This is a genomic window from Fusobacterium mortiferum ATCC 9817 (assembly GCF_000158195.2).
Lineage (GTDB): Bacteria > Fusobacteriota > Fusobacteriia > Fusobacteriales > Fusobacteriaceae > Fusobacterium_A > Fusobacterium_A mortiferum.
Genome location: NZ_GL987994.1, coordinates 178014 through 235684 on the forward strand (window position 1 = coordinate 178014; position 57671 = coordinate 235684).

Annotated in this window: 62 protein-coding genes and 2 riboswitches (2 of these 64 cut by a window edge); of the genes, 44 read left to right on the top strand and 18 right to left on the bottom strand. The window is 29.3% G+C overall.

The window, feature by feature from the left end; translation table 11 throughout:
• From FMAG_RS10520 to FMAG_RS10555, 8 genes are all read left to right on the top strand, one after another.
• Positions 1-600 carry the 3' portion of a GntP family permease gene (locus tag FMAG_RS10520; protein WP_005886536.1) on the top strand. It extends 657 nt beyond the left edge of the window, so the window shows 600 of its 1257 coding nt (coding positions 658-1257); its start codon lies beyond the left edge, outside the window; the stop codon is at positions 598-600.
• Positions 601-614: 14 nt separating this feature from the next.
• Complete coding sequence (locus FMAG_RS10525; RefSeq protein WP_005886539.1) at positions 615-1751, top strand: glycerate kinase family protein; 1137 nt, start codon at positions 615-617, stop codon at positions 1749-1751.
• A 54-nt stretch (positions 1752-1805) separates the two neighbouring features.
• Positions 1806-1979: riboswitch (Lysine riboswitch) on the top strand.
• Positions 1980-2171: 192 nt separating this feature from the next.
• Complete coding sequence (gene lysA / locus FMAG_RS10530; protein ID WP_005886541.1) at positions 2172-3476, top strand: diaminopimelate decarboxylase; 1305 nt, start codon at positions 2172-2174, stop codon at positions 3474-3476.
• A gap of 159 nt (positions 3477-3635) precedes the next feature.
• The gene (dapF, locus tag FMAG_RS10535; protein ID WP_005886543.1) at positions 3636-4472 is read left to right on the top strand and encodes a diaminopimelate epimerase; all 837 of its coding nucleotides are present in this window, start codon (positions 3636-3638) and stop codon (positions 4470-4472) included.
• A gap of 11 nt (positions 4473-4483) precedes the next feature.
• Positions 4484-5713 carry a dicarboxylate/amino acid:cation symporter gene (locus FMAG_RS10540; RefSeq protein WP_005886545.1) on the top strand — a complete coding sequence of 410 codons (1230 nt, stop codon included), beginning with the start codon at positions 4484-4486 and terminating at the stop codon, positions 5711-5713.
• An 89-nt stretch (positions 5714-5802) separates the two neighbouring features.
• The gene (locus FMAG_RS10545) at positions 5803-6993 is read left to right on the top strand and encodes an ATP-grasp domain-containing protein (protein ID WP_005886547.1); all 1191 of its coding nucleotides are present in this window, start codon (positions 5803-5805) and stop codon (positions 6991-6993) included.
• 14 nt (positions 6994-7007) lie between these two features.
• Entirely contained in the window at positions 7008-7760 is a 753-nt protein-coding gene (locus FMAG_RS10550; RefSeq protein ID WP_005886548.1) for an esterase family protein, read from the top strand.
• A gap of 9 nt (positions 7761-7769) precedes the next feature.
• Positions 7770-8537, top strand: a complete 768-nt coding sequence (locus tag FMAG_RS10555; RefSeq protein WP_005886549.1) for an alpha/beta hydrolase — start codon at positions 7770-7772, stop codon at positions 8535-8537.
• Positions 8538-8624: 87 nt separating this feature from the next.
• Here the strand turns inward: FMAG_RS10555 and FMAG_RS10560 are convergent, their stop codons facing one another.
• The 3 genes from FMAG_RS10560 to FMAG_RS10570 all read right to left on the bottom strand — a co-directional run bounded on the left by FMAG_RS10560 (position 8625) and on the right by FMAG_RS10570 (position 12356).
• Positions 8625-9305: a DUF554 domain-containing protein gene (locus tag FMAG_RS10560; protein ID WP_005886550.1), complete on the bottom strand. Its 681-nt coding sequence runs from the start codon at positions 9303-9305 to the stop codon at positions 8625-8627.
• Between the two features lie 13 nt (positions 9306-9318).
• Entirely contained in the window at positions 9319-10752 is a 1434-nt protein-coding gene (gene pepD, locus FMAG_RS10565; RefSeq protein ID WP_005886551.1) for a beta-Ala-His dipeptidase, read from the bottom strand.
• A 68-nt stretch (positions 10753-10820) separates the two neighbouring features.
• The gene (locus tag FMAG_RS10570) at positions 10821-12356 is read right to left on the bottom strand and encodes an ABC transporter substrate-binding protein (RefSeq protein WP_005886552.1); all 1536 of its coding nucleotides are present in this window, start codon (positions 12354-12356) and stop codon (positions 10821-10823) included.
• 400 nt (positions 12357-12756) lie between these two features.
• On the opposite strand from FMAG_RS10570, the gene FMAG_RS10575 reads away from it, so the two are divergent.
• The 5 genes from FMAG_RS10575 to nox all read left to right on the top strand — a co-directional run bounded on the left by FMAG_RS10575 (position 12757) and on the right by nox (position 17036).
• Positions 12757-13536 carry an MBL fold metallo-hydrolase gene (locus tag FMAG_RS10575; protein WP_005886553.1) on the top strand — a complete coding sequence of 260 codons (780 nt, stop codon included), beginning with the start codon at positions 12757-12759 and terminating at the stop codon, positions 13534-13536.
• 10 nt (positions 13537-13546) lie between these two features.
• Positions 13547-14137 carry a uracil-DNA glycosylase gene (locus tag FMAG_RS10580; protein WP_005886554.1) on the top strand — a complete coding sequence of 197 codons (591 nt, stop codon included), beginning with the start codon at positions 13547-13549 and terminating at the stop codon, positions 14135-14137.
• Positions 14130-14681 carry a 5-formyltetrahydrofolate cyclo-ligase gene (locus tag FMAG_RS10585; protein ID WP_005886555.1) on the top strand — a complete coding sequence of 184 codons (552 nt, stop codon included), beginning with the start codon at positions 14130-14132 and terminating at the stop codon, positions 14679-14681. The genes FMAG_RS10580 and FMAG_RS10585 overlap by 8 nt, the downstream gene beginning before the upstream one ends.
• A 55-nt stretch (positions 14682-14736) precedes the next feature.
• The gene (locus FMAG_RS10590) at positions 14737-15486 is read left to right on the top strand and encodes a YebC/PmpR family DNA-binding transcriptional regulator (protein ID WP_005886556.1); all 750 of its coding nucleotides are present in this window, start codon (positions 14737-14739) and stop codon (positions 15484-15486) included.
• 218 nt (positions 15487-15704) lie between these two features.
• On the top strand, positions 15705-17036 hold the full coding sequence (gene nox, locus FMAG_RS10595) for a H2O-forming NADH oxidase (RefSeq protein ID WP_005886557.1): 1332 nt from the start codon (positions 15705-15707) through the stop codon (positions 17034-17036).
• A 234-nt stretch (positions 17037-17270) separates the two neighbouring features.
• On the opposite strand, the gene FMAG_RS10600 is transcribed toward nox, so the two are convergent.
• Entirely contained in the window at positions 17271-17993 is a 723-nt protein-coding gene (locus FMAG_RS10600; RefSeq protein WP_005886559.1) for a YaaA family protein, read from the bottom strand.
• A gap of 119 nt (positions 17994-18112) precedes the next feature.
• On the opposite strand from FMAG_RS10600, the gene FMAG_RS10605 reads away from it, so the two are divergent.
• Complete coding sequence (locus FMAG_RS10605; RefSeq protein WP_005886561.1) at positions 18113-18751, top strand: GNAT family N-acetyltransferase; 639 nt, start codon at positions 18113-18115, stop codon at positions 18749-18751.
• Between the two features lie 65 nt (positions 18752-18816).
• Here the strand turns inward: FMAG_RS10605 and FMAG_RS10610 are convergent, their stop codons facing one another.
• From FMAG_RS10610 to FMAG_RS10625, 4 genes are read right to left on the bottom strand one after another with little or no spacing between them, the layout of a single operon-like run.
• Positions 18817-19575, bottom strand: a complete 759-nt coding sequence (locus tag FMAG_RS10610; protein WP_005886562.1) for an EFR1 family ferrodoxin — start codon at positions 19573-19575, stop codon at positions 18817-18819.
• Between the two features lie 10 nt (positions 19576-19585).
• Positions 19586-20347: an EI24 domain-containing protein gene (locus FMAG_RS10615; RefSeq protein ID WP_005886563.1), complete on the bottom strand. Its 762-nt coding sequence runs from the start codon at positions 20345-20347 to the stop codon at positions 19586-19588.
• Positions 20334-20969 (bottom strand): histidine phosphatase family protein, encoded by a 636-nt coding sequence (locus tag FMAG_RS10620; protein WP_005886564.1) that lies wholly within the window; start codon positions 20967-20969, stop codon positions 20334-20336. Before FMAG_RS10620 ends, FMAG_RS10615 begins: the two co-directional genes overlap by 14 nt.
• Positions 20970-20982: 13 nt before the next feature.
• The gene (locus FMAG_RS10625) at positions 20983-21753 is read right to left on the bottom strand and encodes a M48 family metallopeptidase (protein WP_005886565.1); all 771 of its coding nucleotides are present in this window, start codon (positions 21751-21753) and stop codon (positions 20983-20985) included.
• A gap of 104 nt (positions 21754-21857) precedes the next feature.
• Here FMAG_RS10625 and kdsB point away from each other — a divergent pair, with 104 nt between their 5' ends.
• The 4 genes from kdsB (at position 21858) to FMAG_RS10645 (ending at position 27305) form a co-directional block, all read left to right on the top strand.
• Entirely contained in the window at positions 21858-22598 is a 741-nt protein-coding gene (gene kdsB / locus FMAG_RS10630) for a 3-deoxy-manno-octulosonate cytidylyltransferase (RefSeq protein ID WP_005886566.1), read from the top strand.
• 16 nt (positions 22599-22614) lie between these two features.
• Positions 22615-24195, top strand: coding sequence for a SpoIID/LytB domain-containing protein (locus FMAG_RS10635; RefSeq protein ID WP_005886567.1), 1581 nt, complete (start codon positions 22615-22617; stop codon positions 24193-24195).
• A gap of 10 nt (positions 24196-24205) precedes the next feature.
• Positions 24206-25519 carry a Na+/H+ antiporter NhaC family protein gene (locus FMAG_RS10640; RefSeq protein ID WP_005886568.1) on the top strand — a complete coding sequence of 438 codons (1314 nt, stop codon included), beginning with the start codon at positions 24206-24208 and terminating at the stop codon, positions 25517-25519.
• Between the two features lie 77 nt (positions 25520-25596).
• Positions 25597-25768, top strand: a riboswitch (Lysine riboswitch).
• An 88-nt stretch (positions 25769-25856) separates the two neighbouring features.
• Complete coding sequence (locus FMAG_RS10645) at positions 25857-27305, top strand: Na+/H+ antiporter NhaC family protein (protein WP_005886569.1); 1449 nt, start codon at positions 25857-25859, stop codon at positions 27303-27305.
• A 244-nt stretch (positions 27306-27549) separates the two neighbouring features.
• On the opposite strand, the gene dtd is transcribed toward FMAG_RS10645, so the two are convergent.
• Positions 27550-28008 carry a D-aminoacyl-tRNA deacylase gene (dtd, locus tag FMAG_RS10650; RefSeq protein ID WP_005886570.1) on the bottom strand — a complete coding sequence of 153 codons (459 nt, stop codon included), beginning with the start codon at positions 28006-28008 and terminating at the stop codon, positions 27550-27552.
• A gap of 136 nt (positions 28009-28144) precedes the next feature.
• Between dtd and FMAG_RS10655 the strand changes: the two genes are divergently transcribed.
• Positions 28145-29659: a nicotinate phosphoribosyltransferase gene (locus tag FMAG_RS10655; protein WP_005886571.1), complete on the top strand. Its 1515-nt coding sequence runs from the start codon at positions 28145-28147 to the stop codon at positions 29657-29659.
• Between the two features lie 289 nt (positions 29660-29948).
• On the opposite strand, the gene mgsA is transcribed toward FMAG_RS10655, so the two are convergent.
• Complete coding sequence (gene mgsA / locus FMAG_RS10660; protein ID WP_005886572.1) at positions 29949-30320, bottom strand: methylglyoxal synthase; 372 nt, start codon at positions 30318-30320, stop codon at positions 29949-29951.
• Between the two features lie 96 nt (positions 30321-30416).
• Here mgsA and FMAG_RS10665 point away from each other — a divergent pair, with 96 nt between their 5' ends.
• The 13 genes from FMAG_RS10665 (at position 30417) to FMAG_RS10730 (ending at position 42728) form a co-directional block, all read left to right on the top strand.
• A complete protein-coding gene (locus FMAG_RS10665; protein WP_005886573.1) occupies positions 30417-31319 on the top strand; it encodes a phosphatidylserine decarboxylase in 903 nt (300 codons plus the stop codon).
• A 3-nt stretch (positions 31320-31322) separates the two neighbouring features.
• Positions 31323-31715: a NusG domain II-containing protein gene (locus FMAG_RS10670; protein WP_005886575.1), complete on the top strand. Its 393-nt coding sequence runs from the start codon at positions 31323-31325 to the stop codon at positions 31713-31715.
• Between the two features lie 10 nt (positions 31716-31725).
• A complete protein-coding gene (locus FMAG_RS10675) occupies positions 31726-32814 on the top strand; it encodes an AI-2E family transporter (RefSeq protein ID WP_005886577.1) in 1089 nt (362 codons plus the stop codon).
• The gene (locus tag FMAG_RS10680; protein ID WP_005886578.1) at positions 32814-33968 is read left to right on the top strand and encodes a THUMP domain-containing class I SAM-dependent RNA methyltransferase; all 1155 of its coding nucleotides are present in this window, start codon (positions 32814-32816) and stop codon (positions 33966-33968) included. The genes FMAG_RS10675 and FMAG_RS10680 overlap by 1 nt, the downstream gene beginning before the upstream one ends.
• Positions 33949-34611: a hypothetical protein gene (locus FMAG_RS10685; protein ID WP_005886579.1), complete on the top strand. Its 663-nt coding sequence runs from the start codon at positions 33949-33951 to the stop codon at positions 34609-34611. Before FMAG_RS10680 ends, FMAG_RS10685 begins: the two co-directional genes overlap by 20 nt.
• A gap of 27 nt (positions 34612-34638) precedes the next feature.
• The gene (locus FMAG_RS10690) at positions 34639-35280 is read left to right on the top strand and encodes a peptidylprolyl isomerase (protein WP_005886580.1); all 642 of its coding nucleotides are present in this window, start codon (positions 34639-34641) and stop codon (positions 35278-35280) included.
• 275 nt (positions 35281-35555) lie between these two features.
• Positions 35556-36587 carry a LacI family DNA-binding transcriptional regulator gene (locus FMAG_RS10695; RefSeq protein WP_005886582.1) on the top strand — a complete coding sequence of 344 codons (1032 nt, stop codon included), beginning with the start codon at positions 35556-35558 and terminating at the stop codon, positions 36585-36587.
• Positions 36574-37890, top strand: coding sequence for an ABC transporter substrate-binding protein (locus FMAG_RS10700; protein ID WP_005886583.1), 1317 nt, complete (start codon positions 36574-36576; stop codon positions 37888-37890). The genes FMAG_RS10695 and FMAG_RS10700 overlap by 14 nt, the downstream gene beginning before the upstream one ends.
• Before the next feature lie 22 nt (positions 37891-37912).
• Positions 37913-38800 carry a carbohydrate ABC transporter permease gene (locus FMAG_RS10705; RefSeq protein ID WP_005886584.1) on the top strand — a complete coding sequence of 296 codons (888 nt, stop codon included), beginning with the start codon at positions 37913-37915 and terminating at the stop codon, positions 38798-38800.
• 10 nt (positions 38801-38810) lie between these two features.
• Positions 38811-39629: a carbohydrate ABC transporter permease gene (locus FMAG_RS10710; RefSeq protein WP_005886585.1), complete on the top strand. Its 819-nt coding sequence runs from the start codon at positions 38811-38813 to the stop codon at positions 39627-39629.
• Between the two features lie 10 nt (positions 39630-39639).
• The gene (locus tag FMAG_RS10715; protein WP_005886586.1) at positions 39640-40317 is read left to right on the top strand and encodes an MBL fold metallo-hydrolase; all 678 of its coding nucleotides are present in this window, start codon (positions 39640-39642) and stop codon (positions 40315-40317) included.
• A gap of 9 nt (positions 40318-40326) precedes the next feature.
• Positions 40327-41415 carry an ABC transporter ATP-binding protein gene (locus FMAG_RS10720; RefSeq protein ID WP_005886587.1) on the top strand — a complete coding sequence of 363 codons (1089 nt, stop codon included), beginning with the start codon at positions 40327-40329 and terminating at the stop codon, positions 41413-41415.
• Positions 41416-42017: 602 nt separating this feature from the next.
• Positions 42018-42728 carry an MgtC/SapB family protein gene (locus tag FMAG_RS10730; RefSeq protein ID WP_005886589.1) on the top strand — a complete coding sequence of 237 codons (711 nt, stop codon included), beginning with the start codon at positions 42018-42020 and terminating at the stop codon, positions 42726-42728.
• Positions 42729-42825: 97 nt separating this feature from the next.
• On the opposite strand, the gene FMAG_RS10735 is transcribed toward FMAG_RS10730, so the two are convergent.
• A complete protein-coding gene (locus tag FMAG_RS10735; protein ID WP_005886591.1) occupies positions 42826-43155 on the bottom strand; it encodes a DUF4325 domain-containing protein in 330 nt (109 codons plus the stop codon).
• Positions 43156-43205: 50 nt separating this feature from the next.
• A complete protein-coding gene (locus FMAG_RS10740; RefSeq protein WP_005886593.1) occupies positions 43206-43676 on the bottom strand; it encodes a toxin-antitoxin system YwqK family antitoxin in 471 nt (156 codons plus the stop codon).
• 259 nt (positions 43677-43935) lie between these two features.
• On the opposite strand from FMAG_RS10740, the gene FMAG_RS10745 reads away from it, so the two are divergent.
• Both FMAG_RS10745 and FMAG_RS10750 read left to right on the top strand, forming a co-directional pair.
• Positions 43936-44268 (top strand): winged helix-turn-helix transcriptional regulator, encoded by a 333-nt coding sequence (locus FMAG_RS10745; RefSeq protein ID WP_005886595.1) that lies wholly within the window; start codon positions 43936-43938, stop codon positions 44266-44268.
• Between the two features lie 37 nt (positions 44269-44305).
• Positions 44306-44860: a YbhB/YbcL family Raf kinase inhibitor-like protein gene (locus FMAG_RS10750; RefSeq protein WP_005886597.1), complete on the top strand. Its 555-nt coding sequence runs from the start codon at positions 44306-44308 to the stop codon at positions 44858-44860.
• 1 nt (position 44861) lies between these two features.
• Here the strand turns inward: FMAG_RS10750 and FMAG_RS10755 are convergent, their stop codons facing one another.
• Together FMAG_RS10755 and FMAG_RS10760 are read right to left on the bottom strand one after the other, a co-directional pair.
• A complete protein-coding gene (locus tag FMAG_RS10755; RefSeq protein ID WP_005886599.1) occupies positions 44862-45293 on the bottom strand; it encodes a DUF523 domain-containing protein in 432 nt (143 codons plus the stop codon).
• 2 nt (positions 45294-45295) lie between these two features.
• Positions 45296-45700, bottom strand: coding sequence for an acyl-CoA thioesterase (locus FMAG_RS10760; RefSeq protein ID WP_005886601.1), 405 nt, complete (start codon positions 45698-45700; stop codon positions 45296-45298).
• A 97-nt stretch (positions 45701-45797) separates the two neighbouring features.
• Between FMAG_RS10760 and FMAG_RS10765 the strand changes: the two genes are divergently transcribed.
• Positions 45798-46964: a GNAT family N-acetyltransferase gene (locus FMAG_RS10765; protein WP_005886603.1), complete on the top strand. Its 1167-nt coding sequence runs from the start codon at positions 45798-45800 to the stop codon at positions 46962-46964.
• 362 nt (positions 46965-47326) lie between these two features.
• On the opposite strand, the gene FMAG_RS10770 is transcribed toward FMAG_RS10765, so the two are convergent.
• From FMAG_RS10770 to FMAG_RS10785, 4 genes are read right to left on the bottom strand one after another with little or no spacing between them, the layout of a single operon-like run.
• Positions 47327-47902, bottom strand: a complete 576-nt coding sequence (locus FMAG_RS10770; protein WP_005886605.1) for a nitroreductase family protein — start codon at positions 47900-47902, stop codon at positions 47327-47329.
• A gap of 2 nt (positions 47903-47904) precedes the next feature.
• Positions 47905-48483, bottom strand: coding sequence for a crossover junction endodeoxyribonuclease RuvC (gene ruvC / locus FMAG_RS10775; RefSeq protein WP_005886606.1), 579 nt, complete (start codon positions 48481-48483; stop codon positions 47905-47907).
• Between the two features lie 16 nt (positions 48484-48499).
• Complete coding sequence (locus FMAG_RS10780) at positions 48500-48964, bottom strand: YbaK/EbsC family protein (RefSeq protein WP_005886608.1); 465 nt, start codon at positions 48962-48964, stop codon at positions 48500-48502.
• Between the two features lie 32 nt (positions 48965-48996).
• On the bottom strand, positions 48997-49455 hold the full coding sequence (locus FMAG_RS10785) for a tRNA (cytidine(34)-2'-O)-methyltransferase (protein WP_005886610.1): 459 nt from the start codon (positions 49453-49455) through the stop codon (positions 48997-48999).
• A 137-nt stretch (positions 49456-49592) separates the two neighbouring features.
• Here FMAG_RS10785 and FMAG_RS10790 point away from each other — a divergent pair, with 137 nt between their 5' ends.
• The 9 genes from FMAG_RS10790 to FMAG_RS10830 all read left to right on the top strand — a co-directional run.
• Positions 49593-50219, top strand: a complete 627-nt coding sequence (locus FMAG_RS10790) for an MBL fold metallo-hydrolase (RefSeq protein ID WP_005886612.1) — start codon at positions 49593-49595, stop codon at positions 50217-50219.
• An 11-nt stretch (positions 50220-50230) separates the two neighbouring features.
• Positions 50231-51145 carry an NAD(P)/FAD-dependent oxidoreductase gene (locus FMAG_RS10795; protein WP_005886614.1) on the top strand — a complete coding sequence of 305 codons (915 nt, stop codon included), beginning with the start codon at positions 50231-50233 and terminating at the stop codon, positions 51143-51145.
• An 88-nt stretch (positions 51146-51233) separates the two neighbouring features.
• On the top strand, positions 51234-52541 hold the full coding sequence (locus FMAG_RS10800; RefSeq protein ID WP_005886616.1) for a PhoH family protein: 1308 nt from the start codon (positions 51234-51236) through the stop codon (positions 52539-52541).
• A 350-nt stretch (positions 52542-52891) separates the two neighbouring features.
• Positions 52892-53326 (top strand): hypothetical protein, encoded by a 435-nt coding sequence (locus tag FMAG_RS13695; RefSeq protein WP_187106603.1) that lies wholly within the window; start codon positions 52892-52894, stop codon positions 53324-53326.
• The gene (locus tag FMAG_RS10810; RefSeq protein ID WP_005886620.1) at positions 53310-53888 is read left to right on the top strand and encodes a Maf family protein; all 579 of its coding nucleotides are present in this window, start codon (positions 53310-53312) and stop codon (positions 53886-53888) included. Before FMAG_RS13695 ends, FMAG_RS10810 begins: the two co-directional genes overlap by 17 nt.
• Positions 53889-53901: 13 nt before the next feature.
• The gene (gene mreB, locus FMAG_RS10815) at positions 53902-54948 is read left to right on the top strand and encodes a rod shape-determining protein (protein WP_005886622.1); all 1047 of its coding nucleotides are present in this window, start codon (positions 53902-53904) and stop codon (positions 54946-54948) included.
• A 19-nt stretch (positions 54949-54967) separates the two neighbouring features.
• Positions 54968-56584, top strand: coding sequence for a hypothetical protein (locus tag FMAG_RS10820; RefSeq protein WP_005886624.1), 1617 nt, complete (start codon positions 54968-54970; stop codon positions 56582-56584).
• A complete protein-coding gene (gene scpB / locus FMAG_RS10825; protein ID WP_005886626.1) occupies positions 56574-57101 on the top strand; it encodes an SMC-Scp complex subunit ScpB in 528 nt (175 codons plus the stop codon). Before FMAG_RS10820 ends, scpB begins: the two co-directional genes overlap by 11 nt.
• On the top strand, positions 57088-57671 hold the 5' portion of the coding sequence (locus tag FMAG_RS10830; protein ID WP_005886628.1) for a pseudouridine synthase. The gene runs 127 nt beyond the window's last position; the window shows 584 of its 711 coding nt (coding positions 1-584); it begins with the start codon at positions 57088-57090; the stop codon falls past the right edge of the window. Before scpB ends, FMAG_RS10830 begins: the two co-directional genes overlap by 14 nt.

Genomic DNA, 57671 nt, shown 5'->3' on the forward strand with positions numbered 1-57671 from the left:
TTTATAGGTGCAATAATAGGACCAATAGTAGCAATATTTATTTTAGCTTTAAGACCTATAGCAGGAATTTCCATTGATCCATTAATAGCTTTACCTGTAGGAGGGGCAATAGGATGCTTAGCTATGGGAAAAATAAAGCATTTCAATGAGTATTGTGTATTTGGTTTAGGGAAAATGATAGGGGTAGCGATATTATTAATAGGAACAGGAACTCTTTCAGGAATAATAGCAAACTCTGCATTAAAAGAAGTATTAACTAATTTTTTATCAACAACTGGGGCTCCTGCTTATTTACTAGCACCATTTTCAGGGATTTTAATGTGTGCAGCTACAGCTTCAACAACTTCTGGAACAGCTGTTGCAAGTCAAGTATTTGGACCAACAATATTAAGTTTAGGTGTACAGCCAATAAATGCAGCAGCAATGATACATTCAGGAGCAACTGTATTAGACCATCTGCCACATGGAAGTTTCTTTCATGCAACAGGAGGAAGTGTGAATATGGATATGAAAGAGAGATTAACGTTAATACCATTTGAATCGTTAATAGGATTGATTTTAACATTTGTATCAACAATAATCTATGGAATGTTATTTTAAAAAGGAGTTAGAAGATGAAGATAGTATTAGCACCAGATTCATTTAAAGAGAGTATGACAGCAAAGGAAACTTGTATAGCAATAGAGAAAGGGTTTAAAAAAGTAATATCTAATTTAGAGTGTATCCATGTACCTATGGCTGATGGAGGAGAGGGTACAACTCAATCATTAGTAGATGCTACAAATGGAAAATTTTATACTGTTGAGGTAATGGGACCATTAGGAGAGAAAAGAGATGCAAGATTTGGAATACTTGGAGATGGAAAAACAGCGATACTTGAGATGGCAGCAGCCAGTGGATTAGAGCTTGTACCAAAAGAAAAAAGAGATGCTACAATAACCACAACTTATGGAACAGGAGAGTTGATAAAGGCAGCTTTAAGTAAAAATGTAGAGACTATTCTTATAGGAATAGGAGGAAGTGCAACTAATGATGGTGGTGCTGGAATGGTACAAGCATTGGGAGGAAAACTTTTAGATAAAGATGGAAATGAAATAGGTTTTGGTGGTGGAGAGCTATCAAAATTAGATAGGATAGATATCTCTAATTTAGATAATAGGTTAAAAGATGTAAAAATAATAGTAGCTTGTGATGTACAAAATCCTCTTACTGGACCAACAGGAGCTTCTCATATTTTTGGAAAACAAAAGGGAGCTAATGAGGAACAAAGAGAGTTACTAGATAAAAATTTAAAACACTATGCAAAGATAATAAGAAGAGATATAGGAAAAGATGTAGAAAATATTCCAGGAGCTGGAGCAGCTGGTGGATTAGGAGCTGGGCTTATGGCATTTTTATCAGCAGAACTAAAAAAAGGTGTAGATATAGTTGTAGAATATAGTAAATTGGAAGAAAAACTTCAAGGAGCAGATTTAATTATTACAGGAGAGGGAAGTATAGATGGTCAGACTAGATTTGGAAAAACTCCATATGGTGTAGCTAAAACGGCTCAAAAATATAATATTCCAGTAATTGCTTTTGCTGGAAATATAGGGAAGGATATAGATGTATTATATGATTATGGATTTACAGCAATACTTCCAATTCTTCCTAGGGTAGAGAGCTTGGAGAATGCCATAGCTAATGGTAAAGAAAATATAGAGTATATGAGTGAAAGCTTAGGAAGAGTAATTAGTATTTATAAAAAATAGAAAAGTATATATAAAATATATTTTACTTGTAATAACATATGTTATATAATAACGAAAAATGGTAGAGGTGCAATTGACAAGAGTAATATCTCAGAGTTTGACAAACTATGAAGAGATATGAAAGGGGAGATTGCCGAAATAAAAATCAAAGTCAAAGGATTTTTATTGGTAACTCAGATAATATCTGTTTTACTGTCATTGATATTTCAATGGAGAGCTATCTAAAACTATTAGTAAAATTATAGAATGTACTTAAGTTTATATTGTAAATTTTAAAATTTATTAAAAAAGTTAAAAGATAGCAAGGAGTAAATAGTAGAAAATATTGAGAGATATTAAAACTATTTTACTTGGAGCTATCTTTTTTTATTAAAAAATTATTAAATAACAGAATGAAAATAGAACAAGTGGAGGAGAAAGATGAGATTTTTTGGAACGATGAAAGATGAGCAGGGAGTATTATCAATAGGGGGAGTAAAGGTTACTGAGTTAGCTCAAAAATATGGGACACCACTTTATATAATGGACCAAGAGCTAATAGAAAGTAATATGAGAAAATATAAAGAAAACTTTAAAAGTGATAAATTTCAAACACAGATAGTCTATGCGTCAAAGGCATTTTTAGCAAAAGCTATGTGTCAATTAGTAGAGAAATATGATATGGATATAGATGCAGTATCAGGAGGAGAGCTATATACAATAAAAGTAAGTGGACTTGATATGAAAAGAGTACATATGCATGGAAATAATAAGACTTTAGAAGAGTTAGAGATGTGTGTAGACTATGGGATAGGGAGTATAATCATAGATAATGAAACAGAGATAGAAAATTTATCATATGTGTGTGCTCAAAAAAATAAAAAAATAAAAGCTATGCTTAGAATAAATATTGGAATAGATGCTCATACTCATGAGTATATAAAAACATCTAAACATTCATCTAAATTTGGAGAATCAATTTTTGATGAGAAATTAGTAGGAATAGTAGAAAAAATTGTAAAAGATAAAAATATAGAGTTTTTAGGATTTCATTGTCATATTGGTTCTCAAATTTTTGATACAAAAGCATTCCATGAAGGAATAGAAACAATGGTAGTAGAAACAAAAAAGATAGCTGATACTTTAGGAATAAAAATTCCAGAGATAAATCTTGGTGGAGGTTTTGGAGTATACTATACAGAAAATGATGTAGAAGTAGATATTGAGAAATTTATGAGAAGTATGATAGAACATATAGAGAAAAGTTTAGATGAGCATAAATTAGAGATAGAGAAGGTATCTATTGAACCAGGAAGAAGTATAGTAGGAAATGCAGGAAGTACTCTTTATACAGTTGGGGGAATAAAACAAACTTATGGTGGAGTAAAATATATGTTTATAGATGGAGGAATGACAGATAATATAAGACCTGCTCTTTATCAAGCTGAATATGAAGCAGTTATAGCTAATAGACTAGATGAAAAAGAGAGGGAAGTGGTAACTGTAGCTGGAAAATGTTGTGAGTCTGGAGATTTAATTATAAAAGGAAAGAGTTTACCAAAGGGAGAAAAGGGAGATTTACTATTAGTTTCTACTACAGGAGCTTATGGTTACTCTATGTCTAGCAACTATAATAAATTAGCAAGACCAGCAGTGGTATTTGTAAAAAATGGAAAAGCCTCTTTAGCTATTAGAAGAGAGAGTTTTGAAGACTTAATAAGAAATGATTTGGCTATAGAGCTATAGTTCTTCAAAAATGAATAGTATTTTTAGTAAAACTCTTGAAAAAAATAGTTTTTTTCTGAAAAAGTATGAACAAAAAAATAAAGAATTTGAGAAATAGGAAAAACAGAGAAATTTTATTACAATATTAGAGGTATTTAAAATAGGTAAAGAGGAGGGAATATGAGATTTTCAAAATTACAAGCTGCAGGGAATGATTTTATCTTAGTCAATGGACTAGAGTATAGAGATTTAGATTTAAGTAGTACAGCGAAAAAAGTTTGTGATAGACATTTTGGAATAGGTGCAGATGGACTTATGACTTGTGAGGAGAGTAAAGTTGCAGATATAAAGATGAATTATTATAACTCTGATGGGTCAAGAGGAGAGATGTGTGGGAATGGAATAAGATGTTTTTCAAAATTTGTCTATGATAATGGAGTAGTGAGAAAAAAGAGTTTTTCAGTAGAAACTGATGCTGGAATAAAATATATAGATCTTACTTTAGAGAGTGAAGAGGTAAAATATATATCAGTGGATATGGGAAGAGCAGATTTTAGAGCCACTTCTGTTCCTTGTACATTAGATAGTGAAATTATTTTAGAAAAAGAGATAGAGGTAGAAGGACAAAAGTTAAAAATTTCATCTGTTTTAATGGGAGTACCTCATACTGTGATTTTAGTAGATGACTATGATAACTATGATATAGATAGATTAGGAAAAGCTATAGAGTATAGTATGGATATTTTTCCAAGAAAGACTAATGTAAATTTTATTCAAGTAGTAGATGATGAAAATATTATTATAAAGACTTGGGAGAGGGGAGCTTCAAGAACATTAGGTTGTGGAACAGGGTGCTGTTCATCTGCTGTTATAGCTCATAAACTTGGAAAAATCAAAGGAAATAGTGTAAAACTTACCACAGAGGGTGGAGAGGTTTTTGTAACTTTTGATAATGAATATAATGTAATAATGAAAGGTAGTGCAGAAACAATTTGCACTGGAGAGTTTTTAAAATAGGAGGAAGAATTGTGAATAAAAAAAGTATCTGGGAGGCTTATAGATTTTCTATAATCTTAATAGGAGCTATAATAATTGGAAGTTTTATAGGGGTTCATTTTGGAGAGAAAGCTAAGGTTTTAAAACCATTAGGAGATTTATTTATAAATGGAATGTTTACAATAGTTGTACCATTAGTCTTTGTAACAATTAGTAGTTCAATATCTAGTATGAGTGATATGACTAGATTAAAAAGTATATTAAAAAACCTTATTTTAGTATTTGTTTCAACAGGTGCAGTAGCTGCAGTTATTATTTTAATAATAGTAAATATTTTTCCACCAGCTCAAGGAGTTAATTTAAGTCTTACAACTGCAGAGGCACTTCAACCATTTCAAACAGGGGATCAAATTGTAAAAGCTATTACAGTTACAGATTTTCCAGAGTTAATATCTAGAAAAAATATGTTACCACTTATACTTTTTTCTATAGTATTTGGACTTTGCGTAAATATGGTAGGAGAGAAGGGAAAAGTAATATCTAATGGATTAGATGCTTTAGCAGAGGTATTTTTAAAAATGATAAATCTATTGATGTACTATGCACCAATAGGATTAGGGGCATATTTTGCTGCTCTTGTTGGAGAGTATGGAAAAGAGTTATTAGGGTCATACACAAGAGCTATGATAATCTACTATCCACTTTGTTTAGTATATTTTGTAGTGATGTTCCCAATATATGGATATATATCTGCTGGAAAAGATGGAGTGAGAGCTATGAAAAATCTAATATCTCCAGCTATTACTTCAATAGCTACTCAAAGTAGTATAGCTACCCTTCCTGTAAACTTAGATGCTGCTAAAAAAATAGGTGTGCCTAAGGATATCAGAGAGATAGTTTTACCAATAGGAGCTACTGCTCATATGGATGGAACAGTTTTTAGTTCTATTTTAAAAATCTCTTTCCTATTTGGAATTTTTAATGTTCCTTTTGAGGGAATTGGAACTTATGCAAGTGCTTTACTTCTTTCTATATTAGGGGGAGTGGTAATGTCAGGTGTTCCTGGTGGAGGACTTATAGGGGAGATGCTAATAGTTACTATGTATGGTTTCCCAGCAGAAGCTTTCCCAATAATTGCTACTATTGGTTATCTTGTAGACCCACCAGCAACTATGATAAATGCTACTGGAGATACAGTTGCTGCTATGCTTGTTACAAGAATAGTTGAAGGAAAAGATTGGATCAAGAGAAACTTAGGATAGTGTAAAGGAAAGTTATCCTTTACATTATCTTTTAATTGTGGTATATTTTTATTTAATAACTAAGTATTCATAAACATAGGGGGGATTTTATGAATTTTATTTTTATATCACCAAACTTTCCAAAAAGTTATTGGAATTTTTGTAGAGGATTAAAAAATAATGGAGTTAACACTCTAGGAATAGGAGATGCTGATTATGACTTTTTAAGTGATGAGTTAAAAGAATCATTAAATGAGTATTATAAAGTGTCTTCTTTAGAAAACTATGATGAAGTGTACAGAGCTTGTGCTTATTTTGCTTTTAAGTATGGAAAAATTGATTGGTTAGAATCAAATAATGAATACTGGTTATTAAGAGATGCACAACTTCGTACAGATTTTAATATTACATCTGGTTTAAAAAATGATAAGATAGCTGGAATAAAATATAAGAGTAAAATGAAAGAGTTTTATGAAAAAGCTGGAGTTAAAACAGCTAGGTACCATATGGTTTCAACTTTTGAAGAGGGGAAAAAATTTACTGATATGGTAGGATTTCCAGTTGTAGTAAAACCTAATAATGGAGTTGGAGCAGCAGCTACTTATAAATTAAGAGATGAAGGAGAGATGAAATTTTTCTATGATAATCTAGGAGAAGAGGAGTATATCATGGAGGAATTTATCAATGGAGAGCTTCTTTCTTATGATGGAATAGCTGGTAGAAATAGGGAGATTATTTTTGAGACAGCTCATGCATATCCAGTACCAATAATGGAGATAGTAAATAATGGAATGGATGTTATGTATTATTCTTTTAGAGAGATTCCAGAGGATTTAAAAGAAGCAGGAAGAAGAGTAGTACAAACTTTTGATACTAATAGTAGATTTTTCCATTGTGAATTTTTTAGATTGTTAGAAGATAAACCAGGATTAGGAAATAAAGGGGATATTATAGGATTAGAGGTAAATATGCGTCCACCTGGAGGATATACACCAGATATGATGAACTTTGCAAATGATATAGATGTATATCAAATTTGGGCAAATATGATAACTTATAATAAAGGATTCTATAATAAAGATTCTAGACCATATTGTTGTGTTTATGCAGCAAGAAGAGATGGATATAGATATGTTCATAGCATAGATACAGTATTAAATAGATATAAATATAATATTGTAATGAAAGAGAGAATGCCTGAAGTTTTATCTGGAGCTATGGGAAATGATATGTTAACAGCTAGATTTCCAGAGCAAGAGCAAGCTATGGAATTTATTGATTTTTACTTAAAAAAGATGTAACTAGGGGGAGTTTTATGCATGTAAATCATTATAAACAGTACAGCCATAATTTAGGAAGAGAGATGGAATTTTTAGTATATGGACATAGTGGAAGACCAATTGTTGTTTTTCCAGCTCAAGATGGAAGATTCTATGATTTCTATAATTTTGGAATGGTAGATGCAGCTGCTGACTATATAAATCAAGGGAAGATTATGCTATTTTGTGTAGATAGTATAGATGGAGAATCTTGGTCTAGGCTTGGAGAGAATTATGAAGCTAGAATAGAGCAACATAATAGATGGTTTAAATATATAGTAGATGAAGCTATACCTAAATTTAAGCAGATATATGGAGATAGAACAGGAAATTACAACTGTAAATTTATGACAACAGGTTGTAGTATGGGGGCTTATCATGCTTTGAACTTTTTCTTACGTTGTCCAGATATTTTTGATGGAGTAATAGCTTTAAGTGGATTATATCATGCAGGATATTTCTTCCCAAATTACAACAATGGAATGATTTATGAAAACTCTCCAAATGATTATATGAGAAATATGTCTTGGAACCATGAATTTTTAGGAAAATATAGAAATTCAGATATTATCCTATGTTGTGGACTAGGTAGATGGGAAGAGGAGTGTATAAAAGATACTGGAGATTTAAAAAAGGAATTTGACAGATTACAAGTTCCTGTTTGGATAGATTTCTGGGGTTATGATGTAGATCATGACTGGCCTTGGTGGAAAGTGCAATTCCCTTATTTTTTACAATATGTTGTATAGGAGTTAAATATGATACTAAAAGAAAATATATATATTGAATCTTTTAAATTACATAGAACACTACATATATACCTTCCAGATGATATACAACCAGATGAAAGATTTCCAGTTATATATATGTTTGATGGACACAATCTATTTAATGATTCAGATGCTACATATGGAAAATCATGGGGAATAAAGGATGCTCTTGATACTCATAATCAAAGAATTATAGTGGTAGGATTAGAGTGTAATCATGAAGGAAATATGAGACTTTGTGAATTTTCTCCATACTCTTTTAAAGACAAATTTTTTGGAGAAGTTACAGGACTAGGTAAAACTACTATAGAGTGGATATGTGAAACTTTAAAACCATATATAGATGAAAAATTTCCAACTAAACCTGAAAGAGAGTATACAGCAATAGGTGGAAGTTCAATGGGAGGTTTAATGTCAGTATATGGTCTTGCAGCTAGGTCGGATATATTTTCAATGGGAATATGTGTATCTCCTTTTTATGAGCATGTTTTTAAAAAATTAGTAGATGATATTTCTAAATTTAAAATTCATAAAAAGACAAAAGCTTATATTAGCTGGGGGAGATATGAGTTTCACACTAAAAAACAACTAGCAGTTGGAACAGAAAAAAATATGATAGTAACCAGAATTTTTTCGCAAAAGGGAGTTACTGTATATCCTCATATGATGGTAGAGGGAGCTCATAATGAGGAGTCATGGGAGAAAGAAACTTTTGCTTGGTTATATGAGTTAGGATTATATAAGAAACATAGATAGAGAAAAAAGAGAGAATGACTATTTTAAGATAGTGTTCTCTCTTTTCTTTTTAATTTGAAGATATCTAAGTAGTTATAGAAAAATTTATTATATAAATCTTTTAATTATAAAAAATATTACAGGAATAAGTATAGCAGGAAGAATATCAAGAGTTTTGATATTTTTTATTTTTAATATCCCAAGTCCAGTAGCTGTAATTAAAAATCCTCCCACAATACAAAGCTCAACTATTAAGTCTTCACTAAAAAAATCTAAACATACATATCTTGTTAAAACATAGATACTTCCCTGCCAGCAAAATAGAATAAGAGCCACAACTATAATTCCTATTCCGTAGGTAGAAGAGAATATAATTGAAGTTACAAAATCTAGTGAGGCATTTGTAAATAAAAAAGTATAATCATTTTTTAATGCTGCCATTACAGATCCTACTATTGATAATGACCCTATACAAAAGAGTAAAGCAGCAGTAACAATCCCTTCTCCTAAATTTCCTTTAGTATATTTTTTCATTATATTTTGAAGTTTTGTATCTAAATCAAGCTTAGTTCCTATGACAGAACCAAGAACTAAACTTATGATAAATAAAACAGGATAGTGGCTTTTTCCCATATTGGATATAATGGAGTTAAAACCTATACCACAAGCAGCAAGTCCACAAGCATTGAGCATAGCTTCTTCATATTTTTTTGGAATCCCTTTTTTTACTAATCCACCTATTGTACACCCTATTATTATAGCACTAGTATTGACAATTGCCCCCAACATATTGAATCTCTCCTTATAAATTAGATAGTAAAAGTTTTAAGAAATTATACATTTTATCAAAAGATTCTAAGTTCATAGCTTCATCTGGAGTATGGGCATTTTTACAATCAGGACCTAGAGTTATAATATCTAGTTCTGGAATTAAAGCTTTGAATATTCCACACTCTAATCCACCATGAGTGGCTAAAACTTGAATATCTTTTTGATAAAAATCTTTATATAGAGTTTTTAATCTCTCTCTAAATTCAGATACAGGAGAGTATTCCCAAGCTGAGAAATGAGCATCTACTACATAGGAAACATTAAACAGTTGAGAAAGGAATTTAAGATTTTCCATTCCCTCTTGATTATATGATTCTAAAGCACCACGAAGAGATACAGTAAATTTTATTTTATTTTCTTTTGTAGTTATTACTCCAAGATTTTGAGAGGCTGTTGTAAGATTTTCAAAAGCTAAACTTCTATGTTGTAATCCACTTGGAATAAGATATAGCACATTGATAATCTCATCGCTCTCTTTTTTAGTGATAATTTTTTCACTATTACTTTTTAGTAGAGAGATATATACACCATTGTCAGAAAATTCTAACTCTTTTTTAACTTCCTTTTCTATATTTTTAACTAGTTCATCTATTGTTTCAAAATTTTCAGCACAAGAGAAAGTGGCAAAAGCTTCCCTTGGAATAGCATTCATTTTAGAACCACCATCTATATTTACAAGGTTGATTCCAAAGTTTTTATTTAAATGGTAAAGGATTCTAGTAACTATTTTTATAGAGTTTCCTTTCTCTAGGTGGATTTGTCCTCCAGAGTGCCCCCCTGACAATCCTTTTACTTCTATCTTATATGTAGGTAAGGAGTTTTTTTCATAAGTGATAGATTTTGTAAAGGTAGAGATAAGAGCTCCAGCACAAGATACATAAGTATTAGACTCACTACCATTATCAAGGTTTATAAATTTTTTTCCAGAAAAATACTCTTTTTTTAAATTGATAGCTCCAAATAATCCAACTTCTTCTTGAACTGTAAATACACACTCAAGAGCTGGATGAGCTATATCTTTTTCTGTAAGTAGAGCTAGCATATATGCTACTCCATATCCATCATCTGCTCCTAAAGTTGTTCCTTTAGCTTTTACCCAACCATCTTCTACTTGAAGAGAAAGAGAATCAGTTTCAAAATTATGGTTACAATCTATATTTTTTTCACATACCATATCAATATGAGCTTGTAATATTATAGTAGCATGATTTTCGTATCCAGAAGAGGCAGGTTTATATACAATTACATTTCCCATCTCATCTTGAATATATTTGTACCCTAACTCTTTAGCTATATTTACAATATAGTTACTAAGTTGTTGTTCATTATAAGAACCATGAGGTATTTTAGAAATTTCCTCAAAATATTTTTGATGTAATAAATCTTTGTTTAATACATAGTTCATAAGTATCCCTCCCAATGTTTTATATTATAAGTTATACTATAAAATTACTAAATTTTCTAGTTAATATTTTAGTTTTCTAAGATAGAGATATCAGCTAAATTAATATCTCCAGTACTAGAAAGAGTCAAACCTTTAACTTTTTTATTTATTCCCATATTTAATTTGTTATAAACAAGAGTATAGTGAGGTAAATCCTTTTGAATCTCTTCTTGAGCTTCTTTATATAAAGATAGTCTTTTTTCTTCATCAATAGATGTTCTAGCCATATCTAGTAATGAATCTACTTTTGGAGAGAAATAATTACTTCTGTTAGCAGAAACATCTCTTTGAGAAGAGTGGAACATAGGGTATAAGATACCATCAGCATCTCCAGTAGAACCACTCCAAGAAAATAAGTAAAGAGGTTTATTGTGTTCTAAAGTTTTAGTTAAAAATGTTCCCCATTCAAAAACTTCAATATCCACATCTATACCTATCTCTTTAAGCTGTCCTTGAATAATAACACACATATCTACCCTAGTAGATTCATCATTTACCCATAATTTTAAAGGAAAACCATTTGGATATCCAGCCTCAGCTAATAATTTTTTTGCAAGCTCAATATTTTGCTTATAGTAATCAATATCTTTATGTCCAGCTACAGCACTAGGTAGAGGAGAGTTTGCTGGAGATGCAGAACCTCTAAATACAGCTTCAGCAAGAGTTTTATTATCAATAGCATAACTGATAGCTTGTCTTATTCTTATATCTTTAAATAGAGGATTAGTTTGGTCAAAAGATAGATATAATTGTGCAGAAGACTCAACCTCAATAAGAGATAAATCTTTGTGGTTAATCAAAGCCTCTCTATCCATTATACCAATATCGAAACTAGCATCTATCTCTTCAGTTTCTAGAGCAATCATTCTATTACTTACTTCTGGAATGCTTCTGAAAATTACTTTTTCAACTTTAGGTTTTTCTCCCCAGTAATCTTTGAAAGAGTTAAGAGTGATTCTATCTCCAGCTATCCAACTTTCAAAAGTAAAAGCTCCAGTTCCAACAGGATTTTTAAAAAACTCCTCTCCAGCAAGAGTAGCAGCTTTTTTATTGACAATAGAAGCAGCAGTAGAAGCTAAATGTTTAAGTAAAGCTCCAAAAGGGTAAGAGGTAATAATTTTAACACTATTGCTATCAACTATTTCCACCTCTTTTATCATATTTAAAAGATATGAAGTTTGAGGAGAAACAGCAGCTTTTTCTAAAGAGTATTTGACATCCTCTGGAGAAAGGGTATCTCCATTGTGGAATTTTACCCCTTCTCTTAAATGAAATAGCATAGTACACTCATCTAATCTTTCCCAAGAAGTAGCAAGTGCTGGTTGAATATTTCCATCTATATCTAATTTAACTAATGGCTCAAACATAGCATCAATAACATGGTTAGAAACAGTATCTATACTTCTTTGAGGATCTAATGTTTTTACATCAGATTTTTGAGCAATGATAAAATCTTTTTTGTATTTAGGAGTAGAAGAAATTTTTTCCTGTTTATTGGATAAAACTCCATGGCAACTAATAAGTACAATAATTAAAATCAGTAACAATAAAACTTTCTTTTTCATATAAAATATCCCCCTTGATGTTTTTAGAGTATAAAAAAAAACAGCCATGAAGGCTGTTTAAAAAACTACACTAAATTTAAATATCTTTTTATTGTAAAGTATAAAAAGGTATCAGAAAAAATTTAACATATTAAAACATAACCTAGCATTAGAAAAACATTGTCTATTCTTTTTTGAAAACATAAAATAATAAAAGTAAAAGAATACAAAGTAACTAAAGCTAAAATATGTTCTAAACATTAAATTTTCCTCCTTTTCAAATTTTATCTTGTAGAGGATTATATTCCTCTTTGGAAAAAATGTCAAGAAAAAATTAAAATATTCTCAAAATTAGTTTTTTATGGTATAAATTATATATTGATATTATTTAGATTTTTTAATCTTAGAAGGGAAAAAATAGATGAAAATTTCAATACTTGGAAGTGGAAGTGGAGGAAATGCCACATACATAGAGAGTGAAAATGGAAAAATCTTAATAGATGCAGGATTTAGTTGTAAAAAGATAGAAGAAAGACTTTCTATTATTCAAAGGGATATCTCTGATATAAATGGAATACTAATAACCCATGAACATATAGACCATATACAAGGGGCAGGGATAATCTCAAGAAAATACAATGTTCCTATCTATATCACTCCAGAGAGCTTTAAAGCTGGAGAGAGTAAATTAGGAAAAATAGCAGCAGAAAATCTTAGATTTATAGATAATGAAAAGTTTATAATAAACGATAGTCTACTTGTAAAGCCTTTTGACGTGATGCATGATGCTTGTAGAACAGTAGGATATAGAATAGAGTCTCAAAATGGAAAGGTTGCAGCTATCTCTACTGATATAGGATATGTAAATAATATAGTGAGAGAAAATTTTAAAGAGGTAGATATTATGGTAATAGAGAGTAACTATGACTATAATATGCTTATGAATTGTAACTATCCTTGGGATTTAAAAGCTAGGGTTAAGAGTAGAAATGGGCATCTTTCAAATAATGAAGCAGCTAAATTTATAAAAGAGATGTATAATGAAAAACTAAAAAAAGTATATTTAGCTCATATAAGTAAGGATAGTAATAATCCAGATATAGTGAGGGATACAATAGCTCAAGAGTTGAGAGAGAGTAGAATCAGATTGGAATATGAGTTAGCAAAACAGGACAGAGCCACTGAATTATTTGAACTTTAGGAGGTGCAAGATGGAAGAGATAGATAATTTTTGGGAAGAGATAAAGTTTGAAGTAGGAAGTTTAGGAAAAACTTATGGAGATATATCAGAGAGAAAAACTCTCATAGGAAGTGGAAATAGAGAGGCAGATATTTTATTTATAGGAGATGATCCAGATCTATATCAAAATGAAGATTTAAAAGTAGCTCCTAGTTCAAGTGGGGAGTTTTTAATAAAGCTTTGTGATATAGAGGGAATTACACCAGATGATTATTATATTACAACATTGGCTAAGAAAGATTGTAAATTTTCAGAGTTTATGGAAGAAGAGAGAGAGCAACTAAAAGAGTTACTAAATCTACAAATTGCCTTGGTTAAGCCCAAAATAATTGTAGTTTTAGGTTCAGAGGTAGCTGAAACTTTATTAGATAGAGATGTGAAGTTAGGAGAAGAGAGAGGGAATATTTTAGAGTGGATAGGAGGAATAAAACTTCTTATCACTTATGATGTAAACTTTGTAAAAAAATCAAGAAATGAAGCAGGGAAAAAATCAAGAGCTGCTCTAGAATTTTGGAATGATTTGAAAATTTTAAAACAAGAGTTGAATAAAATAGATGGATAAAAAAAGTTTGAGATTAAAGATAAAAAAACTTAGAGATTCAATGGGAAAAGATCAAAGAGAGCTTGAGAGTAAAATTCTTTGTAAAAAAATTTTACAATTAGATGAATATAAAAATGCTAGAAAAATTTTATCTTTTATGAATTTTGGAAGTGAAGTGGAGATAGAGAGATTGAATGAAAAGATATTAGAAGAGAATAAGATTCTCTATCTTCCTAGAGTAGAAAAAGATGGTACTCTTTCAATAGTTGAATATGGAAAAGGATTTTCTATTGGGAGCTATGGAATAAGAGAGCCTATTGGGGATAATTATTTAGGAAATTTAGATTTAATAATCACTCCTGGACTTGCCTTTGATCTGGAAGGAAATAGATTGGGATATGGAAAAGGTTATTATGACAAACTTTTTCTTAATAATTTTTCTACTTTAAAAATAGCTCCTATCTTTGATATTCAATTAGTTGAGAGTATTCCATATGAAGAGCATGATATAAAAATAGATATGATAATTACAAAAAATGAGATTTTAAGAATTAAGAAGTATTGAAAAAACTTAGTTAATATGGTAAAATTTTATATAAGAAAAAATTAGGAGGTTTATTGTGGCAGGACATAGTAAATGGGCAAATATCCAATACAGAAAGGGAGCTCAAGATAAGAAAAGAGCCAAATTATTTACAAAATTTGGAAAAGAGTTAACAATTGCAGCTAAGGAAGGTGGGGGAGACCCTAACTTCAACCCAAGATTAAGACTTGCAATTGAGAAGGCAAAAGCTGGAAACATGCCTAAAGATATATTAGAAAGAGCAATTAAAAAAGGTACAGGGGAATTAGAAGGTGTAGACTTCATAGAGATGAGATATGAAGGATATGGACCAGTAGGAACAGCTTTTATAGTTGATGTTGTTACTGATAATAAAAATAGATCAGCTTCTGAATTAAGAATGACTTTCACAAGAAAAGGTGGAAACTTAGGAACTGATGGTGCTGTTGCTTGGATGTTTAAAAAGCAAGGAGTTATAACAGTAAAATCTGAAGGAATCGATGCTGACGAGTTTATGATGGCAGCATTAGAAGCTGGAGCAGAAGATGTTTCTGAAGAGGATGGAGTATTTGAAGTAATTACTGATTATACAGAGTTCCAAACTGTATTAGAAAATTTAAAAGCAGCTGGATATAATTATGAAGAAGCTGAAATAGCTATGAATCCAGAAAATAAAGTTCAAATTACAGATTTAGATACAGCTAAGAAAGTTATGGCACTTTATGAAGCTTTAGATGATTTAGATGACGTTCAAGAAGTTTATGCTAACTTTGATATAGCTGATGATATTTTAGCTCAATTAGACTAATAAAATAATAATGAGAAGATTTATTTTTGATAGATAAGTCTTCTCTTTTTTTTGAAATATAAGTTTAAACTCTAAAAAATATCACTTTAAATATTAAACTATACTATTTTGGTTAAAAATAACTCTGCTTAGAGTTAAAAAATGGAAGTAAAATAATTTGAAAAAACTAAACAAAGATAGTATAGTATCTTTATAGAAATAGTTTAGGGAGGTATATTGTGAGTAAAATAGTAGTAGTAGGAGCAAATCATGCTGGAACAGCAGCTATAAATACAATGTTAAATAATTATTCAAATAATGAGGTAGTAGTATTTGATAGAAATTCAAATATTAGTTTCTTAGGGTGTGGAATGGCACTTTGGATAGGAAAACAAATCTCTGGTCCAGAGGGATTATTCTATGCAACAAAAGAGGGATTAGAAGCTAAAGGAGCTAAAATCCATATGGAAACTGAGGTAACTAATATAGACTTTGATAAAAAAGTAGTGTATGCAACTGGAAAAAATGGAGAGAAGTATGAGGAATCATATGATAAATTAGTTCTTTCAACAGGTTCATTACCTATAGATTTAAATATTCCAGGAAAAGATTTAGAAAATGTACAATTTGTAAAGCTATATCAACATGCTGAAGATGTAATAAAAAAATTAGAGAACAAGGAGTTCAATAATATAGTAGTAGTAGGTGCTGGATATATCGGAGTAGAACTTGCTGAAGCTTTCCAAAGAATAGGAAAAAATGTAGAACTAATTGACTTAGCAGACAGTTGTTTATCAGGATATTATGATAAAGAGTTTAGAGATTTAATGAATAAAAATCTAGCTGATAATGGAATCAACTTAAATTATGGAGAGAAAGTTCTTGAAATAAAAGGAAATGGTAAAGTTGAAGAAGTAATTACAGATAAAAAATCATATAAAGCTGATATGGTAATATTAGCAGTTGGATTTGTACCAAATACTAAATTAGGAAAAGATAAGTTAGAGTTATTTAAAAATGCTTATAAAGTAGACTTAACACAAAAAACAAGTTTAGAAGATGTATATGCAATAGGAGATTGTGCTACTGTATATGATAACTCAATTCAAGATACTAACTATATAGCATTAGCTACTAATGCTGTACGTTCTGGAGTTGTAGCAGCTCATAATGTATGTGGAACAAAATTAGAAAGTATAGGAGTTCAAGGTTCTAATGGAATATCTATCTATGGATTAAATATGGTTTCAACAGGACTTACATTAGAAAAAGCTAAAAAATTAGGGTACAATGCTGTGGCAACTTGCTATGAAGACTTACAAAAACCTGGATTTATAGAACATAATAATGATAAAGTATTAATTAGCATAGTTTATGATATGGATACAAGAAGGGTTTTAGGAGCACAATTAGCTTCTAGGCAAGATATCTCTATGGGAATTCATATGTTCTCACTAGCTATTCAAGAGGGAGTAACTATTGATAAATTAAAACTATTAGATATCTTCTTCTTACCTCACTTCAATCAACCATATAACTATATAACAATGGCAGCTTTAAGTGCTAAATAGGTATAAAAAATAAAATAATTTGAAACGATTAGAGATTTCCAAGTTAAAAAGAAAACTAAGAATTGTTCCATATTCCAAGAAGTTGATTAACTACGAGCTTATTTCACTAAAAATGCAAGGGTTAAGTCTTCGACTTATTGCATTTTTTAGCGTTCGATTTCGCTGAGTTAATCTAACTTCTCTTCATAAATTACACAATTCTTTGAGTTTTCTTTAGTTGATATATTATCTGAATTATTTTATAAAAAATAATTTAGTTTCTGTGGAGTTTTCTGGAGAAAATTTATAATTATCTTCAGAGAACTCTTTTATTTTTTCTAAATCCTCTATTTGATTTAAAGTTATATAATTGAGCATCATTCCTCTAGCTTTTTTTCCCTCTGTACTGATATTTTTTAATTTTCCATCAATATTTTGTCTAAACTCAATATCAATCACTTTAAATTTTTTATAATCTAAAATTTTAGAAAACTCTTTAGAAGCAAGATTAATAAAAATTTCTGTGGAATATTTATCAAGATAGTTATTAATATCTCTACTCCAAAATTTGTACATACTCTCATCTAAAATATTTATAGTCATATCTAAACGGTAAGGTTTAATTTCTGTATTAGGAGAGATTGCTCCATAGAGAGCTGATAGAATAAAAAGATTTTTATTTAGATATTCTATCTCCTTATCACTAAATTTTTCTATTTCTAATTGTCTAAAAGTAACTCCATCATAAAGAGAGAGAGCTCTATAAGAAGATAAAGTAGCAAAATTTTGAATATTATTATAAGTTTCTTCTAAAAGTTTACCTTTTAATTTAAAAAGATTACCTATCTCCTCTATTGAAAAAGATTTTAATTTTTCTATAAGAGCTTTTGTATGATTAGTAAATTCTACATCTTTACTATTTTTTAAATCTATATTTTTATATTTCATTGTTTTACTTGGAGAAAAAATTATCTTCATAAATAGCCTCGCTTTTTTTATAATATTTTATCTAATTTTAAAAAGAAGTTCAATAGAAATTATTTACTTGATATAAAATAACTGATACAATAAAAGAAAAATAAGGCAAAGGGGTAGTTATGAGTATAATCATAAGGCAAGAAGAGGAAAGAGATTATAGAAGAGTTGAAGAGATAGCAAGAGAAGCTTTTTGGAGTCTATATTTTCCAGGAACAGATATACCTGTTGTAGTAAATAAATTACGTAGAAGTTCAGACTTTATAAAAGAACTAACTTATGTAATTGAAGTAAATGGGAAGGTAGAAGGAGCAATTTTTTATACTAATTCTAAGATAATAGATAAGAAAGAGGAAGAGCATAAGGTTATATCTTTTGGACCTGTATTTATCTCTCCAGAATTTCATAGACAAGGATTAGGAAGAAAATTAATAACTTACACAATAGAAAAAGCTAAAGAGATGGGGTATAGAGCAATAATAACTTTAGGTTATCCATATCACTATGAACCATATGGTTTTTTAGGTGGTAAAAAATATGGAATTTCTATGCCAGATATGAAATTTTATAAAGGGCTTTTAGTGCTGTCATTATATGAAGGAGCTTTAGAAAATATATCAGGATATGTTATATTTTCTGATGATTTAGAAGCAACTCAAGAAGAGATAGAAGAGTTTGACAAGAGATTTCCATATAAGGAAAAAGGTTTTCAAGAGAGTCAGTTAGAGTATGAAAAAGCTTGTGCTGAATTAGATGAATAAATTAAAAGGAGTTTAGAAGTATATATTACTTAAAAACTCCTTTTTAAATTGTGATTTAAAGATACTTATTTTCTAATAATTTCATTTAACTTGATATTTGGATTGTGATATTTTCTTCTATTTTTTATTGTAAAATTTTTCATATAGATAGCTTCTTTTGGACACCAATGAAAACAAGCAAGGCAATGAGTACAATTTGAATTAAATATAGGTTTTCCATTTTGTAATTCAATATTTTTAGTTGGACATACTTGTTTGCAGATTCCACAGCTAATACAACTATCATTTACAATAAATTTTTTAGGGGAGAACTCCCACTCTGAAAATAGCTTCATTATATAATATTGAAAAATTTGGAAATAATTATTAGATAATTTTCTATTAATTCTCTTTTTAATATCTTCAATAACAGGAATAATATCTATTTCTACTTGTTTTAATTTCTCATTATCTTTTTCTATTGGAAATAGTATAGCATTATCTGGCATAAATAAAATATTTTCATAATTTATATTTTTATTTTGAGATTTTAAAATTTTTCTAAAATTTATAAAAGTAGCCCCTGCAATACTATAGCAATTTGGGAGAGCAAATATATATTCTATTTTGGAAAAATCAAATTTTTTAATAATATTTTTTACAAGTGGAGGGATATCCCCAAAATATACAGGAAAAATAAATCCAACTTCTTTAGATTTTGGAGTAATTTTTTCAAAACGTGAGAGAGTTTCTATTGGAATTAAATTACAATCTATGAAACTTTCTTTAATTTTTTTAGCAATATACAGGGAATTCCCAGTTCCAGAAAAATAATAAATTTCCATAATATCTCCTTTATTTAGTTGAGATAGAATTAGATTGAGGATAATCTTTAAGTAGCTCTAAAGTTATCTTAGTAGTAGCTATACAGGTAATAAGTGGAGCTATAAATATTCCAATAATTGGAATAAAAAATAGAAGTGTAAAGATTCCACCACAAAGTGCAGCATACACTCTTTGTTTTTTTAAAAATTCAAGGCTTTCCTTTGGAGTAAGATTATATCTTTCTAAGGTATAATCCATAAATGAAAAACCTGTAAAATATCCTTGAATAATAAATATAAGTAGTGGGATAGATAAATTTATTGGGAAAATAAATCCAAGTAACATTACTACACAAGTCCCAACCATCTGTTTAAAAAAACTTTTTAAGCCGATATCAATACCTCTTAATAAAAATTTAATATTATCTCCAAAAGTGAAATCAAATTTTTTTCCTGTAAGATGAGTTTCCACTCTTTCTGATATATATCCAAGAATAGGGGAGATAATTACAAGAAGTAATGATTTATAAACTAGATAGTAGAAAAATATCGTACATATCCATATTAAAATTTTTATTAAAACATATATGATAGAGCTATATTCTCCAAGTTTGAAAAAATTTTCAAAAGCTGTAGCAATACTTAGAGATAGATAATCTCCTAAATATACAAAAATTCCAAAGAGTATTAAACTTATAATCCCAGGCAGGAAGTAAAATTTCTTAAGTCCAGCTTCTCTAACAATTTTAAAAGCATCTAAAAAAGAGTTAAAAACCAAATTAATAGTTTTCATAATCATCTGCTCCAAGATGTGAAACATCAGAGAAAATATCTACACTATATTTTCCATCTGTATAATCTACTATTGAAAGACTTGTGTTTTGAGGAACTGCTACCTTTCCTAATTCATCAAAACTGATACCCTTTATAACCTTAAATATAGCTTTCAAAGTCATTCCATGAGTAACAACTACAATCACATCATCTTCTTTATGATTTTCAGTTATTTTTTTCAATCCTCTTTCTACTCTTTCTATAAGCTGAGGAAAAGTTTCTCCATCATAAGGGATTGGATTATAATCTTTTGGATTGAAGAAAAAATTGTGAAATTGCTCAGGATATGTAGCTTCAAACTTTTCTCTAGGAACACCTTCCATTCTTCCTACTGATATCTCTTTAAACTCATCAATTGTTTCTATTTTGATATCTCTATCTCCTATTATAAGTTTTGATGTTTCAATAGTTCTACCAAGAGGAGAAGAGTAAAAATTTGTAAACTCTGTATTTTTTAATCTCTCTCCTAATTTTTTAGCTTGTTCTCTTCCCTTTTCTGTAAGTGGAGAATTAGATGAACCTTGGAAAATTCTTAAAGTATTCCATACTGTTTCTCCATGTCTGATAAAATAAATTTTCATAATTTCGTCCTTTCTATTTTGTAATATTTTTAAATTTTTCACTTTGTAAAAAGTTTTTTATGTTGTTTATTCTGGTAGTATCGCTAGGATGTGTACTTAAAAACTCTGGTTGTCCACCACCAGAAGAAGTTTTCATTCTTTCCCAAAAACTTATAGCAGTATTAGGGTTATAGCCAGCTAATTTCATAAAAATAAGCCCTAATTCATCAGCCTCTGTTTCATGTTCTCTACTATATTTTAAAAGAACAAGATTTGAAGCACCACCATATATTTGAGTAGGGAGTCCCATAGAGTTTAAAATAGAACCACCGAGATTTTGTAGTACTGAATAGCTTGCTTGTTCTCTTCCATGTTCAGCAATAGCATGAGCTATCTCATGGGACATAACAACAGCTAGTCCATTTTCATCTTTAGTATAAGGGAGGATCCCACTATAGACAGCTACCTTACCTCCAGGCATACACCAAGCATTAGGAACACTATTTTCTATTAAGTTAAACTCCCATTGATATTTAAATTTAGATATTTTTTGCTCTGGATGTTCTTTAAAATATCTATCAACAGCATTAGCAATTCTATTTCCAACTTTTTTAACAAGTTTAGCATCACTGTTATTTAGAACTTTACTATGAACAATAATTTCTCTATATTGAGAATAGCTTTGATTAATCATATCCTCTTCAGAAACTAAAAGTAATTGTTTTCTTCCAGAAATAGGAGCATTGGTACAAGCTATAAATAAAGTTAAAAGTAATGAGATAAAAAATATTTTTTTTATTTTCATATAATCCCCTCCTGAATTATCTTAACCAAAGATATTTTATTATTTAGAGATATTTGATATAATATGTTATAATATATTGTACTCGATTTTAAGGAGGTTGTAAAATGAAATTTTTAGGAGTAATACCATCGAGATATGCTTCAACTAGATTAGAAGGAAAGCCATTAAAAGATATTTGTGGACATACTATGATAGAGTGGGTGTATAAAAGGACAAAACTTTCTAATCTTGATGAAGTGGTAGTAGCTACTGATGATGAAAGAATATATAAGGAAGTTGAAAGATTTGGAGGAAAAGCTATACTTACTAGTAAGGAGCATGAAAATGGAACTAGTAGAATAGCAGAGGTTTGTACAAAATATGAAGACTATGATGTTATAGTTAATGTTCAAGGAGATGAGCCATTAATAGAGCCAGAGATGATTAACTCTATAATCAATTCTTTTAAAGAGGATGACACTATTTCAATGAGCACATTAAAATACAAGATAGACACTATGGAAGAGATAGAAAATCCAAACTATGTAAAAGTAATAACTGATAAAAAAGGCTATGCACTATATTTTTCAAGAAGTGTAATCCCTTATCCAAGAAAGCTAGATATACAAAATTACTATAAACATGTGGGGATATATGGATATAAGAGAGATTTTGTAGTAGAATATGCAAAAATGGAGCCAACACCATTAGAATTATCAGAGTCATTAGAGCAACTTAGAGCTTTAGAAAATGGATATAGAATAAAAGTTATGGAGACTCCATATAAGATAATAGGGGTAGATACTCAAGAGGAGCTGGAAAAAGTAAGAGAATATATAAAAGAGAATGGGTTAAAATTAGATTAATATAAAGAGGAGAAAAATGAAAATTATAAAACAATTATCAATAGCGATAATTATAGGATTAGCATTGGTAGGATGTACTTCAACAGAAAGCTTTAGGGAGATAGGTGGAGTTCCTTACAAGGTAGAGAAAAATAGAGTAGAAGAGGGAGATTATACTCTAGATAACTCTTTTTTTAGAAAAAGAGGATTACCTATACCAAATGTTTTTAAAGGAAAGGATATAGAGTATCTTACTGCTAGAAATGATACCCTAAAAAAATATGATTATGATTTTTTTGATGGGGTAGATGAGAAACAAGCTTTAAAATTTTATAAAGATTTAGAGGTAAGAGGTTATGGAGATAATTCTCCTTATTGGAGATGGAAGATAACTCTTGATAAGGATGAATTTTTTACAGCTATAAAAAATAATCTACCATCTGTATATAGAGGTAGACCTGCAGAAGTACTTACTCTTGATGATGGGCAATGGAAATCTATCAAAATAACTGAGGCAGGTATAGGAAAAATAAAAGATGTAGAGGTAGCTGGAAGAGGAAAATCAGGAGTAGTTACCTATATTTTAATTACTACAAATAAAAATAAATACTTAGTTGCTAAAGAGTTAAATATTAGAAAACTTTTTGCTTTAACAAAATCTACAACTGAAAGTGGAAAAGATATTTTGATGTATGGAGCAAGAGGTGGAGCTGGAAAATATCAAGAGAGTCCAATTAGAAGAAATATAACTCTTTTGCCAGCCTCTTATTTTGTAATAGAATATACTGGTGGAAGAGCTAATATCTATGGTGGAGGATATGGACATGGTGTAGGGATGGGACAATATACTGCTTATGATTTAGCAAAAAATCATGGATACACATATAAACAAATTCTATCTAGACACTATCCACACTCTCAACTAAAAGATATGTATTCTTTAAAAGGGGTAGGGAAGATTATAAATGTAGGTATTACTACTAATAATTCTTTAGACCATAGCAAAGTGATACTATCTAGTAATGGAAAAATGAGAATAAATGGATCTGGATTTAAAATAGATGTACCAGCTAAACAAAAAGTTGTAATAATAAATAATGGAGATAGACTTTGGGTAAGTGTAGATGGAAAACATAGAGTAAAAACTGTAAATCCACTAGATATAACAGCTTATGGATATTATATAACTTTGGAAGGATTGAAAAAAGGACACACTACAACTCCTAGATATAGGGGAGATATGTTAATAAAACCATCTAAAACTAACTCTAAGAAAATAAGGGTAATAAATAAAGTAAAAATTGAAGATTATTTAAAACAAGTAGTACCAAGTGAGATGCCAGAAAGTTTTGGAGTGGAGGCATTAAAAGCACAAGCTGTAGCAGCTAGAACTTACGCTTTAAGTGACTACTTAAAAAACAGATATGAAAAAGATGGATTTCATGTAAAAGATACAACAGAAAGCCAAGTGTATAATAATGCAAAGGAGAATGAAAGCTCTACAAAGGCAATAGAAGCAACTTCTGGAAAAGTTCTTATGAATGATGGGAAACCAATTGATGCTAAGTACTTCTCTACTTCATCAGGATTTACAGAAGCAGCTAACTACATTTGGTAGGGGGAAGAAAATGAAAAAATATTTAGGGGTAATATTAGTACTTACTACTATGATTCTAAATATATTAGTAAAATCATATGTCGGAATAGGAGTTAATGGAGTTTTAATTTTTTTGGGAATTATAGCTCTGATAAAGGGATTTAAGTTGGGAGAGATAGTGGAGAATGGGTATTTAAGTGGTAAAAAATCTCTTTTGGTAATAAAGATATTTTTATTAGTGGGTGGGATTTCATCTATTTGGATAATGTCAGGAACAATTCCCACAGTTGTATATCAGGGTATAAGATTGATGAATCCCAATTATTTTTATCTATCATCATTTTTGATTACTTCAGTTGTAGCCTTTCTTCTAGGAAGTGCCTTTGGAACATCAGGTACAGTTGGGATAGCTATGATAGCTATTGGAAAAGGTTTGGGAGCTGATTTATCAATAGTAGGTGGAACTGTAATATCTGGAGCTTATTTTGGGGATAGATGTTCTCCAGTATCATCTAGTGCCAATTTAGTTGCTACTCTTACAAAGACTAATTTATATATCAATATAAAAAATATGCTAAAGACAGGAGCAATTCCCTTTGTATTGAGTGGAATACTATATGTACTTTGTAATAGTGGAAGTAATGAGATAGTAAAAAATATAGCTATGTTAGATTTATTAGAGAAAAATTTTAATCTTACATATTTAAATTTTCTACCAATAGTAATTATTTTAGTTCTAACACTTTTGAAAGTAAATGTGAAAATCTCTTTGATACTTAGTATAGTTATGGCTATGATACTTAGCTATTTTATACAAGGGAGGGAAATAGTAGATATAGTAAGAACTCTCTTTTTAGGATTTTTTCTTGAAAGGGATAATCCTCTTTACCCTATATTAAAAGGTGGAGGGATTCTTTCTATGTGGAAAACTGCTATAATAATTTTTATCTCTTGCTGTCTTTCAGGTTTGATTCAGATGCTGAAGATTTTTTCAAAAATTGAGGAGATAATTTTAAAAAGTAAAAGTGAGTTTTCTCTTTTTATATGGACAGTTATAGTAAGTATAATAGCTGGAATGTTAGGTTGTAATCAATCTATTGCTGTGGTAATGACAATAGATATTATGAAAAAAATTTATGAAATTAAAAAAATATCTAGAGAAAAATTTGCTATTGATATTGAAAATAGTGCCATTGTCCTAGCTGCTGGTATTCCTTGGAACTTAGCTAGCCTATTTCCTGCTACTGTGATGGAGTTACCTAGCTTAAAATATTTAGCTTACTCCTATTTCATTTTTTTAGTTCCAATAGTGAGAATTATAGAGAAAAAAATATATAAAAAATAAGAATGAAATATATATCATTAATAATATATATTTTACATTAATAAAATAATTAGTTATAATCATTTTTGTAAATAAAATATAAAAATAGAGGCGCAACTGACAAGAGTAATATTACTTAGTTTGACAAACAGTGAGGTAATATAAAAGGGGAAGTTGCCGAAATGAAAAAGAGGTCAGGCTTTTTTGTTGGTAATTCAGAGAATATCTGTCTTACTGTCATTGAGAAATCAATGGAGTGCTATTTGTGATTGTAACTTATAAAATATATTTTATGATATTTTATCACAGTTTAGTATTCTAAACTGTGATTTTTTTATTTTAAAAAACAGGAGGACATATGTTTGAAGTAATTAAATTAATGCCAGTTGTTATACTAGCAGGACTTATGATAGGAGGATTTGATGCACTAATAGCAGCACCTATTGCTACAGTAGCAGCAGCATTAGCAGCAGTAATAACAGAAAAAAGAAAATTTAATGAAATTTTAGATGCAGCACTTTCAAATGTAAGGGAGATAGTGATAGCTCTATTTATTTTGATGATGGCATATGCTATGGCAGAAGTATTTATGTCAACAGGAGTAGGAGCAGCTATAATCAATCTAGCTTTGAAAATAGGGATAACAGGGAGAACAATAGCAATAGTAGGAGCAATTGTAACTTCAGTTCTTTCAATAGCCACAGGGACAAGTTGGGGAACATTTGCAGCTTGTACTCCGATATTTTTATGGCTTAATTATATAGTAGGTGGGAATATTTTCTTAACTTTAGGGGCAATAGCTGGAGGAGCTTGTTTTGGAGATAATATAGGACTTATCTCTGATACTACAATAGTCAGCTCTGGAATACAGGGAGTAGAGGTGATAAAAAGAGTAAGACACCAAGGGGTATGGTCTGGTTTAGTTTTACTATTAGGAATCATAGCTTTTGGAGTAGCAGGTTTTACTTTTGACTTACCTAATATAACTGGAAATGGAGCAGAGGCAATAGCTAAAATACCAGCAGATGTGTGGACAAAATTAGCTGCAGAAAGGGAGTCAGCAGTAACACTGCTTAACCAAGTAAAACAAGGTGTTCCTGTATATATGATTCTTCCTTTAGTGCTTGTTTTAGGAGCAGCTTTTAGAGGTTATCAAACTTTTATCTGTCTTTTTATAGGAATAATATCTTCATATGTTTTAGGAAAGATAGCAGGAACAGTTGTAGATACAAGAGATTTTTTAGAAAATCTGATAATGTCTGGATTTTCTGGGGCAGGGTCTTGGGTAATAGTAATGATGATGTGGGTATCTGCTTTTGGTGGAATAATGAAATCAATAGATGCTTTTAGACCTCTATCTACTCTACTTATAAAAATTTCTAAAAATGTTAGACAGCTTATGTTTTGGAATGGAGTTTTATCAATAGTAGGAAATATGACTTTAGCAGATGAGATGGCTCAAATAGTTACTGTTGGACCTATTATTAGAAACCTTGTAGAAAAAAATGTAGAGGGAAGTCCAGAAGATATGGAAAAATTAAAATTGAGAAATGCTACATTTAGTGATGCTATGGGAGTTTTTGGTTCGCAACTTATACCTTGGCACGTATATATAGGTTTTTATATAGGAATAGCTTCAACAGTTTACCCACTGTATGACTTCAAAGCTTTAGATATAATAAAATATAATTTTATTGCCTATATAGCAGTAATAAGTATGTTATTTTTAACAATAACAGGTTTAGATAGAATGATTCCAAATTTTGGATTACCAAGTGAACCAAAGGTAAAATTAAAAAAGTTTTAAGAATATTTTGTAATTACTAAGTCATTATTATTTTAAAAAGAAAACTAAGAATTGCTCCATATTTCAAGAAGTTGATTAACTATGAGCTTATCTCACTAAAAATGCAAGGGTTAAGTCTTCGACTTATTGCATTTTTTAGTGTTCGATTTCGCTGAGTTAATCTAACTTCTCTTCATAAATTACGCAATTCTTTGAATTTTCTTTTTTTAATTTACACTTGGCTAGTTACTAGATTCTCAAGAGTTTATTTAAAACTTGCTACATCTTTAGTATCGATAATTAAAGTAACAGGACCATCATTTAGAAGCTCAACTTTCATATCAGCTCCAAATATACCAGCCTCTGTTTTGATACCATAACTTCTGCATTTATCTAAGAATTTTTCATATAGTGGTTTAGCTATCTCAGGTCTAGCTGCCTCAACAAATCCAGGACGACGTCCTTTGATACAATCTCCATATAGAGTAAATTGAGATATAACAAGTAACTCTCCTTTGATATCTTCTAAACCTAAATTCATCTTTCCATTTTCATCTTCAAAAACTCTTAAATCTTTAATTTTTTTAGATAGCCAATCAATTTCTCTATCTCCATCAGTGTGAGTTATTCCAAGTAAAACCATAAATCCTTGATTTATTTTACCTACAATCTCTCCATCAACACTTACACTAGAATATTTAACTCTCTGTATAACAGCTCTCATAATCCGCCTCCAATTAATATTTATCCTCTACATAATAACATTATTTTTTTCAAAAAAAAAGATGTTTTATAGTAAAAAAGAAAAAATAATGATATAATTATATGGAAAAGACTATAAAATATAAGGAGTAAGAAAGATGGAAAAGTCGAGAGTATTGACAGATTTTGCAAGAGTTATAAATTCAGATAGATATCAATATACAGAGAGTGATATATTTTTAATGGAAAATATGGAAGAAAAAATAGCTGTATTTGATGTATATTTTAGAAAAACAGAAGATGGAGGATTTGCAGTAGTAGCAGGTGTTCAAGAGGTAATAAATCTAATAGAGATATTAAATAGCACACCAGAAGAGGAAAAGAGAATGTATTTTTCTGAAATACTAGAAGAGGAACACTTAGTAGATTATCTTTCTAAAATGAAATTTACTGGAGATATATTAGCTATGAGAGATGGAGAGATAGTTTATCCAAATGAACCAGTACTAACAGTAAAGGCTCCATTAATTCAAGCAAAAATTTTAGAAACTCCAATATTAAATATTATCAATATGCAGATGGCAATTGCAACAAAAGCTTCAAGAGTAACAAGAGCAGCTTATCCTATACCTGTATCATCCTTTGGAAGTAGAAGAGCTCACGGATTTGATAGTGCTGTAGCTGGAAATAAAGCTGCTGTAATAGGGGGATGTGCAAATCATTCAAATTTAGTAACTGAGTATAAGTACGGAATACCTAGTGTAGGAACTATGGCTCATTCATATGTACAAACTTTTGGTGTAGGAAGCCAAGCTGAAAGGACAGCTTTTGAGACTTTTATAAAGCATAGAAAAAATAGAGAAAAAAATAGTCTAATTCTATTAATAGATACATATAATACTATAGGAATGGGAATAAAAAATGCTATAGAAGCTTTTAAAAACTGTGGAATAGATGACAATTATAAAGGAATGTATGGAGTAAGGATAGACTCTGGAGATTTGGCATATCTTTCAAAAAAATGTAGAAAAATACTAGACGAGGCAGGATTTAAAAAAGCTAAAATAGTTTTAACAAATTCATTAAATGAAGAGCTTATCCGTTCTTTAAAAGAGCAAGGAGTATGTGCTGATTCTTATGGAGTAGGAGATGAAATTGCAGTAAGTAAATCTAATCCTTGTTTTGGTGGAGTTTATAAGATAGTTGAAATAGATAATGAGCCTGTTATAAAACTTTCAGAGGATGTTGTAAAAATATCTAATCCAGGATTTAAAGAGGTATATAGAGTTTATGATACTTGTGGACTTGCCTATGCTGATTTGATTACTCTTATGAAAAATGATAGAGATAGAGAGTTGCTTATCAATGGAAAGACTCTTACTATAAGAGATGAAAAATATGATTTTAAATCAAGTGAATTAAAAGAGGGAGAGTATACAGTAAAAAGATTGACTAGAGAGTACGTAATAAATGGAGAGATAATTATGTCAGAATATGAAAAATTATTTGATATAATGGATTCTCAAAAATACTATTTAGAAAGTCTTGAAAAAGTATCAGAAGAGAGAAAAAGATTAGAAAATCCACATAAATATAAAGTAGATTTATCATCTGATTTGATAGAATTGAAATATAATCTTATTAAAGGGATAAAGGCTGAAATAGAAAAGTAGTATAAAGAAAATTATAAGAAGAAGTTAGATTAACTCAGCGAAATCGAACGCTAAAAACACAACTGTTTGAATGAAACGAGTTTTCCAATAGTAGAGGAGGTTTAACGACTACTACTATTGAGACACAGAAATTTATTTTCTGTGTTACACTAAGGAAACACTGAAAGCTTTGCTTTCTGTGTCTCAAAATTCTTAGAGAGCTAAAGCTCTTAGAATTTTGGAAGCCATAGTTAATCAACTTCTTGGAATATGAAATAATTCTTAATTTTCTTTTGATAAGTAATTATAATTATTTTAATTTTAGTGCTGTTACTAATAGTTCAGCTGTTGATTGATTAGTTGCAATAGGTATTTTATGTACATCAGCAAGTCTGATAAGAGCTGAAATATCTGGTTCATGAGGTTGAGCAGTAAGTGGATCTCTAAAGAAGAATACTGCTTCCATTTCATTCATAGCAATATCTGCTCCAATTTGTTGGTCTCCACCAATTGGTCCAGATTGGTATCTGTGTATCTCTAATCCAGTTGCCTCAGCAATTCTTTTTCCAGTAGTGCCAGTGGCAACTAATGGGTATTTTTTGAAGAAGTCAACATGTTTTTTAGTAAATTCAACTAAATCATTTTTCATGTTGTCATGAGCTATAAGAGCTATTTTTTTCATAATTTTATCCTCCTTGGTAAGATAGTGTTGTAGCTATAAAGTATTATACAATAAAAAGAGAAAAAAATCTCAAATTTTTTTAAGAAAGGTGAAAACATGGAGTTTAGTAAAATAAAATATATAGAGAGGAAAACAGGGGAAATAAAAACAGAAAAAGTTCCTGGGGAAAAATATTTAAAATTTTTATATTATAATCCTTTAGGAGAGTTACCTTTAAATTTAGTAGTAAAGAAAAAATTTCTTACTGATTACTATGGAAAGAAAATGGATAAGCCAGAATCAGTAAAAAAAATTCCTAGTTTTATAGAGGAAGCAGATATAAATATAAGTGAAGCTAAAAAAAGAATAGAGGAGTTTACAACTTTTAATGATTTCTTTTATAGAGAGTTAAAAGAGGGAGCTAGAATTGTAGATTTTAATGAAAATCATCTTATCTCTCCAGCAGATGGAAAAATTTTAGTATTTGAAAATTTAGATAGAGAAAAAGAGTTTTATATAAAGGGAGATAAATTTACTCTTGAAGAATTTTTTGCTGATAGAGATTTAGCTGAAAAGTATAGAGATGGGGTTTTTATGATAATTAGACTTGCTCCTATTGACTATCATAGATTTCATTTTCCAGCAGATGGAGAGATAAGTGAGAGTAAGTTAGTAGATGGGGTATATTACTCTGTTTCTACCCACGCTATAAAAAAGAACTTCAGAATATTGTGTGAAAATAAAAGGGAATACTCTATTTTAAAGACAGAAAAATTTGGAGATATAGCTATGTTTGAAGTAGGAGCTACTATGGTAGGTGGAATAAAACAAAGTTATCAACCAAATACCTATGTAAAAAAAGGAGAAGAGAAAGGATATTTCTATTTTGGTGGTTCTACTTGTGTCTTAGTTTTTGAAAAAGGAAAGGTTAAAATCGATAGAGATTTAATAGAGAATACAAAAAAAGGTATAGAAACAAAGGTATATATGGGAGAGAAGATAGGGGTATCTTTGAGTTAAAATATGAGAGGGAGAAGATATTTTAGAGTAGGAGATTTAGTAGTATATCTATTTTTTATAATATTTTTCTATACCTTAGGAACAAAAGTATTAGAGTTAGGAGAGGAAAAACCATCAAAAGTGGAAATCTATGTAGATGGAACTCTTAAATATATTTATCCATTGCAAAAAGAGGAGAGAGATATTTTTGTAGATACTGTATTGGGAGGAGTAAATGTAAAATTTAAAGACAATATGGTAAGAGCAACTAGCTCAAACTCTCCTAAAAAAATAAATGTAAAAAGAGGATGGATAAGTTCTCCTGGAGAGGTCATAATAGGGATACCTGATAGACTTCTAATAAAAATAGTGGGAGATAAAAAAGATGAAGATGGCTTAGATTACATCATAAGATAGAGGTGATAAGATGAATAAAATAAGAGGGATTAAGCTCTTAGGAATAGGAATAGTATTAGTAATTATTCAAAGTTTTTTACAACAATATGATACATTTAGAGAGATATATAGCAAGTATGTAGGATATCTTGTACCTGTAATCTATGCTTTCTTTATAACAATTTTTTTAGAGCCAATAGTAACTATTATTGAAAAAAAATTGAAAATAAGGAGAATTTTAGCTGTTCTATTAACTATATTTTTGGTATTTGTATTGGTAGGGATCTTTATAGGGATAATAGCTCCACAAGTGATAGAGAGTATAAAAGATTTATATGGTAAATTGCCAGCAATGCAAGGACGATTAGAAATATATGCTGGTGAGTTGATAGAGTATCTAAAGAGAAAAGGCTTGTTACTTATGGGAGATGATGAGATAAAGGCTAGTATCACTAACTTCATAAAAGAGAATATGAAATATCTCCAAGATTTTGGTATCTCTGTTTTATGGAATATAGTGTGGTGGGGAATAGCTCTCACTAAGTTTTTTATAGGTTTCTTTTTAGCTTTTTTGATATTGATAGATAAAGAGTATTTTGTAAGATTTATAAATAATATTTTTTCAATTATTTTTGAAAGAGAAAAAGCTAAAAGTATTATGGTATTTTTAGGAGAATCAAGAGAGGTATTATTAAAATTTGTATGGGGTAGAATAATAGTATCTACAGCAGTAGGAATAATAACATTTCTTGTGATGTTTTTAAGTGGAACTCCTTATGCCCTTTTAAGTGGAATAATGATAGGAGTAGGGAATATGATACCATATATAGGTTCTATAATAGCTGGAGCAATAGCAGTATTACTAGTAGGATTAGCAGAACCTTTCAAGTTGATATTTTTAGGACTTGCTATTTTAATAGCTCAAACAGTAGATGGTTGGGTAATAGGACCTAAAATAGTAAGTGAAACAGTAGGTATGGGAACATTTTGGGTTGTAGTAGCTATACTTATAGGTGGTAGTTTATTTGGACCTGTTGGAATGTTTTTTGGAGTACCTGCCTTTGGAATTTTAAAACTTGTATATATAAAACTTTTAAATAAAAGAGGAGATAGTAATTGATGACAAATAGGATAACATTAATAGCGTCTACTACTATGGGAGTAGAGAGTGTAGTAAGAGATGAGTGTGTAGCTTTAGGTTTTGAAAATGTAAAAGCTTTTAATGGAAGAGTAGAATTTGAAGGAACACTAAGAGATATAGCTAAAGCAAATATACACTTGAGATGTGCTGATAGAGTATTTATCAAAATGGGAGAGTTTAAAGCTCTTACTTTTGATGAGCTATTTAATAATGTAAAAAGACTTCCTTGGGGAGATATTATAGAAGAGAATGGAGAGTTTCCAGTAAGTTGGGTAAGCTCTGTAAAATCTAAACTTTTTTCTAAATCGGATATACAAAAAATTACTAAAAAAGCTATTGTAGAGAAGATGAAAGAGAAGTATGGAAAGAGTTATTTCTATGAAGATGGAGCAAAGTTTGCTATAAAAATTCAAGCCCATAATGATGTTTTCTTAGTGATGATAGATACAAGTGGAGAGCCATTACATAAAAGAGGATATAGAGCTATAAAAAATGAAGCCCCTATAAAAGAGACTATGGCTGCTGCTTTAGTACTTCTATCAAGATGGAAAGGTGGAGATTTACCTCTTGTTGACCCTATGTGTGGTACAGGAACTCTACTTATAGAGGCAGCTATGATAGCTAGAAATATAGCTCCAGGTGCTAATAGAAACTTTGTTTCTGAAGATTGGAAACTTATTCCAGAAAATGATTGGATAGACGTGAGAGATGAAGCTTTTTCAATGGAAGATTATGAAAAAGAGGTAAAAATCTATGGTTCAGATATAGATGCTGACACTGTAGAGATAGCTAGAAAAAATATAGCAAAAGCTGGGGTGGAAGATGATATCCATCTAGAGTGTCAAAACTTCTTAGATATGGAAAGAGATGAGAAATATGGAGCTTTAATTACTAATCCACCATATGGAGATAGACTTCTTGATGAAGAAGCAGTTGAGAGATTGTATGGATTACTTGGAGATATTTGTAGAATGAGAATTCCTAAGTGGTCATACTATATAATCACTTCTCACAAAGGATTTGAAAAAGCTTTTGGTAAAAAAGCTACAAAAAATAGAAAACTATATAATGGTGGAATAGAGTGCCATTATTATCAATACTATGGAGAGAAAGATGGAAAGAAAAGAGTGTAATGAGATTTTAAAATTTTCTACTGAGGTAATACTTCAAGTTTTTGTAAAGATAAATAAAAGAATGGAAGAATTAAAAAATAATGATGAAATATCAGCTTTAGAAATTTTACAAAATGAAGTAATTCCTAAATATGAAAAGCTTTATAAAGGATTAAAAACTGAGATAAAAGATGATGAAGAGATAGATATTGAAAAGTTTGAAAACATAAAAAAATATATCTATGATATTATGAAAGAAAATAGTTTTACTGAGGAGTTTATTAGAACTCAAATGAAATTAAGAGAGAGGTTTCAAGGAGAGTCTGGAGCTGAAGTAGTAAAAAAACTTTTTGAGTATGAAAAAAAACAGATGGAAAATACTAAGTATAATCTATTAGATAAGGTAAATAAAGTTCTAGATAGAGAGGATAAACTTGCTATGGATTTAAAAAATGCCATTCAAGAGGAGGAACAGATAGAGTGTATCTATAAGCTCCAACCAGTGAGAGAGGAGTATAGAGCTTTAGAAGAAAAGGTTTTAAGAGTTCAAAAAAATATAGATGATTTAAAGAAAAAATTAGACTCAGAGTGGACTTATGAAATCTATGGAACAATATCTAAAGATGAGATGTTAAATACTTATAATCAAACTATGAAAAAATAGAAAAATGTGCTAAAATATGGAGGAACTATGAAAATTTTAAAAATAGTTGTCCTTTTGCTAATAATAGCTGGAGGGTTTTATTATCAAGCTCATAAGAGAGCTGGAAAACCATTAGATACTAAGGAGGGAAAACAGGTGGAAAATATAGTATTAAATGCTAAAATAAAAACTGCTAAGGGAGATATCAATTTAAAATTATTTCCAGAAGTAGCACCTATGACAGTTACAAACTTTGTACATCTATCAAGAAGAGGATATTATAATGGATTAAAATTCCATAGAGTAATAGCTGACTTTATGATTCAAGGAGGAGACCCAACAGGAACTGGTGCTGGTGGACCTGGATACCAATTTGGAGATGAATTTAAGAAAGAGGTAGTATTTGATAGAAAAGGATTATTAGCTATGGCTAATGCTGGACCAAATACAAATGGATCTCAATTCTTTATCACTCATGTACCTACTGAGTGGCTAAACTATAAACACACTATCTTTGGAGAAGTTGTATCTGAAGAGGACCAAAAAGTAGTAGATAGCATAGCTCAAGGAGATATAATGGAAACTATTGAAATATCTGGAGATGTAGATGCTTTCTTAGAAGCTCAAGCAGAGTTAGTAAAAAATATAGATGATATCTTAGCTCAAACTATGCCAGATTTAGGAAAGTAGCTTAAAATTAAATTTTTATATAGATGAGAAATTACTTCTATTTGTATTAAATTCAAATAGAGGTAATTTTTTTTATTTATTTACATATTTTTTACATAAATTTAAAATTAATTTAACACAGATATGTTAAAATTTATTTCGAAAAAATTAATTTAAAAAAGTTTTTTTTGCTTTTAAAACGAACAAAAAATCAGGTGAAACACTTTACAAAATATTATTGTTATTGTATAATTATATAAAAGAAATGTTAACGTTAACATTTTTAAGGAGAAAATATGAAAAAAAATATAACAATAAAAGAAGTAGCAAAATTAAGTGGTTATTCAACTCAAACCATTTCAAGAGTTATAAATAAAGATTTAAAAGTAAAAGCTGAAACAAGAGAGAAAATTTTAAGAATAATAGAAGAATGTGGTTATAAGCCTAATTTTTATGCTAAATCCTTAGTTTCTAAAAAAAATAAAAATATTTTAATATTATTAAAGAGAAAATCTGGGCATAAAGCAACTATTTGGACAAGTACTCTAGTCAATGAAATAATTTTAAAGAATACTAGAAGTGATATCTCTATTCTAGTTGAACAATATTATAAAGATGAAGAATTAGAAAAATCCTTACTTAGTAAAGCTAGTACGTTTATTGATGGAGCCATTATATTTTATGAAGAAAAAGATGATGAAAGAATAAAGTTACTAGAAAAAAATAATATTCCTTTTATTATTTTTGGAAAAAGTTATGATAAAAAAAATATATATGTAGCTAATGATGATTTTAATTCTTGCTATAAAGCAACTAAATATATAATTGAAAATATTGGAGAGAAAATAGTATTTATTACTGGAGAAAGTCTCCCTATGAATGAACAAAGAATAGAGGGAATAATAAAAGCATATACTGAGGTAAATTCTGATATTCAAGAGTTGAAAATAGAAAGATTTATAAATACTTCAAGTGAGATAAAAGAAATAGCTAAAAAATATATATATAATTTACCTGAATGTTTTTTTGTAAATGGAGATGAGAAAGCAATTGTATTAATACGTGAGCTATTTAATAATGGAATAAAAGTACCAAATGATGTTGCAGTAATGGGATTTGATAATCTTCCTGTATCTGAATATACAATACCATCACTTAGTACAATTTCATTAAATTATAAAAAATTAGCGGAATCTTTACTAAAAAAAATAATATCTTTAATGGAGGGAGGGAATGAAGTAACAGAAGAGGTAGAAAGTAAATTGATAATAAGAGAGAGCACTAAAAAATTAAAGAAAAATCAAGGAGGAAAAGATGAAGAGATTTAGAAAAGCACTTTTAATATGTTTGGGGGCATTAACACTTGGAGTAACAGCATGTAATGATAGCAAAGAACAAGTAGTAGAAAAAAAAGATGAAACAACAAAATTAACTTTTTATTTTCCAGTAAATGTTGGTGGTAAAGCAGCTAACTTGGTAAGTGAAATGACAGAAGAATTTAATAAGCAAAATACAGATATAGTAGTTGAGCCAGTTTATACAGGAAATTATGATGATACTGTTACTAAAATACAAACAGCTGCACAAGGAGGAAATCCCCCTGAATTATTTGTAAGTTTAGCAACACAAAGATTTACTTTATCGAATGCTGGAATGGCTATGCCATTAGATGACTTAATAAAAAAAGATGGAGAAGAAGGGAAAAAATATATAGAAGATTTCTTACCAGGATTTATGGAAGATTCATATGTTGAAGGAAAAATTTATCCTATCCCATTCCAAAGAAGTACAATGGTATTATTTTATAATAAAGATGCATTTACAGAAGTTGGTTTAGATCCAGAAAAGGCACCTACTACTTGGGCAGAATTAGCAGACTATTCAGTAAAACTAACAAATGATCATAGAAAAGGAGTAGGAATAGCTTTAAACTCTGGATCAGCTCAATGGGGATTCACAGGATTTGCTTTACAAAATAGTACAGATGGTAAAAATTTAATGAATGAAGATGGTAAAAAAGTATATTTTAATACTCCTGAAAATGTAGAAGCTTTACAATTTTGGTTAGATTTACAAAATAAATATAAATCAATGGCAAGTGGAATAGTACAATGGACAGATTTACCTACTCAATTTTTAGCTGGAGAGGTGGCTATGATTTATCATACTACAGGAAACTTTGCTAACATTAGAGATAATGCTAAATTTAATTATGGAGTAGCATTTTTACCTGGAAATAAAAGAGTAGCAGCTCCTACTGGAGGAGGAAATTTCTATATCACTCCTAATTTATCTCCAGAAAAAGAAGCTGCAGCTTGGAAGTTTATTAAATTTATGACAAATCCTGATAACGTGGCTAAATGGAGTATAGAAACAGGATATGTACCAACTAGAGAAAGTGCTTATCAAACTGAACAATTAAAAGAATATTATACAAAATATCCAGAAGCTTTAGTAGCTTATGAACAATTACCTTATGCAAAACCTGAATTAACAACATATAATGCAGCACAGATTTGGAGAATATTAAATGATAATATTCAATCTGCAGTAACAGGAGAAGCTACTCCTCAAGAAGCATTAGATAATGCTCAAAGAGAGGCTACTGAAGTTTTAAATGAATACAATTAATTAAAATAGTTGAGTGATTGATATGAAAATAAATAAAAAAATGAAAGAAAATTTAACTGCCTGGGCTCTTTTGAGCCCAGCAATAATCTTTATGACAATTTTTACTGTATATCCAATATTAAAAAGTATATATTTAAGTTTTAGTAAATATAATTTAGGAATGAAAGAGCCAATATTTATAAGATTAAAAAACTATGTTGATATTTTTCAAAGCCCATTATTTTGGAAAATTATGTGGAATACAATTTATTTTTCATTACTGACAATAATTCCAAGTTTAATAATAGGGTTGCTTTTAGCACTATTAGTTAACAGAAAAAATAAAAATGTAGGTTTTTTAAGAACTGCATATTTTTACCCTGTTGTTATGCCGATGATAGCAGTAGCAAGTATTTGGTTTTTTATATATATGGGGAAAAATGGACTATTTGATCAACTTTTAATTTCTTTGGGAATGGAGCCAATGAATGTATTATCAAATAGAAAAACAGTTCTTCCATTTATGGCTATAATGTATATTTGGAAAGAAGTTGGATTTATAATGGTATTTTATTTAGCAGGACTTCAAAATATTTCAGGGGAATTATATGAAGCTGCAGTAATTGATGGAGCAAGCCCATGGAAAATACTAAAATATATAACTATTCCACTTTTAAAACCAACTACTATATTTATTTCAACTGTAGCATTAACAAACTCTTTTAAATTAGTAGACCATATAGTTATAATGACAGAAGGGGCTCCAAATAATGCAAGTACATTGTTATTGTACTATATATATCAACAGTCTTTCATTAATTTTAATTATGGAAAAGCAGGAGTACTAACTGTAATAATGTTATTTTTATTGTTAATTGTATCTTTACCAAGATTTTTTAAACAAGATAAGAATACACATTACAATTCATAAGGGGAGAAAAATGAAGAAGAATAATACAGGTGATAAAATAATCACAATAATAGGTTATTTAATAGCAATATTATGGTTAATACCACTAGTTTGGATGGTAGGAACAGCTTTTTCTGAACCATCTTTTAAAATGTCATTGTTTCCTAAAACAGCCTTTACTTTGGACAATATAAAGTATGTATGGAATGCAGTACCATTTAAAACTTATTATATAAATACAATTTTAATCGTTATAGTAACATTTACTATTCAAGTATTTACATCAACAATGGCAGCTTATGCATTAGCTGTAATGGATTTTAAAGGTGTTGCAATAGTATTTGTAATAATATTTATGCAAATTATTGTACCAAATGACGTTTTGATAACTCCAAATTTTATGGTGCTAAGAGAATTAGGAATGTTAAATACAAAATTAGGAATTATGTTACCATTTTTAGGATCTGCATTTGGAATATTTTTATTAAGACAACATTTTAAAAGTATACCTAAATCTTTAGCAGAAGCAGCAAGAATAGATGGAGCAACCACATGGCAAATAATATGGAGAATATATATGCCATGTGCAAAACCAGCTTATCTATCATTTGCTGTAGTATCTATAAGTTATCACTGGAATAACTATTTATGGCCACTAATTGTAACCAATTCTGTAAATAATAGAACTTTAACAGTTGGGTTAGCTTTATTTGCAAAATCAAAAGAAGCAAATTTACAATGGGCTAATGTATGTGCAGCAACATTTATAATAGTTTTTCCATTAATTATCTTATTTTTTATATTACAAAAACAATTTATAGATAGCTTTATGAGTTCAGGAATAAAATAAAGGAGTAAATATGTTATTAAATTTTTTAGGAATAGGATCAGCTTTTTTTCCACAATTGAAGAATACAAGTGCTTATTATGAAACAGAAGATACTTTATATTTATTTGACTGTGGAGAAACTGTTTTTGACGAGATATTAAAAAGAAAATTAATTGAGAAAAAATATATAAAGGTTTTTATAACACATACCCATTGCGACCATGTAGGAAGTTTAGGAAGTTTGTTGTCATATTGCTATTATGTGCAAGATAAAAAAATAGTTGAGGTAATACATCCTACTGACTATTTAAAAAAATTTTTGGAGATAGTAGGAATTGGAGATGAATTATATAATTATAGTTACTCTTTAAATAATAATGAGATAAAAGTAGAAGCAGTAGTGGTACCACATGTATCTGATATGATATCTTATGGTTATTTAATAAGTATAAAAGGCAAAAAAGTTTTTTATAGTGGTGATTGTGCTAGAGTTCCTGAAGAAATTTTAGAAAAATATTTATCTGGAGAGATAGATGAACTTTATCTAGATATTTCAAGTAAAAAGACTTCTCATGCAGCTCATGGAAATATAGTTGATTTAGAAGAAATGATTCCTATAGATAAAAGAAAAAATGTTTATTGTATGCATTTAGATAAAGATTATAGAGAAGTAATAAGAGAAAAACAGTTTGGAGCAATAGAAATATAGGGGGAAAAAATGGCACAGATAAAAATTAAAAATTTATGTAAAACATATCCAAATGGATATTCTGCAATAAAAGACTTTACTTTAGATATAGAGGATAAAGAGTTTATTATCTTTGTTGGACCATCAGGATGTGGAAAATCAACAACTCTTAGAATGATAGCAGGATTAGAAGAAATATCTTCAGGAGAGTTATGGATAGATGATAAATTAATAAATGATGTAGAGCCTAAAGATAGAGATATAGCAATGGTATTTCAGAACTATGCATTATATCCTCATATGAATGTATATGAAAATATGTCTTTTGGTTTAAAATTAAAAAATACTAAAAAGCAAGAGATAGATTCTGTAGTTAATAAAGCAGCTGAAATTTTAAATCTATCATCTTTATTAGATAGATACCCAAAAGAGCTATCAGGAGGGCAAAGACAAAGAGTAGCAATGGGACGTGCTATTGTTAGAACTCCAAAAGTATTTTTGATGGACGAACCATTATCTAATCTTGATGCAAAGCTTAGAGCACATATGAGAGTAGAAATAGCAAGATTACATAAAGAGCTTGGAACTACTTTTATATACGTTACTCATGACCAAGTAGAAGCTATGACATTAGGAACTAGAATAGTTGTAATGAAAGATGGAATAATTCAACAAGTTGATAATCCAAGAAATTTATACTATCATCCTAAAAATATGTTTGTAGCTGGATTTATAGGAACACCTCAAATAAATTTTATTCCTAGCCAAGTTTTGGAAGAGGAAGGAAAAGTATATATAAAAAATGAGATGATAAAAAAAGAGTTGTTAGAAAGTGATGCTAAGATTTTAAGAGATAAAGGATATATAGGAAAAGAAATAGTTATAGGAATAAGACCTGAAAATATAAAGCTTAGTGATACTGGGAAAACATTTAAGATAAATAACTATGAAATGATAGGTTCAGAATCTTATATATATACTAAACTTGAAAATATAGAATTGATAGTAAGGATAAATTCTAATATTCCATTAACTGTTGACGATAATGTTAGTTTTGATATAGATGAAAACTTTATACATTTCTTTGATAAAGAAAGTGAGATATCAATAAAAGAATGAAAAAATTTCTAAATTTATTAGGACAATTAATTTTTTTAAATTTATTATTTATAATTTCGTCAATTCCAGTTATTACTTTTGGAGCAGGAATAAGTAGCTGCTATGAAGTAATTAAAATGTGGGATAAGGATATTGAAATAAATATTATAACTTTTTATTTTCAAAAATTTAAAAGGATAGTAAAGAAAGTACTTGTATTGAATATTATAATGTTAATACTAGGAATATTATTTATTATAATTTTTATTTTTTTATGGAATCAAGAAATAATACTTGCAAAAATAATATTATTTCCTTTTTTAAGTTCATTTTTAATCATATTAATGACAATGTCATATTACTATTATTATGTTATTGATAAAATTGAAGAAAAAAATTTAGATATAATAAAATATTCTTTTTTTAAAAGTCTAATAAATATAAAAAAATCATTTATAATATTATTATACCCTATTTTAATAATTATTTTATTTATATTATATAATATTTATATATGGGAATTTATTATTGTTATTGGTTTTGGAGTAGGTTTTTATATAAATTTTAAAATTTTAAGAAGTATTTATTAAAAATATTATAAAAAAGAGAAAGAGGGAAAATAGTTGAGTGAATTTACCAATGAGTTACCATTATATGAAATAATTTTGAGGATAGTAATGGCTATAATTATTGGAGGAGTAATAGGGTATGAGAGAGGACATCAAAATAGACCAGCTGGTTTTAGAACTCATATATTAGTATGTTTAGGTGCTGCTATTGTTTCTATGATACAAGATCAATTAAGAGTGAATATTTTGAAGTATACAATTTTACATCCAGAAGTAGCCCAAGTCTTAAAAACTGATTTAGGACGCATTGGAGCTCAAGTTGTCAGTGGTATAGGTTTTTTAGGAGCTGGAACTATAATGAGAGATAAAGGAATTATAGGAGGATTAACTACTGCAGCTTCTATTTGGGCAACCGGTTGTTTAGGACTTAGTATAGGTTGGGGCTTTTATTATTTAGCAATTCCAGCAGGAATTGGAATTATAATAGTTTTAGTGACTTTGAAAAAACTAGAGAGATACTGGATTGAAAATAAGCATATAATGAAGATAGATATTCAATACAATAAAGAATATTCTTATAGTGATATATTAATAAAAAACTATAATATTTTTAAAGAGATGAACGTAAGAATTAAAGATGTAACAAAATCTATTGAAGAGAATAAAATTTCTTATACTTTAATAGTGGCTAAACAGATGGAAGCAGTAGATGTATTACTAGAGCTTTCTAAGTATGAACATATATCACAAGTACAAATTCCATAATTATTAATAAAATATCAAATAAAAAATAGAGAGAGCAACAGAAAAATCTGAGGCACTCTCTATCTTTTATTTTTATCTAGAGGTTTGGTAAGCTAAATTATGAATAACTATATTCAATAGCTGAGAATTGTAAGCTAAGTTTTTTATAATTATCTCTTAGGTATCTTATCTCTTCAATTAAATTATGAGAAGCATTTGATATAGATATAAGATTTTTTAATTCTTTAGCACTTTTACCACAATCTTTAGCTACATTACTAAAAACTATATAGAGGAATGAAAGGGTAGTAGCCTGTATTCCTAAAAAGTCAATATTTATAGATTTACCTAATTTTATTCTTTTTGCAATTATTTTATACAACTGAAGTGCTTTTTTAGGAGAAGCAAGAACAGAAGTATTTAGTATTTTACTTAATATGAGCTTCATATGAAACCCTCCTTTAAAAGATATGAACTCTCCCACAAAATATTAAATAACTAATTATCAGGATAGGTAGCTTTACCTATTAATTTTCCTTTACTATTATAATATTTCCAAACTCCTTTAGGGATACCATTTTTAAATCTTCCTTGAACTTGAATCTGTCCATTAGGATGAAAAAGAAAATAATTTCCATTGTCTTTTCCATTTAGATAAGTTGTTTCAAAAATTTTTGTACCATTTTCTTGATAAAGAATATATTTACCAAAAAGTTTTCCATTTTTCCAACTTTCAATAGATTTAAGATTACCATTAGGATAAAAAGTTAACCATTTACCATGAGGTTTTCCCTCAAGATAGAAACTCCTATCTTTTTTAGTTATAACTTTTCCTGTAAAAGGAGAGGAGTCTTTTTTTAGATAGATAATTCCTCTTTTTTCTGTAATCTCATAATCATAAGCACTTTTAGTGCTAGAAAAACTTATATAGTTTATTATAAAAAATAAAATTAACAAATTGAATTTCACAGTACCACCTAAGAAATAAAAAAAACTATTCAACTAAAAAGATAACTATGATATAATAAAATTATCTTTATACTCTTTTGACTTAAAAATATAAAAAAAAGTTTAAAAGAAAATAAAAAAATGTAGGGGGATAAAAGTGGAAAATTATTCATTAGAGATGTTATTGATAATAACACTTATGATGGCTTACAAACTTTTGGTATTACATTAATGAGGAAGCACTGAAAAGGTTGCTTCCTTGTTTTATAAGGAGGGAATTTTGAGGGAGATAACATGTCCATTAGAGGCAATTTTTCATATATTGAGAGGTAAGTGGGCTCCTATGATAGTATGGAGAGCAAGATTAGGAAATCAAAGACTCACTGATTTAAAAAAAGATATTTTAAATTGCAATGAGAAGATGTTGATTCAGCATATAAATGAGTTGTTAGAGTACGGAGTTCTTGAAAAGATAGAGTATGATGTATATCCTAAACATACTGAGTATAAACTTACAGAGTTTGGGTGGAGCTTAATTCCTGTTCTAGCAAAATTTCAAGAAATAGGAATAGGATACTTACAAAATAGTCAGTTATTAACAAAAGATAAATAATATGATATCCTATAAAAAAACGTAGGAGGTATTATTTATGAAAAAGAGTTTAGTATTAGGAACACTTCTTTTAGGGGCATCAGCTTTTGGATTTGAACTTACAAGTTCTGGAATAGAAAATGGATATATTAAAGAGAAGTATGGACAATATGGAACAGAAAATATAAAAGGTATGCCATCTCTTTCACTTCCATTGGAGTGGAAAGGGGTACCTGAAGGAACAAAAAGTTTTGCTCTAGTGATGCAAGATTACGACGCTATCCCTGTAACAGGATTTTCTTGGATACATTGGGTTGCTGTTATACCAGGTAGCTATACAAAATTAGAAGAGAATGCAAGCTTAACAAATAAAGATATAATTCAAGGGGTTAATAGCTGGATATCATCAATGGGAGGACTTAGCAAAGCAGAGGCTTCTCATTTTGGAGGACCAGCTCCTCCAGATAAAGAGCATACATATGAAATAACTATATATGCTCTTGATAAGGAGATAAAATTAGAGAATGGATACTATCTAAATGAGCTTTATAAAGAGATGGAAGGGCACGTATTAGATAGTGCAACTTTAGAAGGAGTGTATAAGACAAAATAACTTATAGACTTTCCAACTCTGGAGAGTTTTCTGTAAAAACTTTTATTCCATTTTTTAAAAGTAATTCTGTGGTAGTACCATTTCCAGTGATGAGAGTTTTTGAAAAACTACCATCATAGATTTGACCACAACCACAAGATGGACTTTTAGCTTTAAGAATAGCTATTGAGCAGTTGAAGATTTTAGCAAGTCTAAGAGCTTCTTCTGCTCCTTTTTTATATTGCAAAGTTACATCTTCCATCTGGCTATTAATAACCTTATCCCCACATCTTTCTGAAGGAACTCTAGGTGTGGGAAGCCCACCTAATTGTTCTGGGCATATGGGAATAAGATTGTATTTAGAAAGTAATTTTTTTATTCTCTCTACCTCTTTAGATTTTCCATCATATCTACAAGCTACTCCTAATAAACAAGCACTAACTAAAATATTCATAGTTATTTCTCCTCAATTATTTCTAAACATTTTTCTTTAAATGAATTTGGAACTCTTTTTATTCTATGAGTAGAATAATCAAAACAAACTAGAAGTGTAGAACCATTGATAACCTTCTCATCATTTTCGTTGAAAATTTCATATTTTATATTAAAACTTGTTTTAGAAAACTCTATCTCAGTTATTTTTATAACTATACTATCATCAAGGAAAAGTTGTTTATTATATTCTACAAATCCATTTTTTTGAATAACTCCTGCCCCTTCTCCTAAGTCCATCTCACTTAACCCTAATGACTCAAAAAAATTCATTCTAGCCATTTGGAAGAAAAGTAAAGCTCTTTCATTTCCTACATGACCACCATAGTTAATATCTTCTTTTTGAATTTTATAATTAAATTGAAACATGAATCCTCCTAAATATCATAGATTTTTTTTAATAATTAAATTATAATATAATTAAATAGAAAAGAAAAGTGAAATCTTATAAGGGAGAGTGAAGATTGTGATAAGATATGGAATGGATAAAGATTTTGAAAAAGCTAAGAAAATTTGGCAGAAGTGCTTTTTAGATTCTGAAGATGAAGTAAAATTTTATTTTGATAACTTATATGATAGACATAAATATCTACTTTTAGAAGAGAATGGTGAAATAAAAGCTTCTCTCCATGAAAATCCCTATAGATTAAATTTTAATGGAACAGTTTTTGAATCTATCTATATAGTAGGGGTAGCAGTATCTCCAGAGTATAGAGGTAAGGGATATATGAATGAGCTAATAAGAGAATCTCTTATAGAAAACAGAAAAAGAGAGGTTCCCTTTGTATTTTTATCTCCAATAAATCCAGAGATATATAGAAAATATGGGTTTGAATATGTAACTAGATTAAGTAAATACTCTATGAGAACAGAGAATCTACCTTATAATAAGATAGAGAGAGCTTATGATATAAAAAGAGTAGAATTAAACAGTGAAGATGAACTCTATGAAGATTTGGTAGAGGTATACAATAACCAGATGTCAGAGATATCTCTATATGTAGAGAGAGATGAAAAATATTATAGAGATTGGGTAAGGGAGATAAGAAGCGATGGTGGAGATGTATTTTCTATCTATTTAGATGAGGAGATAAAGGGATATATTGCTTTTTATAGAAGAGAAAAGATAGAGATTAGAGAGATTTTTGCTAAAGATAGGAGAGCCTTAGAAAATCTTTTAGCTTTGGTAAAAACTTTCAAAGAGTATTACCCAAAGTTAGAGATAAAAAATATTGATGGAAAGTATTTAGAGTATTGTTTTGTAAATCAAAAATCTTTTGAAAAGATAGAGTTTCCATTTATTATGGGAAGAATTTTAAATCCTATGGAAGTTTTTAAAATGATGAATATTTATGATATTGATATGAAAATATTAGTAACTGATAGCATAATAGTGGAAAATAATGGTGTATATAGATTTACTCAAGAGGGAGAATTAACTTATAATGAAGCAGGAGATTGGGATATAAAAATTGATATTGGAGATTTATCTTCATTGATATTTGGGCAACTTAGTATAGATGAGTTAGTTTTTCTTGAAAAGTTAGAAGTAAAAAATAAAGAGGTAATAAAAAGGATAAGAGAGAAAGGTATTTTTACATTGAAGAGAAACTATATTCAAGATTATCAATAAACACTTACAAAAAATAGTAACTACTCAGCCAGTAAATTAATTTGAGAAAGCTCAAAGAATTGTGTAATTTATGAAGAGAAGTTAGATTAACTCAGTGAAATCGAACGCTAAAAAACACAACTGTTTGAACGAAGTGAGTTTTGTGTTTTTAGTGAGATAAGCCATAGTTAATCAACTTCTTGGAATATGGAACAATTCTTAGTTTTCTTTTTAAATAAGAAATATCTGAATAATTACAAAAAATATAAAAGCTGTCAGAAAATAACTGACAGCTTTTATATTAAATTAAGTAAATTAAAACTCTTTAAAAGAAAGGATACTTGAATTATACATTAACCTACTAAAAAAGTCAAGAATATTTTTTATTTTTTTAGTAAAGAAATATCTTTAAGGGATAATTTAGGAACAAAGTGATGGTTATTATCATCTCTAGAGTATGTTGTATTACCATCAATTGCCTCAGTAATAGTTACAGTATCCTTAGGTTCTCCAAGGGTAAGAAGTGTATGAGAAACATACCCTTCTGGTAATCCTACTAATTTATCTACTTCAGGTTTATTGTATGAACCAATTATACAACCAGCATATCCCATCTCATTAGCTACTAACATAATATTTTGAGAAGCAATTCCCATATCAAAATAAAGACTTCTTTCAGTAAAATTAACTAAAGGATTTTCACTACACATTAGAATATATGCAGTAGGAGCTTCTTCAATAGTTGGATTCCAAGGGATAGCTCCAGCAAATTTTACAAGAGGAAATATTTTTTTGCAAAGTTCCTCATCATTTATTAAGACATATCTAAGTTTTTGAGCATTTCTAGTAGAAGAAGCATATCTAGTACTTTCCACCATTTCTTCTAGCTCTTCCATAGAGATTTTTTTCTTAGTAAAACTTCTATGAGAACGAATCTTTTTTAAAGTTTCCATAATCATAATCAATTACCCCCATTTAAAATTAATTCTCTATACTCCTTGGCTGAAATTTTAGTTTTAGGAAGATTTTTACTACTTAATTTTCCAGCTAACTCCCTTCCAAATATTCCAGAATTTTTTGAGTTGATATGAGTGATAGCAATAGCTAAAGCATCAGCAGCATCATCAGGCTTAGGAATTTCAGAAAGTCCTAAAATTCTCTGTACCATAAGTTGTATCTGTTTTTTTTCAGCTTTTCCATATCCAGTAATACCTGTTTTTACTTGAAGAGGGGTGTAGTGGTTTATCACAAGATTATTCTGCCTTCCACATAGAACAATAACTCCTCTAGCTTGACCTACTGATATTACTGTCTTATTATTTTTGAAATAGAATAGCTCCTCTATTGCCATCTCACTAGGAGAATATTTTTTTATTATCTCTGTAAGTTCTGAATAAATTTTACAAAGTCTATCCTCCATAGGCATATCTTTATCAGTATAGATACAACCATAATCTATAACATTAAATCTATTATTTTCAAAGTCTAAAATAGAAAAACCTACAATAGCAGTTCCTGGGTCAATACCCAATACTCTCATAAAATTTTTCACCTCATCAATCTTTAGATACGTCTACCCACTCACCTTGAGTGATTTTGGCAAGCATATCTACACTAATTTTTACAGCAGAGTGTGGAGAGCCACCAGCAGGGTATACTATATCAAACTCCTTTAGAGTTTTATCTAAGTATATTTTAAGAGGAGTCTTTAATCCAAAAGGACATACTCCTCCCACTGGGTGTCCAGTTGCTTCAACTACCTCATCAAAAGGAATCATTACAGCTTTTTCTTGGAAAATAGCTTTAAATTTTTTATTATCAAGTTTAGCTGTCCCTTTACTAAGAATAAGAATATACTCTCCATTTTTTAATTTATATCCCATAGTTTTAGCAATTTCATCTTCCATTATTCCAAAGGCTTCAGCAGCTAATTTAACCGTACTAGTATCCTTTTGTGATTCCTCTACATAAAGTGGAAGATTATTCTCTTGAAAAAAATTTTTAACACTCTCTAAGCTCATGATAAAATTTCCCCCTTTGTTTTATCTAGTTATTATTTTTTAAAATTAAAATCTGTTTGTCTAAGTGCTTCATATAAAATTATAGCAGCAGAGTTTGAAAGATTTAATGAACGTCCCATATCTATCATAGGAATAGTGATACAGTTTTCTTTGTGGGCATTTAAAATCTCCTCTGGGATTCCTCTTGACTCAGGTCCAAACATTACAAAGTCATTTTCTTTAAACTCTATATCAGAATATCTTTGTTTTGTTTTAGTAGTAGCATAGAAAATTCTTGCTCCTTTGTTAGCTTCTACAAACTCTTCATATGATTCCCATACCACTAAGTCTACTAGATGCCAGTAGTCTAATCCAGCTCTTTTTAATTGCTTTTCATCTAAAGAGAATCCAAGTGGCTTTATAAGATGTAATTTTGTATTTGTAAGAACAGAAGTTCTTCCTATATTTCCTGTATTATAAGGTATTTCAGGATTTAATAAAACTATATTCAAAGTAATTCCTCCTTAAAAATTTATATACATATAATTATAACATAGATTTTGAAAATTATCAGTAATATTTTGACAAGAGAGAAGAGGTAAAGTATAATATTTATGTAGACAATAAAGAAGATGAATTGGAGGAAAAAATGAAGATACAAACTTTTTATTTAGGAAGTTTAATGACAAATTGTTATTTAGTATGGAATGATAAAAATGAAGCATATCTTTTTGATTGTGGTGGAGAAAATATAGGAAGAGTAGAAACTTTTATAAAAACTCATGGACTTACTTTAAAATATATGGTATTAACTCATGGACATGGAGATCATATAGCAGGTCTTAATAGAGTAAAGGAGTTATATCCAGAAGTAACTGTATACATAGGAAAAGAGGAAGAAAGTTTTTTAACTGAGCAAGAATTAAATCTTATGAAGTACATCAATGGAATAGGATTTACTTATGATGGAGATTATGTAACAGTAAAAGAGGGAGATATGGTAGGGGAGTTTAAAGTTTTAGATACTCCAGGTCATACAATAGGATCTAAGTGCTTCTACAATCCAGAAAGTAAGATATTGATATCTGGAGATACAATGTTTAAAAGAAGTTTTGGAAGATATGACTTACCTACAAGTGATGGAACAATGTTATTTAATAGTTTGAGAAAACTTTGTACAGAGCTACCAGAGGATACAAAGGTATATAGTGGACATAGTGAAGTTACAACTATTGGAGAAGAAAAGGCATTTTTAACTATGCAAGGAATGATATAAGAGGTGAAAATATGGAAAAGATATATGATGTAATAATAGTAGGAGGAGGACCAGCAGGACTTACAGCTGGATTATATACAGGAAGAGCAAAATTATCTACATTGGTAATAGAAAAAGCTGGAATGGGAAGTTTATATATGGCTCATAAGATAGATAACTATCCAGGATTTCCAGAGGGATTAACAGGAACAGAGTTAAATAATCTTATGAAAGAACAAGCTAAAAAATTTGGAGCTGAGTTTGTAGAGGGAACACTTTTAGGATTTGATCCATATGAAGAGGTAAAAATAGTAAAAACTGATGCTGGAAATTTTAAAGGAAAAAATATAATTGTTGCTACTGGAACAGGAAAAAGTTTTGTTAAAAAGATTAAAGGAGAGAAAGAGTTACTAGGTAAAGGTGTTTCTTACTGTGCTACTTGTGATGGAGCATTTACAAAGTTTATGACTGTATCTCTTATAGGACAGGGAGAGGAGTTAGCAGAGGAAGCTCTATTTTTAACAAAGTTTTCTAAACATATAAGAGTTATGGTAACAGAAGATGAGTTTAAATGTAGTAAAGAGAGTTATGAAGCTCTTACTTCTTCTGAAAAAGTGGAGATAATCACAGGAGTAAAACTTCTTGAGATAAGAGGAAAAGAGTATGTAGAGGAGTTATTAGTAGAAGAAAAGGGAGAGGAAAAGACTTATAAATCTGACTTTGCTTTCCTATATCTTGGAACAAAAAATAATACAGAGATGTATGGAGAGTTTGCAAAATTAGATAAAGAGGGATATATAATAACTGGAGCAGATATGAAAATGAATGTAGAGGGAATGTATGCTGCAGGGGATATTAGAAGTGGAGTTGTAAGACAGGTTACAGTGGCAGCTGCAGAGGGAACAGTAGCTGCTCTTGAGGTAATAAAGAGAGTTTTAAAGAAATAATATCAATTTAAAGAAGGAAATTTAAGATTTTTCTCGAAGATATAAATATAGCACACTTGGACTTTATTACTCAAAGGAGTTGATTCATATGAGAAAGATTTTTGTGTTAGATACTAATATTCTTATCCACGACCCTAAGTGTATCTATAATTTTAGAGGAAATGATGTTATTCTCCCTATATATGTAGTAGAGGAAATTGACAAATTAAAAAGAAATCAAAATACTGCTATACAGGCAAGAATGGCTTCAAGAGTCTTAGATGAGATAAGAAATAAAGGAAGTTTAGCTAAAGGTGTAGAACTTCCACAAGATATTTTTTTCAAAGTAGAGATAAAAAATGATAGAAGTCTATTACCAGCTAATCTAAGTAAAGATGTAATGGATAACAATATTATCTCTGTAACATTGGGAATAAAAAAAGAGAATCCAGACAGAAGAGTAATAATAGTAACTAAAGATATAAATATGAGGATAAAAGCAGATTCATTAGGGCTTGAAGTAGAGGACTACAACACTGATAGAGTAGAGTATAACGAGTTATATGATGGATTTTTTGAAGTAGATGTAGATAAAAAGCTCTATGATAAATTTGATAAAGATGGTAAGATAGATTTTACTGATTTAAAAAGAGAGGATATTTTACCAACACCAAACTGTTTTTTCAAATTAAAGTATAAAGATAATATTTTATGTGGTAGATATATAGAGGGAAAAATCAAAAAATTTATTCTAGGAGATGGACAAGCTTGGGGGCTTAGAGCTAGAAATGATGAGCAGAGATTTGCTATGGAACTGCTTATGGACGACAGTGTAAAAGTAGTTACATTGGTAGGAGGAGCAGGAACTGGTAAGACACTTCTAGCTATTGCTGCTGGACTAGAGCTTGTAGTAGAGAAAAAAAGATATAAAAAGATTTTAATAGCTAGACCTATTATACCTATGGGAAAAGACTTGGGATACCTTCCAGGAAGTGAAAAAGAGAAGTTAAAACCGTGGATGCAACCGATTTTTGACAATATAGATTTCTTGAGTGAAGCTAAAGAGGATAGGGCTGGAGAAAAGGTAGTAGAGGGATTAGAGTCTATGGGTATGATGAAGATAGAGCCACTTACATATATAAGAGGTAGAAGTATACCTAAGGGATTAATTATCATAGATGAGGCTCAAAACTTGACACCATTGGAGATAAAAACAATAGTAACTAGAGCTGGGCAAGATACTAAGATAATATTTACAGGAGACCCTCAACAGATAGATAACCCATACCTAGATGCTAATACTAACGGACTTACTTATATGGCTGACAAATTAAAATTTGAAAAGATAGTAGGGCACATCACTTTGAAAAAAGGAGAGAGGTCTGAAATAGCAGAGATAGCTGCAAGATTATTATAGATAAATTATAGCTAAAATAGAAAAATGGATTTCATTGTTATTTTTTATAAAATAATGGGAAGTCCATTTTTATTTTATATTGAAATCAATTATTCTCTATGATACAATATGATGTATAGTAAAAATTAAAAGAGGTAGAAATGAGGAAATTTTCTATTTTAATTCAGTTGAGGTTTATTTATGTATATATGTTTATATATTTAGTTATTGGTTATTTTTATGATAGCTATTTAAAACATATAGGTTTGTATAAATTTATAGAAACATATTTTGGAATAAGTTTCTTTTTCATATTATTTTTGGTGTTGTTAGATTTTTACTCTTATTTTATAAGATGTAGTAGAAAAAAAATGGTGTACAGTACAAGAAAATTTTTCTTCTGTATTTTAGTAATAAGTTGTATATTTCTATATTTTATGTACAACTTAAATATTCCACTGAAAAAAGAGTTAGCAGATGAAAAACTTTTAGCAAAGAGTATAGAGATAATTTTTTATCAGAAAAAATTTGGACTTATACTTACATTTCTTTTTGATATCTTAATAAGCAAATTTTATTTTTTATATCTATATGTAGCTTTTTACTTATTGGCTTTTATCTCATTTTTCTTTATAGGGGCAAAAACTATTAGAAAAATTATTGGAAAAATAATAATGGCTGAAAAGGAAAGAAGAGAGATAAAAAGAAATAGAGAAGCATTAGAAGAGCAAGAGAGAATAATAAAATGGATAGAGGAAAAAGAGAGACAAGCAAGGGAGGAAGAAAAGGATGATATTGGCATCTAAATCTCCAAGGAGAAAAGAGATACTAGAAAATATAGGTTTTAATTTAGTGATAAAAAGTGAAGATATAGAAGAAGTAAGTGATAAGGTAGAGGTTGTAGAAAAGATAAAAGATATTGCTTATAAAAAAGTGGAAGCTGTAGCAAAAAAATATCCAAATGAGTATGTAGTAGGAGCAGATACTATAGTAGAGGTAGATGGAGATATAATAGGAAAACCTAAAGATGAAGAGGAAGCTAAAAAAATATTACAAAGGTTGTCAAATAGAAGTCATAATGTAATAACAGCATTTTCTTTTATAAATAAATCTAAAGATATCTGTATAAAAGATGTGGCTATTACAAAGGTTTACTTTAAAGAGCTATCTTCAGAGATGATAGAATGGTATATAGCTAGTAAAGAGCCTATGGATAAAGCTGGAGCTTATGGGATACAGGATAAAGGTTCAATATTTGTAGAAAAGATAGAGGGGGATTTCTTTACTGTAATGGGATTTCCAATAGAAAGATTTATGGAAAGATTAAATGAATTAGGAATAAAACTAAAAGATATTGAAAGAATATAGTCAGAGGTGAAAAATGAAAAAGATAATTAATAAATTTTTAGGAATATTTTCAGAGGATTTAGGAATAGACTTAGGGACATCAAATACATTGATCTGTGTAAAAAATAAAGGGGTAATCTTAAATGAGCCTTCAGTAGTAGCTTTAAATCTAAAAACAAAAGATGTATTTGAAGTGGGAGAGAGAGCAAAACTTATGCTTGGTAGAACACCTGGAAATATTCAGACAATAAGACCTTTAAAAAATGGAGTTATTGCTGATTATGAAGTTACTGAAAGAATGATAAGAAATTTTTTAAAGAAAGCAAATCCTAAAAAAGGGTTAGCAAGCCCAAGAGTAATAATCTGTGTACCTGCTGGAGTAACTCAAGTAGAAAAGAGAGCTGTTATAGATGTAACTAGAGAAGCAGGAGCAAGAGAAGCGTACTTGATAGAGGAGCCTATGGCAGCAGCTATTGGAATAGGATTAAATATATTTGAACCAGAGGGAAATCTTATCATTGATATAGGAGGAGGAACTTCTGAAATAGCTGTAATATCTTTAGGAGGAATAGTAAAAACTTCATCATTTAGAGTGGCAGGAGATAGATTTGATACTACAATTATAGATTATGTAAGACAAAAACATAATTTATTAATAGGAGAGAGAACAGCTGAGGAGATAAAGAAAAAAATAGGAGCTGTTATGGATTTAGAAGAGGAAGAGTGTATTGAGATAAGTGGAAGAAATGCTTTAAATGGACTTCCTAGAGATATAAAAATCTGTTCCTCTGAGATAGTAGAAGCTCTTGGAGATTTAGTTCAACAAATAATAGAAGAGGTAAAAGTAATATTAGAAAAAACTCCACCAGAATTATCTTCAGATATTAAAAGAAAAGGACTTTATATAACAGGAGGAGGGGCTCTTTTAAGAGGTATAGATAAGAAAATATCTGAAAATTTAAATCTAAATGTAACTGTGTCAGAAGATCCATTAAATTCTGTAATAAATGGAATACAAGTACTACTTAAGAATTTTGATGTTTATAAGAAAGTATTAATCTCTCCAGAGAGTGATTATTAATTTTAGAAAGAGGGAATATATGAAAAAATTTATAATATTATTTATGATAATTCATATTTTTTCATATGCTAACTATCTCATTAGTAATAGTGAGATAGTTCTTTTTTATGATAAAAGTTATAATAGTATTCATTATATGAGAGGAGATATTTTCCAAGGGATAGATATATCAAGAATAGAGGGAAAGTTGATATTAGATGGAGAGAAAGTCATCTCAGTTAATAAATATTTTGAAAGTGCTAATCTGATACCACAGACTAATATATTAAAATTAAACTATAACATAGATGGAAAATATCTTACAGTAAATATAATTCCATCTATGATAGAAAAAGATAAATTGTATTTTGTAGTGGAATTTGTAAATTTTCTAAAGGATAATAGAAAGGTTGATTTTGCTTTTAGAATAGCACCACAATATGATAATAAATATGTTGAGTATAATGAGAGTAAGGACTCATATGGATATGATAGATTTTACTTCAAATCGGAAAACTATAAGGGAGAGACTTATATAGCACGAGATTCTGTCATAGAAGAATTGATGTTAGAAAAAGTTGAAGGAAAAATTAAAAAATATCAAGATGATAATATGTACTATATTATTCATAATGTAGATTATAATAAGCCGATAGAGTTTGTAGTAAAATTTTATAGAGATTTTGAAGAAGATAAAAAAGAGGAAGGAACTGAGGTCTTATCTAAAGAGTTAGCATATTGGGAAAATGTAAATAGTAATATAAAGTTTTTAGATAGAAGAAATAACTTTTTTAACCAGCTAAGAAATTTAGAGGTAATGGTTTCAAGAGCAGTTATTCCTAATCAAATCTCTTATAATACAAGTGATGAGAGTTTAAATACTAAGATGAAGCTATATTACTTAACTAGTAAATATGATAAAAATTTTAATCCTAGTAAGTTTTTAGAAGATTTATATAGTAAAAAAAGCGAAAATCAAAAAGTTGTTTATTATACTTTCCTTTTTAAATATTTAAATGTAAGTGGAGATTATTTAGCTCCAAAACTTTTAAATGAGAAAATAATTCCAGAAGTAGAATCAATATTGGGATATTTAGAAGAGGAAAATGAAGAGATTATTAATATAAGGGATAATATAAATAACTATTATTGGTATTATGAGTTGATAAATAATATAGAAAATAGACCTGAATTTGCTGAAAAGAGAGATTTTATATTAGCTAAGAAAAAATTGTTACTAAATTATATCAATAGAAACTATGTGTTAGATGATGGCTTGAAAATAAGAAAGGAATCTAGTGAGAGCTATTATAAAAATATAAGATTTATGAGTTTTCTTCCAAAGGAAAAGCAATTAAAAATTCTTAAAGAGGATTATAAAAAGTATTATAATAGATTTTATGGATTATTAAAACCTAAAGGAGAAGAGAGAATAGATTTAGGTTATAATTTAGATTTTATAATAAAATTATATGAAAATGGAGAGAGAGATTTAGCAAATGTTTTATTTGCTAACTTAGAAACTTATATTAGAAGAAATGACTACTATATAATACCAGATATTTATCCAGACAAAGATAATCCAGCTGGAATCTATGGAGAGTTACTGTATCTTTATTTTATAGCAGCAGAGAATAAGGAGAGATATGGAAATTAAAAATAAGATAGAAGCAATTTTACTTTTAGGTGGAGATGAAGTAAAGATAAGAGAGCTTTGTAAATTTTTCTCTATACCATTAGAAGAGATGTTGAAAATCTTAGAAGAATTAAAAAATGATAGAAGGGAAACAGGAATAAATATAGAGATTGATGGAGAGGTAGTAAGCCTTGCTACAAATCCCATCTGTGGAGAGATAATCAATGATTTTTTCCAGCAGGAGAGTAAGCCTAAAAAACTTTCAGGAGCAGCACTAGAAACTCTCTCTATAATAGCTTATCGTCAACCTATAACTAAAGGTGAGATAGAAGCTATAAGAGGGGTGTCTGTAGATAGAATTATTCAAAACTTAGAAGAGAAAAAATTTGTTAGGGTTTGTGGGAAAAAAGAGGCAGTTGGTAGACCAAATCTATATGAGGTAACTGATAAATTTTTAAGTTATATTGGAATAAGAAGTATAGAGGAGTTACCTAACTATTTTGAAGTAAAAGGAAGTAGCGAAGATGGAAGAGATTAGAATAAATAAGTACCTTGCTTCTTTAGGTGTAGGCTCAAGAAGAGAGATAGACAAGCTTATAGAAGAGGGAAAAATAAGAGTAAATGGAGAGGTAATCAGTGCTGGAGTAAAGGTAACTGATAAGGATATAATAGAGGTAAAAGGGAAAAAAATCTCTAAAGATATAGAGAAAAAAGTATACTATATGTTAAATAAACCTTTAGAAGTACTTAGCTCTGCAAAAGATGATAGAGGAAGAAAAACAGTAGTGGATATAGTAAAATGTAAAGAGAGAATTTTTCCAATAGGAAGATTAGACTATAATACAACAGGACTTATACTACTTACAAATGATGGAGAGCTTTTTAATAGAGTGATACATCCTCGTTCAGAAGTATATAAGGAGTACTATGTAAAGGTACTTGGAGAGATAAAAGATAGCTCTATAAAAAAATTAGAAGATGGAGTGGAGTTAGAAGATGGAATTACTCTTCCTGCCTATGTAAAACTTATCTCTAGAGAGAGAGGTAAAAGTGAACTTATGGTATCTATTAGAGAGGGAAGAAATAGACAGGTAAGAAGAATGTTAGA

Bases quoted from the DNA above. Each gene is read 5' to 3' on its own strand.
- FMAG_RS10525 (WP_005886539.1), top strand. From the start codon at position 615: ATGAAGATAGTATTAGCACCAGATTCATTTAAAGAGAGTATGACAGCA.
- lysA (WP_005886541.1), top strand. From the start codon at position 2,172: ATGAGATTTTTTGGAACGATGAAAGATGAGCAGGGAGTATTATCAATA.
- dapF (WP_005886543.1), top strand. From the start codon at position 3,636: ATGAGATTTTCAAAATTACAAGCTGCAGGGAATGATTTTATCTTAGTC.
- FMAG_RS10545 (WP_005886547.1), top strand. From the start codon at position 5,803: ATGAATTTTATTTTTATATCACCAAACTTTCCAAAAAGTTATTGGAAT.
- FMAG_RS10550 (WP_005886548.1), top strand. From the start codon at position 7,008: ATGCATGTAAATCATTATAAACAGTACAGCCATAATTTAGGAAGAGAG.
- FMAG_RS10555 (WP_005886549.1), top strand. From the start codon at position 7,770: ATGATACTAAAAGAAAATATATATATTGAATCTTTTAAATTACATAGA.
- FMAG_RS10560 (WP_005886550.1), bottom strand. From the start codon at position 9,305: ATGTTGGGGGCAATTGTCAATACTAGTGCTATAATAATAGGGTGTACA.
- pepD (WP_005886551.1), bottom strand. From the start codon at position 10,752: ATGAACTATGTATTAAACAAAGATTTATTACATCAAAAATATTTTGAG.
- FMAG_RS10570 (WP_005886552.1), bottom strand. From the start codon at position 12,356: ATGAAAAAGAAAGTTTTATTGTTACTGATTTTAATTATTGTACTTATT.
- FMAG_RS10575 (WP_005886553.1), top strand. From the start codon at position 12,757: ATGAAAATTTCAATACTTGGAAGTGGAAGTGGAGGAAATGCCACATAC.
- FMAG_RS10580 (WP_005886554.1), top strand. From the start codon at position 13,547: ATGGAAGAGATAGATAATTTTTGGGAAGAGATAAAGTTTGAAGTAGGA.
- FMAG_RS10585 (WP_005886555.1), top strand. From the start codon at position 14,130: ATGGATAAAAAAAGTTTGAGATTAAAGATAAAAAAACTTAGAGATTCA.
- FMAG_RS10600 (WP_005886559.1), bottom strand. From the start codon at position 17,993: ATGAAGATAATTTTTTCTCCAAGTAAAACAATGAAATATAAAAATATA.
- FMAG_RS10605 (WP_005886561.1), top strand. From the start codon at position 18,113: ATGAGTATAATCATAAGGCAAGAAGAGGAAAGAGATTATAGAAGAGTT.
- FMAG_RS10610 (WP_005886562.1), bottom strand. From the start codon at position 19,575: ATGGAAATTTATTATTTTTCTGGAACTGGGAATTCCCTGTATATTGCT.
- FMAG_RS10615 (WP_005886563.1), bottom strand. From the start codon at position 20,347: ATGAAAACTATTAATTTGGTTTTTAACTCTTTTTTAGATGCTTTTAAA.
- FMAG_RS10620 (WP_005886564.1), bottom strand. From the start codon at position 20,969: ATGAAAATTTATTTTATCAGACATGGAGAAACAGTATGGAATACTTTA.
- FMAG_RS10625 (WP_005886565.1), bottom strand. From the start codon at position 21,753: ATGAAAATAAAAAAAATATTTTTTATCTCATTACTTTTAACTTTATTT.
- kdsB (WP_005886566.1), top strand. From the start codon at position 21,858: ATGAAATTTTTAGGAGTAATACCATCGAGATATGCTTCAACTAGATTA.
- FMAG_RS10635 (WP_005886567.1), top strand. From the start codon at position 22,615: ATGAAAATTATAAAACAATTATCAATAGCGATAATTATAGGATTAGCA.
- FMAG_RS10640 (WP_005886568.1), top strand. From the start codon at position 24,206: ATGAAAAAATATTTAGGGGTAATATTAGTACTTACTACTATGATTCTA.
- FMAG_RS10645 (WP_005886569.1), top strand. From the start codon at position 25,857: ATGTTTGAAGTAATTAAATTAATGCCAGTTGTTATACTAGCAGGACTT.
- dtd (WP_005886570.1), bottom strand. From the start codon at position 28,008: ATGAGAGCTGTTATACAGAGAGTTAAATATTCTAGTGTAAGTGTTGAT.
- FMAG_RS10655 (WP_005886571.1), top strand. From the start codon at position 28,145: ATGGAAAAGTCGAGAGTATTGACAGATTTTGCAAGAGTTATAAATTCA.
- mgsA (WP_005886572.1), bottom strand. From the start codon at position 30,320: ATGAAAAAAATAGCTCTTATAGCTCATGACAACATGAAAAATGATTTA.
- FMAG_RS10665 (WP_005886573.1), top strand. From the start codon at position 30,417: ATGGAGTTTAGTAAAATAAAATATATAGAGAGGAAAACAGGGGAAATA.
- FMAG_RS10670 (WP_005886575.1), top strand. From the start codon at position 31,323: ATGAGAGGGAGAAGATATTTTAGAGTAGGAGATTTAGTAGTATATCTA.
- FMAG_RS10675 (WP_005886577.1), top strand. From the start codon at position 31,726: ATGAATAAAATAAGAGGGATTAAGCTCTTAGGAATAGGAATAGTATTA.
- FMAG_RS10680 (WP_005886578.1), top strand. From the start codon at position 32,814: ATGACAAATAGGATAACATTAATAGCGTCTACTACTATGGGAGTAGAG.
- FMAG_RS10685 (WP_005886579.1), top strand. From the start codon at position 33,949: ATGGAAAGAAAAGAGTGTAATGAGATTTTAAAATTTTCTACTGAGGTA.
- FMAG_RS10690 (WP_005886580.1), top strand. From the start codon at position 34,639: ATGAAAATTTTAAAAATAGTTGTCCTTTTGCTAATAATAGCTGGAGGG.
- FMAG_RS10695 (WP_005886582.1), top strand. From the start codon at position 35,556: ATGAAAAAAAATATAACAATAAAAGAAGTAGCAAAATTAAGTGGTTAT.
- FMAG_RS10700 (WP_005886583.1), top strand. From the start codon at position 36,574: ATGAAGAGATTTAGAAAAGCACTTTTAATATGTTTGGGGGCATTAACA.
- FMAG_RS10705 (WP_005886584.1), top strand. From the start codon at position 37,913: ATGAAAATAAATAAAAAAATGAAAGAAAATTTAACTGCCTGGGCTCTT.
- FMAG_RS10710 (WP_005886585.1), top strand. From the start codon at position 38,811: ATGAAGAAGAATAATACAGGTGATAAAATAATCACAATAATAGGTTAT.
- FMAG_RS10715 (WP_005886586.1), top strand. From the start codon at position 39,640: ATGTTATTAAATTTTTTAGGAATAGGATCAGCTTTTTTTCCACAATTG.
- FMAG_RS10720 (WP_005886587.1), top strand. From the start codon at position 40,327: ATGGCACAGATAAAAATTAAAAATTTATGTAAAACATATCCAAATGGA.
- FMAG_RS10735 (WP_005886591.1), bottom strand. From the start codon at position 43,155: ATGAAGCTCATATTAAGTAAAATACTAAATACTTCTGTTCTTGCTTCT.
- FMAG_RS10750 (WP_005886597.1), top strand. From the start codon at position 44,306: ATGAAAAAGAGTTTAGTATTAGGAACACTTCTTTTAGGGGCATCAGCT.
- FMAG_RS10755 (WP_005886599.1), bottom strand. From the start codon at position 45,293: ATGAATATTTTAGTTAGTGCTTGTTTATTAGGAGTAGCTTGTAGATAT.
- FMAG_RS10760 (WP_005886601.1), bottom strand. From the start codon at position 45,700: ATGTTTCAATTTAATTATAAAATTCAAAAAGAAGATATTAACTATGGT.
- FMAG_RS10770 (WP_005886605.1), bottom strand. From the start codon at position 47,902: ATGATTATGGAAACTTTAAAAAAGATTCGTTCTCATAGAAGTTTTACT.
- ruvC (WP_005886606.1), bottom strand. From the start codon at position 48,483: ATGAGAGTATTGGGTATTGACCCAGGAACTGCTATTGTAGGTTTTTCT.
- FMAG_RS10780 (WP_005886608.1), bottom strand. From the start codon at position 48,964: ATGAGCTTAGAGAGTGTTAAAAATTTTTTTCAAGAGAATAATCTTCCA.
- FMAG_RS10790 (WP_005886612.1), top strand. From the start codon at position 49,593: ATGAAGATACAAACTTTTTATTTAGGAAGTTTAATGACAAATTGTTAT.
- FMAG_RS10795 (WP_005886614.1), top strand. From the start codon at position 50,231: ATGGAAAAGATATATGATGTAATAATAGTAGGAGGAGGACCAGCAGGA.
- FMAG_RS10800 (WP_005886616.1), top strand. From the start codon at position 51,234: ATGAGAAAGATTTTTGTGTTAGATACTAATATTCTTATCCACGACCCT.
- FMAG_RS13695 (WP_187106603.1), top strand. From the start codon at position 52,892: ATGGTGTACAGTACAAGAAAATTTTTCTTCTGTATTTTAGTAATAAGT.
- FMAG_RS10810 (WP_005886620.1), top strand. From the start codon at position 53,310: ATGATATTGGCATCTAAATCTCCAAGGAGAAAAGAGATACTAGAAAAT.
- mreB (WP_005886622.1), top strand. From the start codon at position 53,902: ATGAAAAAGATAATTAATAAATTTTTAGGAATATTTTCAGAGGATTTA.
- FMAG_RS10820 (WP_005886624.1), top strand. From the start codon at position 54,968: ATGAAAAAATTTATAATATTATTTATGATAATTCATATTTTTTCATAT.
- scpB (WP_005886626.1), top strand. From the start codon at position 56,574: ATGGAAATTAAAAATAAGATAGAAGCAATTTTACTTTTAGGTGGAGAT.